This window comes from Planococcus maitriensis (assembly GCF_003289925.1).
Lineage (GTDB): Bacteria > Bacillota > Bacilli > Bacillales_A > Planococcaceae > Planococcus > Planococcus maitriensis.
Genome location: NZ_QLZQ01000007.1, coordinates 57,672 through 113,766 on the forward strand (window position 1 = coordinate 57,672; position 56,095 = coordinate 113,766).

The window sequence follows — 56,095 nt, forward strand, 5'->3', positions numbered from 1 at the left end:
ATCTGATTGACCAGCGTCCTCGAATCGCCGATAAAGCGGACAGGGAGATGATGGACGCCGAGCAATTCGATTTCCTGGACCGCCATCGACAGTGCTGCATACTCAGCCTCATTATTCGAATCGATTCCATCGATGATGGCATTTTTCCGTAAGCGATATTCCTTGCCGTTTTGATTGAAATAGATGGCGCAGCCGAGTCCCGCCCGTTTCGAATGGCGGTCAAAGCCCCCATCGTAATAGGCGACGGCGTCATGCGGCTCTGTCTCCACTTCCTTGACATAGTTTTTCAGTTCCTTGACGCTCCAGTTGCTGTTATGGCGATCGGCAAACTGAAGGCGTTTGGTGCGGCCTGTGCGATCCAGGTCCTCGGCCACCATCAGCGCTTCATTTGCTTCAAGCTCTTCGGAGAGAAATTGCACGATTTTGTTTTTCGGTGATTTATACGTCCAATCGATCCGTACTTTCATTCAGCCACCGCCTTTTCCCATCGATTGTGCTGCCGTTCTTTACAGCCCTTTGTCTTCAAAGCGTTTAAGGTCGTCTTTATGCCCCATCGCAATCAGGATATCCCCGTCTTCGATCGAATCCTCCAAGAGCGGCGCGATATTGACATCCTCCCCGTGTTTGATCGCCAAAATCATGCAGCCGTAATCTTTCCGGATATTCAATGATCCGAGTGTCTTGCCGATCACTTTGTCGGATGCCGCAAGTTCGATGATGCTGTAGTTTTCGGATAAGTTGATATAGTCGACCACTTTTTCGGAATCGATGTGATGGGCAGTCCGGACGCCCATTTCATATTCCGGCTGGATGACACGGTCTGCCCCGATGCGTTCCAGTATCTTTTGGTGCTGCTGGTCGCGTGCTTTCACCCAAACTTTAGGCACGCCCAGTTCTTTCAGCATGAGCGTGCATAAGACGCTCGCCTGCAAGTCATCGCCGATTGCGACGATGGCATACTCGAAATTCCGGACACCGAGCGACTTCAGGCTGCCTTCGTCCGTTGCATCGGCTGTTGCGGTATGGCTTGCATAGTCAGACATCGTGCTGACTGTTTCGGGGTTGGAGTCGATCGCCATGATGTCGTGCCCCATCCCGTACAGCTCTTTGCAAACACTGCTGCCGAAGCGCCCCAGCCCGATTACCACTATTTGTTTTTTCACAGCTGTCCCTACTTTCTATTGCATGATTCGAACGATTTCCCGTTACCAAAATAGTACGCTACTCCTTGGCGTTTTGTCGAAGATTTCACTCCGTCCGCCTTATCCAACCGAGCGGTCATCGGCTAATTTCCTTCTATAATATGAATGATCCTGCCAGTATATGAAACAAGCCGATGGCGTGGCCTTTCGCTTTGTACTACAATAGATGATAATATCCTTTATATCCGATAGAGAAAGGTTGTTTACTCGATGAAACCATTTGATTCCATTACCGACCTGATCGGCGATACGCCTGTTGTTAAATTGAAGCGCCTTGTCCCTGAAGGGGCAGCGGATGTCTACGTCAAACTTGAAATGTTCAACCCCACTAAAAGCGTCAAAGACCGTGCAGCTTATAATATGATCAAGCAAGCTGAAGAGTCGGGCGCATTAAAGGCGGGATCGACCATCATCGAACCGACGAGCGGCAATACCGGCATCGGCCTGGCGATGGTCGCTGCAGCGAAAGGCTACCGCTCCATCCTGGTGCTGCCGGACAACGCTACCCAAGAGCGCATCAATTTGCTCAAAGCATTCGGTTCGGAAGTTGTCTTGACGCCAAGCGACGACAAAATGCCGGGCGCCATCCAAAAAGCGCTTGAATTGCGGGAAACGATACCCGGCAGCTTCATCCCCCAGCAGTTCGAAAACCCGGCCAATCCCGATGCCCACCGAGGCACGACAGCGCTTGAGATCCTCGAGCAAATGGACGGCCAGCTCGATGCATTCGTCGCTTCGGCCGGAACGGGCGGCACCATCACCGGTACCGGCGAGACCTTGAAAGAGCAATTGCCGAACCTCCATATTACTGTTGTCGAACCGAAAGGCTCCCCTGTCCTGTCAGGAGGCAAGCCAGGCAAACACAAGCTGGTCGGCACTAGCCCTGGATTCGTGCCGGATACATTGAATACGTCCATTTACGATGAAATCATGGCCATCGAAGATGAAGACGCCATCGAGATGTTCCGCCGCGCCGCACGTGAAGAAGGCGTCTTTGTCGGCCCTTCTGCCGGCGCGACCATCTATGCAGCCATCGAAATCGCCAAACGGCTCGGTCCCGGAAAAAAAGTATTGTGCATTGCACCGGACACCGGTGAACGCTATTTGAGCATGAACCTATTCGAATGAATTTTGTTTTGGAAAGAGAGGCAGATGCCTCTCTTTTTTTATTGCCCGAAACTTTTTTGCGCGTGATTATTGACAATCCCTATAAAACTACTATACTTTATTAAATGATATCCAATTGGAAAGGTAGGTTTTATAGCCAGTGAATTATTTTGTTTATTGAAATCCAGCACATCAACAAGATCTATACCGATAAAGACAATAATGCCAATACCGTATTAAAAGATATAAACCTTGAAATCCCGAAAGGCCAATTCGTCTCGATTCTTGGCCCATCCGGGTGCGGCAAGTCGACTTTGCTGTCGATGATCGCCGGCCTCACCTCCGCTTCGTCCGGCGGCATCGTCGTCGACGGAAAGAATGTCCAGAAGCCCGGCAAAGACCGCGGCATGGTGTTCCAGGAAGCAGCCTTGTTCCCTTGGATGTCCGTGACGGAAAACGTCGTGTTTCCGTTGCGCAAGGACATGAACAACAAGCAAGCTGCAGAACGCGCACGCCATTTCCTGCAGATGGTCCAGCTCAGCAATTACGCGGGCCACTACCCGCATGAATTGTCGGGCGGCATGCAGCAGCGCGTCTCGATCGCGCGCACCTTAGCGATGGACCCCGCTGTGCTCTTGATGGACGAACCGTTCGGCGCGCTTGATGAACAGACGCGCAGCCGGCTCCACGGGCAATTGGAGAAAATCTGGATCGATACGCAGAAAACCATCGTTTTTGTCACGCACAGCATTTCGGAATCGATCAAGCTATCGGACCGCATCGTCGTGATGGGCACCCGTCCCGGAACTGTCATCGCGGACATCGAAGTCGATATCCCACGCCCGCGCGATGAACATAAACAACAAGTCGCCGCGCTCGAAGAACGCATCATGGGGCTGTTGAAAGGTGAAATCGATAAAGTCATAAACGAGGAGCTTGCTTATGAAGCCCGCAGTTAAGCGCCTCCTGTTTTTCACTGGACTGATTGTTTTCTGGGGTCTCGGTTCCCAATTCGAATTATGGCATGAAACGATCCTGCCTTCGCCGTTCAGCGTATGGGACGCACTGGTCGCAGGATTCGCCGATATGACTTTGGTCTATGACCTGGTGGCGAGTTTCCGGCGCCTGTTGATCGGCCTCGCCGTTTCACTTTTGATCGGGACGGCACTCGGCATTTTGCTGGCCCGCTCCAAAACGGCCGATGACACGATTGGCTCGATGGTCCTGGCTTTGCAAAGCGTACCGAGCATCATCTGGCTGCCGCTTGCGATGATGTGGTTCGGCCTCGGGGAAGGCGCCATCATTTTCGTCGTCATCCTCGGCGGTACATTCGTCATGACGCTCAATGTCCGGACAGGCATCAAAAACGTCAACCCGCTTTATATCAAAGCAGCCCGCACGATGGGATCCGGCGGCATCGACCTATTCTGGAAAGTCATCATCCCGGCGTCGGTCCCTTATCTTGTAACCGGCGCGCGTCTCGCCTGGGCTTTTGCCTGGCGCGCGCTCATGGCCGGTGAATTATTAAGTGCCGGGCCAGGGCTTGGCTATACTTTGCGCTATGCTTCCGATTTCGGCAATATGGCACTCGTCATCGGTGTCATGATCATCATCGGTGTCGTCGGCGCCGTCGTCGACCAATTGATCTTCCAACGCATTGAAAAGAACGTCCTGAAACGCTGGGGACTCGAATCCTAAAATTCGAAACCATTAGAGGAGGAATTATTCCATGAAAAGATCCGGACTTGTATTAACGACCCTTGCAGCTGCGGGAATTTTGTCAGCTTGCGGAGCATCAGGCGCCGCCTCAGGCGATGCTGAAGATACCATTGTACTCGGTTATTTCCCGAACCTTGACCACGCCACGGCAATGGTCGCAAAAGACCAGCAGTTCTATGAAAGCAATTTGCCGGAAGGCACGAATGTCGAATACGTCACATTCGCTGACGGCTCCGACTTCATGACCGCCTTGAAAACCGGCGACATCGACGGCGGCCTGGTCGGCCCGGGCCCAGCGATGAATAACTATACGAACGGGGCGGATGTGCGCATGATCGCTGGCGGCGCTAGCGGCGGAACCGTCGTCATGGCGCGTGATGGCAGCGGCATCGAATCCATCGAGGACATCCCCGGCAGCACGTTCATCACGCCTCGTGTCGGCTGCACGCACGATGTCCAGTTTGAGACTTATATGAAAGAAAACGGCATCACCTCAAACCGCATCGGCGGGGAAATGATCCATCAGACCGGCAAGCCTGCCCAGTACGAAGCGATGTTTGAAACAGGGAAGATCGATGTTGCGGTGGCACCGGAACCTTGGGCATCCGTCCTCGCCCAAAATACCGGCGCGAAGGTGATCATCCAGCCGGATGAAATTTCCTTCGGCACGACGCTTCCGGCATCGGTTCTCGTCACTTCCAGCGAATTGATCGAGTCCGATCCGGAAACCGTGCAAGCGATTGTTGACGCACATGAAGAAGCAACTGCCTATATTGAAGAAAACCCGGAAGAATCCAAGGAAATCGTCATTTCCACAATAGACGATATCACCGGCCAAGAGCTTGAAAAATCCGTTATCGACGGCGCTTGGGATAATATGTTCTTCAGCACCGATATCGATGGCGAGGAAATCCAGGCCTTCGGGGACTCGTCATTCGACTTGAAATTCCTGAAAGAAAAACCCGACTTCAGCGAATTGACCGATACGCAGTTTTTGAACTAACTCACTAAAGAAGCCCCTCACCTGAAGCGGTAGGGGGCTTCTTTATGTCCGCTGGGCTTTTTCGAGCCGGGCAACGGCACGCCAAGCATGATAGATGAGGCGGTCGAACCATAACAAAGCGTCGACTTTTTTCAGGACCGTTGCAAGTTCTGCTTCGTTTTTTGCAGCGCGGACGTAATATTCGTTGCGCCTCGCTTTCCGCTCGGCGGCCATTTCCCCGGAAGCTGAACTGAACTCCTTGGCAAGTTCCGGCAATTGTTCATCTTCGGTCATTTCCGTTTGCGCTTTGTCGAGCAGCGGCATCCATCTTCCGGTGAGGCCCGGGTGGACCTGATAAGCTTCCCTGCCGATCGGCTCTTCGATCACTTGCAGCAGGCGATCGACATGGTCGAGGGTATGCAGGATCTGCACATGCCGCTGGAAAGCTTCTTGCGGCATGGACTGGATTTGGTCGAGGAAAGTACGGATTTCCATTGCCGCCCCGTGCAATATATCCACTTTGCGCCGGTCCACTGTCCCGTCACGCAGCACCATCCGCATGAGTTGCATCAATTCCGATAGCACCAATTGGATGGCCTGATGCACCGCTTCGAGTGCGACTTCCGGCAACTTGGCGACTTGCGGGTTGAGGTGCTGGACGAATGGATTGCCTTTTTCGGGGACAATTTTTTCGATTAAACGAATGAATGGGCGGATCAGCAACGCAAAGACCAAAACACCGAGCACATTGAACAAAGTATGGAAAATGGCGATGCCGAATGCAGCGTCGAATTCATCAAAGATGAACACGGTGATGGCAGCGGTTGCCTGCAATAATTGCGGCGTCAACATAAGCGCCAACACTGCTGTCCCGACATTGAACAGCACATGCGTCAAGCCGGCCCGCTTCGCGGCTGTCCCCGCCCCGATTGCAGCCAGGATGGCGGTGAGCGTCGTCCCGATGTTTTGGCCGATGACGAGATATGCCGCCTGCTCGAATTCGATAACTCCTGAAAATAACGCCGTCAGCGTGGTCGCGACGGCAGCGCTCGAAGATTGCATGATGATGGTCATCACGGTGCCGATCAACACAAGCAGGAAAATATTCGTCAGTCCGGCAAAGGACACGGCATGCTGCAATTCCGCCATCCCTTCCTGCAAGACGCCGATGCCCAGAAACAAAAGCCCGAATCCGGCAAGACCCGTACCATACGCCTTGTTTTGCTCGGGCAGGAAGGTTTTCAACAAAACACCGAAACCGACAATCGGCAATGCCCAGCCTTGCAGGTCCACCTTGAAGCCGATCAGCGACACCAGCCAGCCGGTGCTTGTGCTGCCGATATTCGCCCCCATGATGATGCCGACGGATTGGGCAAAGCTGAGCAGGCCGGCACTGACGAAGCCGATTGTCAAAAGTGTGACGGCAGTGGAAGATTGGATGATGGCCGTGATGAATGCACCTGAAAAAATAGCGCGTCCGGTGCCGCCCGCAAAACGGTGCATCCATTCTTTGATGAATCCGCCAGTCAGCTCTTTCAAGGAACCTGTCATCATTTGCATACCCAACAGAAATAATCCGATTCCGCCTAAAATCGCCATGAGCATCCCCATCGCGGCCACCTCCTTTGCTTTATAGCATAAAGGAAAACTCAGTTTTTTTACCGAAAGTTATCCCGGTTGTTTTCTTGATTTTACTGCACTTCTTATTTAAATCCATAACAAAGAGCCTTCTGCTGAAGGCTCTTTGTTTTATTCCGTATCGTGGGCGAATTTGATCTCTTCCTCGCCCCGGTAATCCACTTCAAGTTCGAAATCCTTCACTTCAGCAGCATCGATCGATAGCGCCTGCAGCACTTCGGCTTTCATATCATCGATTGAACGGCCCACCGTGACCGTGACTTGGCCGATCAGCTGCTCCACCTCATCGAGTGCCGCGGCCCCTTCACTTTCCGATCCATCACGTCGCTCAATTTCCGCTTCCCCCTCACCGCTTTCGTATTCGTAACTCGCTTCGCCGCCATCCACAAACTTAAGTTCAAGCGAAAATTCGTTAAGTTCTTCAGAAGTTTCACCGTTTCTCACATCGTGATCTATTTCCATTTCTTTTCCTGAATCGAATTTTACATCCATCTCAAAATCCCGCACGCTTTCTTGCTCGGCATTGACTGCTTCCAACACCTCGCGCTTGATATCCTCAAGTGGGCGTTCCGTTGAAAACTGGACAGCCTGGAAAAGTTGGGCGAATTCATCCTGGGCTTCCTGGCCTGATAACCGGTCTCGGGAATCGCGCTCGATCGAAGCATCGTTGCGGTCATAATCGAAGTCCCATTCACGGTCATCCGTGAACTTCAAATCCAAGTCGAATTCGCGGATCTCGTCGTTTGCTGCTGGAGATGCTGATTGGTTAGCTTGTGCTTCCTTCTCCGCGCTGTCCGCTTGTTCATTGGACGCTCCTTGCGCTTTGCCGCTGTCGCCATTTGTTGCATCTGTCTGTTGCTGCGTTGCATTTTCAGTATCCGCTGTTGTCGGTTGGCTCGTATCTTGTCCTGTGCCGCATCCTGCCAATAAAATCACCGCGGCCATTCCTGCTGTCATTTTCTTCATCTTCGAACACCCTTTCTCGCTTTATGATAGTTCTATCATATCCGCGTGGACTGAGTGTCTGCTGAGGAGAACATTAAAATTCCATGAGAATGAAAAAAGCGGAGGCATCCAAGCCTCCGCTTCTTATGAAATACTGGTTTCTTGATTGCGCCAAAACCAAATAACAACGGGCACCAATAATAATGACAGAATTCCGCCGGCAAGCGACAGCACCGCGAAGCTCGTGCCAGCCACGACCATTCCCGACATCCCGCCGCCAGTCGCACCGGCCAAGGCGATCAATACATCGACCGTCCCTTGCGTTTTCGCACGCGCTTTCGGTTTCGTCGAGTCGACGATCAATGCCGTGCCGCTGATCAGGCCGAAGTTCCAGCCGAGCCCAAGCAACGCCAAAGCGAGAATCAGGACGAACAGCGAATCCCCAGGAGCGAATGCCGCCACAAGCCCTGCTGCCAGCAAGGTCACTCCTGCGGCGACGACCATCGCAACGCGCCCCGCTTTATCGACCAGCACACCGGTCACGAGCGAAGGGAGGTACATTGCTGCGACGTGGATGCCGATGACCATGCCGATTGCATTGAGGCTATGTCCATGGTGGCCCATATGCACCGGGGTCATCGTCATGATCGCGACCATGACGATTTGCGTGATGACCATCACCGTCGCACCGAGAAAGACGCCGCGGCTATTGACCGCAGGGCCCGCCACTTCTTCTTCTCCAGATGCGGCTTGATCCCGTTTTTGCTGATCGCTGATATAACGCGACACCATGAGCGGATCGGGGCGCAATAGCGCAAATAACACGATGCCCGCCAATATGTAAGCAGCTCCCGCTAAAATGAATGGCCCGGCAAGCGCCGGCACACCGATCGATTCGGCGAAATCTCCCATGATGCCGACCAGGTTCGGCCCGGCAAATGCCCCGAAAGTCGTCGCCACCATCGCCACGCTGATGGCCGTGCCGCGCTGTTTCGTGCTGGCCAGGTCCGTTCCTGCATAACGCGCTTGAAGATTTGTCGCCGTCCCCGCCCCGTAGACAAGAAGCGACAGGAACAGCAGGAAGACATTGCCCCAGATCGCGGCAAATACGACACCGATCGAACCGATGCCGCCCGTAAGGAATCCGGCAGCCAAACCTGTCCTGCGCCCGAATCGCTGTGACAGGCGCCCGACGATGAGTGCAGCGCCTGCCGACCCGAGCGTAAAGAGAAAGACCGGAAGCCCCGCATAGCTTTCTGTGCCGAGCATATCACGCGCAAGCAAAGCACCGACCGTGATCCCGGCTGCCAAGCCCGCTCCCCCGAAAATTTGCGAGAGCATGACAATCCATAAAGTGCGCTTGTATAAGCCCTGCAATTTGGGGGGCGATTCGATATAGCTTTCAAGCGTATGGCCGCTTGCTTTTGTTCTTCCATTAGCCATCGTTCGGCCTCCATTCAAGGTTAAATAACAGATTCATTATAGCGCGTTTCCTTTTGCTATGGAGGATGGAATTCCAGGCAATAAAAAAAGAGCCGCTCGCGGCTCTTTTGTCTCAAACAGCTTGTTCGCTGCTTTCTTCCACTTCGCGCCGCCATTTTCTCAGCGCATGCCGTTGCCTTGTGTCCCGGGTTGTGTATTCTTTCGCGCGTACGAGCAATTGGATGCGCTCTGCTTCATGGACGGAATCGATTTGCCCGAGATGGATCGCCAAAAAGAATTCCAAAAAACGGATCGCTTCAATCTGTTCTTTAGTTGAAGTTGGATGGAGCCTATCCAGATTCAATTTCATCCGCTGTAAATCGGTTGGCCCTGGTTCGTGGACCTTGGAAAAACGTTTATAAAAAGCCATCATGTCTGCATATAAACTGTTGGTTTCTTTCCGAAGCCTGCTTCTGGTCATTGGCGTCATCACGGGAAATCCCTCCTTATTTTCATTTCGCCTGCATGTATCCATGCTTGGGGCAGTTAATGATTTTTACCCCGTTTCGCCTTTGGCTACACCTGGTGCGAAATAAAAATTGTCTGGATGCTTAATCGGATTGTGGATGATTGTCCAAATAAGTGTTGAGGATTTCCGCTGCCCGTTTGCGCACATGCACATAGGCGTTGTCCATCGATTGTTTTTCGGTCACAGCTCCACCCGATACTGAATGCACTTCTTCGAAAAAACGCTCTAAGTCGCTGCGGCTCTCCGGATCGACCGTGCCGGACAATAAAATGACCGGCTTGCCGTGGGCCGCTGCCATTTGTGCAATGCCGAAAGCTGTTTTTCCGTATAGGGTTTGGCGGTCCGATTTCCCTTCACCCGTGAAAACCAAATCACTCGACACAACGCTTTCCGAAAATCCCGAAGCTTCAAGAACCACGTCGACGCCGCGCTTCATAACAGCCGGGAAAAATGCCATAAACGCGCCGCCAGCACCGCCCGCTGCCCCCGCTCCCGGAACGTCATGCAACGATACTCCTGTCTCTTTCTCCAAGATATCAGCGTAATGGCTTAACTTCCGGTCCAGATCCTTCGCCGTTTCATCGCTCGCGCCTTTTTGAGGGCCAAACACATGAGAAGCGCCGTTTTGGCCAATCAGCGGATTGTCGACATCGCTCGCGATGACAAATCCGCAATCCCGGATGCGCGAGTCAAAGGAGCTTGCATCTATCTTGTAAAGTTCATCCAACGGCCCAGCGCCTGGAGGAAGCACTTCGCCTGATGAGTCCAGAAATTGCATACCGAGCGCGCGAAGAATTCCTGTGCCGCCGTCATTCGTCGCGCTGCCACCAAGCCCAATAATAAAATCTCGGAACCCCGCGTCAAGCGCATAACGGATCAATTCGCCGGTGCCTTCCGTCGACGCACGCTCCGGGTCGCGTTCTGTTTCTGAAAGTAAGGTCAGGCCCGATGCCTCTGCAAGTTCAATGACACAAGTCTCGCCGTTTCCGAGCACACCATAACTGGCAGAGACCAACTCGCCAAGCGGCCCTGAAACTTGTTGTGTAACGATGCGGCCATTTGTTGCTGCGACGAGATTCGCCATGGTGCCTTCGCCACCATCCGCGGACGGCAATTCGATGACTTCGCTCCCTGGAGCTGCATCCAGTATTCCTTCAGCCATTGCGCGTGCTGCTTGCTCAGCAGAGATGCTGCCTTTAAAAGAATCCGGCGCCACAATAATTTTCATCTTACTCCCCCTCCATCTGAATAAATGCGATCGTTCAAAAAAGTCTATCTATATAGAATGTACAAGTTTCAAAAAGTTGCGGCAAGATGTTTAGCCTTGATCGGCATGTGGTAACTAATAAACAGAAGCGTTTAGTGAGCTTCCCCTTCACCCCCAAATTTTTTGAAGGCCCGATGCAGTTGACTGCATCGGGCCATTTCTTTTGGCGCTCTATCAAAAATCCCCGCAGCAAATACCGCTGCGGGGATTTTTTCTTTAGATAATGCCTTGCCAGCGCAAGATCACTTCAGCGATCAGCGCTGAACCAATGAAAGTTCCGAGGAATACTGCGATGGCGACCAAAAAGCTCCGGAAGCCCAGTTTGCGAAAATCTGCCCAGTTCGATCCGACCGAGATGCCGGCATAAGCGAGAATCGGGGTGGCAAGAGCCAGAATGCCGATTTGGCTGGTCCAGGCAACGACATAATCCGAACCCGGAAACCACGGCAAGGAAATGATGATGGCAAGTATGCCGATATAGCCGACTGCCGGCATGCTGAAGGGCAATGCTTTCTCCAGCATTAAACCGACGAGGCTTACCGCGATCAAGACAAGCATTCCCGGAATCGCTTCCCATGGCAAGACGTCCATGCCGAACCAATTGCCGATCAAGGCGGCGACGCCGAAAATAGCCAATACCCACGTCCATTCGATGACACTCTTAAGCATTCGGCCCGCCTCCTTTTGCAGCTTTTCGTTCCGATCGTCTCATCATGATGCTGTACAATTTCTCCGTCAGCGGCAAGCCGATGAAGATACTGAAATACAAGCCAGTGGAAAGCGACAGCAAATTGCTCGCTCCCGCAAAGGCAACAATCTGTTCTTCCAATTCCGGATATGCACCAATCAGCGAACCACTGGCCGCAGCCATCATCGACCCGCTCCCGACGCCCGATGCCATGGCGAACGACAGAGGATGCAGCGGCGTCGCCGTCGCAAGCAATCCAGATATCAAGCCGAGAAAAACGGCTCCAAACACTGTTCCGAAAATATAGACCGCCATGACGCCGCGGCCCTCTGGCGAAGAGAATCCGAACTTGTTAACGATCAGCCCGACATTCGGCTCACGTGCAATCGAGTGGGTCATGCCGATACTTTCACGACGGAACCCGAGCAGCACCGCAAGCGGCAGTGCCAGGAAAATCGTTCCCAAATTGCCAAGTTCCTGCAGTAAAAGTGCCGGACCCGCTGCGATAATCGCTTCAATTTGCGGCCCGATTGTGACACCGATTTTGGCAATGAGCAACGTCACCCCTAAAATAATGAGCGGTTCTGCATTTTTGGCGTTTTTCTCGGAAATGAGCGGCGTGAAATATAAGCCAAGACCCAAAAAGAATGCATATAGCATCGGTAATAATAGAATAACTCCTGGCCCCACAGCAATGCTGAATTGGCCGATCGCTTCGGTGATGGCTACCAAAATGAATGCAATGGCATGCAAACGCCAATCCTTAATAACAGTTTTCAATTCTACTTTCTCCATCTCTTCTCCTCGCTTTCTTCGGAACTGACAACGATTTTTCAATTAAACCGCAATCTATAAACCTAGTCTACGCTATATAACGGACGATTCAATAGTTTTTTTGAATTTTGTTCGCTTTTTATCCCGAAGAAAGCATGTCATTTACAGAAGTGACAGATTTTTCAATCTAAATGAAAAAGCAGAAGCTTGAGCTTCTGCTTTCTAAGCTGTAGAGAAACACTTGATAATCGCATTTTCCGAAGCTTATTACTCGCTTTCCGTGGGGCGGGAATCGAGCCTCCTCGTCACTTCGTTCCTGCGGGGTCTCTCAAACCCGCTAATCCCACAGGAGTCGAGCAAACGCTTCTCCAAACACTCAGGCAAACCACTGATTATATAATGTCGAAAAGCCAGTTTCTTCGTTGGCTTATAGTGGATTGCGAACTTATTCAACATACTAAAAAGCAGAAGCCTGAGCTTCTGCTTTTATTCCGTCGGATCGTACAAGGTGACGCTTTCGATGTAATTGATGTATTTCCTTAATTCTTTTGCCTGCTGCCGTGTGATTTCCGCGGCATCGTACATATCGTAAATTTTGGCGCGGCCCATGTCCATGACGTTGATGCGCAATTCTTCTTTTTGCATCTCGTAACGCTCATCGTACAAAGTTTCGGGCTTTCTCAAACGGCTGATCATTTTCCGGTACTCGGTCAAAACCGCTTCGACGATATCTTTGCGGGAAGCTTTTTGATGATAGGCTTCCAAATTCTCTAGGGCGGCTTCAAGTGCCTTCAATTGCACCTCGCGGCCGACCTGGTATTCAACCAGGCGAATTTCCTCATCCTGCCAGTTTTCCCCGCGGAACCTGCGCCATGCGCGGATCAGCTTGCCTTGTAAATACAATAGAGTCGAACGGGCGTTATGGGCGATCGCTTCTTCACGGCGGTTCAGCGAATGCTCGAAAGCGGCATAGACATCCCGCTCCATCCCCTCTGTCTTCTTCAGCCTTTCAATGTAACGGCGCTCGGCCTTCAACGCCCGCAGTCGCACTTCCTTCATGCGGCGCTGGTATTTCTTGTTGGCTTCTTTCGCCTCTTCCCCTTCCGGCTGCACTTGCTGGAAACGTAAACGATATTCATCCATCAGTTCATAGGCTGCCGTTTCATTCGATTCGGTCAGTTCGGATTTGATACGGGCGATCGACGCGAGCAGGAGGCGGCGCCTTGCTTCTTCCAAATCGATCGTAGCGTCTTCTTCATCACCGGCCAGTTTGCCTTTACTGAGAAGCGGGAGGCAGGCGGTCGCAAGCAGCAGCGTCAAAAGGATCGTGCCCACTGCCAGGAACAGCAGCAGTGACCGCTGCGGGAAGATATAACCGCCTTCGATAATCATTGGCAGGGACAGGATCCCGACCATCGTCACCGTTCCGCGCACGCCCGTCAGGCTGACGAATAAGGTCAGCTTGAGGCTCGGCTTTGCAGCATCTTCCATTTTTCCGAAGCGATATTCGTATTGGGAGAATAAATAAGCCCAAATAAAGCGGATCCCCAGCAGCATGGCAGTAATCGCCAAGACATACGACAGCAGGACGCTTTCATCCATATTCGGGTTTTCCAGCGCGCCGCTCATCGCCCCCGGGATATTGAGCCCGAGCAACAGGAAGATGATGCCGTTCAGCACGAAGGTGATGATCGTCCAGATGTTTTCCGTCAGCATCTGCTCTTCTGCGACCAGCGCTTCGGTGTCTTCCTGCACAAGTGAATGGACAATCCCGCCGACGACGACGGCGATAACACCGGATGCCCCTAATAATTCCTCCGCGACGACGAAGATGATGAAAGGCGTCATGATTTGCAATAGCGAATGGAACGTGACGTCATTGATCCCTTGTTTGCGGAACAATAAGCGGATGCCGACAAACACGAGGGCGATTACGGCTCCAAGAAGCGCACCCGCCAAAAATTTATAGGAGAAATTAAAAATAGCGGAGTATAGCGAGAAGGTCCCCGTGACGACAGCAGCAACTGCATAATTGAATGCGACGAGCCCCGAGGCGTCATTGATCAGCGACTCCCCCCGCACCAGGCTTAGCACATTGCCAGGGATACGGACGCGCTGTGAAATGCCGTTCACTGCGACGGGGTCTGTCGGTGACAGGATGGCAGCGAGTGCGAATGCTGCGGCGAGCGGAATGTCTTCAATGAGCCAGTGGATGAAGTAACCGCCGATCAAGGTCGTCAGCAGCACCAGGATGACGGCGTTGCCGAAAATCGGCCCGCGCATGCGCCATAATTCCTCACGCGGAAAATGCCGCCCATCGTTGAACAGGAGCGGTGCGATGAACAGCAGCAGAAACCATTCGGCTTCCAATTCAAATGTAAAATCCTCGAAGACCAGTACGATGATCGTCCCGAGCGCCACTTGGATAAGCGCTGCCGGCACTTGCGGCACGTAGTGGCTCACTACATTGGAGACGAGGAGCGCGATCAGCAGGATCAGGATAGTCAGCAATAATTCCATCGATATTCCCCATTTACTTGTGATGATATATGTATACCCAGATTATGTCTTCGGTTATCCATTTCATGTTTATTTTCTAATTAGAACACTCCCGTTTCGGGTACACTAAAAGAAAGCACCGGCCAACCGGCCGAAGGAGGTCCAGAACTTGTCACGGCAATCCTACCGCAAGGAAAAAAACCAGCTGACTTATACCCAGCAGCATCTCGCGAACGAGCGCACGTATCTCGCCTGGATCCGCACGGCGATCTCCATCGTCGGTGTCGGCTTCCTGGCGACAAGCCTGCATTTCACGATGGGTGTCGTGCGTAATCCCTTTGTCGATTTGTTCACGATCATTCTCGGCATCTTCGCCTGTGTTTTCGGGCTGGTCATCATTTTCACGGCTACGCGCACTTACCGGGAAAAACGCCAGCAGATCATCCAGGAAACCTTCTATTCGTCGAACCTGCGCATCAGCCTGATTTCCACGATGCTGTCGATCATGATCATCATGGTCATCATCTATTTCTTTATCATTATGTGAATCATTTGCGCTTGCAGGCGGATTTCTTTTCCTGTCTTTCGCAAAGGCAGGCTATTCATCACACCAAAACCAGAAAAAACCTAGTGATTTCCTCACGGTTATAGTATTCTGAAACCAATCAATTTAAGGAATACAGACTGTTCACGCCCCGCTAGTTACGGCAGGACAACCGAAAGGAATTGACTCATGGCGACTTTCCTAAAATGGTTTATCGTATGCCTCGCTGCTGTCGGCATATTTGGTGCCAGCGGTGAACAGCCATCTGCGGCTGAATCCGCCCCCTTCGAATTCACCGTGCGCGCTGTTCCGGTTTCGGTGATGCCGGAGCGATTGGCGAGGAACCACCGCGTGAGCTTGTCGGCAATCGGCGATGTCCTCATTCACGAGCCGCTTTACGAAGACGCCAGAACAGGCAGCACTTATGATTTCGGTTCCATGTTCGATCCGGTCCAGCCCTTTCTTGATTCGTCCGATATTACCGTCGCCAATTCCGAAAGCATCATCGGCGGCAGCGAAATCGGCGTTTCGAGCTATCCATCTTTCAACAGTCCATTCGAACTCGGCGACGCCATGAAAAATGCGGGGATCGATGTTGTCTCCATGGCAAACAACCATACCTTGGATCGCGGCGTACAGGCAATCGAGAACGCCATTTCCCATTGGCGGGATATCGGCATGGCGTCAAGCGGCTCTCACCTGTCCGCACAACAACGCGCCGACATTCCGGTACTCGAACGCAACGGCATCACGTTGTCGTTTTTATCCTATACCTATGGCACCAATGGCGTCCCGACGCCTGCCGGCCGGCCATATTTGGTCAACCGCATCGACCCGGAGTTGATCCGACAGGATTTGGCGCATGCGCGCAAGCATTCCGATGTATCGGTGTTGAGCCTCCATTTCGGCAATGAATATGAAATGATGCCGACACAAGAGCAAGCGGAACTTGCCCGTTTCGCCGCTGAAAACGGCGCAGACATCATTCTGGGCCACCACCCCCACGTCCTGCAGCCGCCTGCATGGATCGATACTGCAGATGGCCGCCGCAGTTTCGTCTTCTACTCACTCGGCAATTTCCTGTCTGGGCAAAAAGGCGTCGAACGGCGGATTGGCGGCATCGTCCACCTGGACATCGAAAAGCTGGAAACTGCAGAAGGGGCAAGCATAGCCATCACAAATCCCGCCTTCACCCCGACCTTCGTCCAGCATGACCGCTTCCAGGATTTCGAAGTTTTATTATTGAAAGACATCAATGACGAATGGAACGCCAATACAAAAGCCCATCTTGCCACTTGGATGAAAGACCTGGAATTCCGTGAATAGAGGAGTGAGTTGATGATGCAGGATTGGAAAATGGAGGAACAAAAATTATACGCCCCTGCCACCGAAGCGCATGCCGTGCATATCCCGAAACAATTCTATTTTGTGATCGACGGGCGCAGAAGCATCGGGTCCGAAGATTTCCATGAACGCCTTCGGGTGTTGACTGCTTTATCGGAAGCGGTCCAATCGATGCCGCAGCATGGCTATTGTCCGCCAGGATTCACGCATTACTCCCTTTATCCGCCTGAAACACTCCATCATACACAGGGGCAGGACGCCGGCTCGGCGACTTATTCACTGATGATCCGCCAGCCCGATTTCATCGATAACGAAACCATCGACCGTGCGTTCAACCTGCTCCATAAAGACCGGAAGTTCCCATTGCTTCCCGAGGTGGCGTTCGAGGAGTTCGAAGATGGCCTATCGGTTCAATTGCGCAGTTCCCAAAAGCATGAACCGGCTGTGGTAGCATTCAGGAAAATCGATCATTTCCTGCTGGCGAATGCACTGAAACGGCGCAATTTCCAGCACCGCGAGATTTATCCGGGACAAGGCAGCACTTTGTTCGATGAAGTGGTATACCGCGTTTTTGCCGAGGAAGCCGAATAGCCGCCTATTGAGCATGTATTTCAACAAGCAAAGGAAAAGCCGTCCGGAAAAGTGTGAAGACACTTTTTCCGGACGGCTTTTTCACATTACATCGGATTTTTCTTGTAGTTTTCGTCTCGCCGGAAATTCCCGACCACTTCCATCGTCTCGGTGATGCTGACGAATGCATTCGGGTCGATTTCCCGGATCAAGGGACGGACAAACGCCAGCTCGTAACGGGTGATGACGCTATGCAGCACTTTCACCTTGGCGCCGGTATAAGCGCCTTCCCCGTCCGTAACCGTGATGCCGCGGTACAGGTTCGACAATAGCTTCTTCTTCACTTCGTCGCCTTTTGCCGTCACGACCATCAAGCTGAGCTTGATATGGCGCGTATGGATACGGTCGACGACGATGCCCGTGATATAAATTGATGCCATCGTGTACATCGCGAGTTCCCAGTTGAAGATAAAGCCTGAGATGAAGACGACGCCGCTGTTCAAGGTGAACACCATGAAGCCGAGCGGGATGTCGCGTTTCATTGTCAGCAACAGGCCGATGACGTCAAAGCCGCCCGTCGACCCGTAAAAGCGGATGATGATCCCGACTGCAGCGCCTGAAATGACGCCACCGAAAACCGATGACAACAATGCATCTTCCGTCACTTGGACAATCGGGATGTACAGCATGGCGATCGACGTAACGGCAACCGAAAAAATGCTGTTCGCGATGAAGGTCTTGCCGAGCTTCATCCAGCCGACAATCAGGATCGGCAAGTTCAGCAAGATCAGCCAAATCCCCGAGTTGACCGGCGTCATCAAACCGAAGATCATGGCGACACCGGTGACGCCCCCTGATAGAATTTCATGTGGCAATAGAAACATATTGAAAGCGATCGCCATAACAATGGAAGCAATGAAAATTGCCCCGAGGCGGTAAAATTTGTCCATTTTTTATTCTCCGTTCATCTAATCGTAATGAGCGATGCCTGCATTCCGGTGAAGGCGATGAGGCAAGGCAGCGATTCACATTATAGGGGGTGCGATCATAGAAAAGCAAGCACTTCTGGCTGGATTTCCGCTTTCTTACCATTCACGGAATATTCCTCATTTGAACAGTGTCTCAAAAGCTTCAATTGAATGACGGAATAATTAAGACTAAAATAGAAGAAGACAGTGCACGGCAAGGAGAGATAGTATGGATCCATTAGACATCATCGACAATATGGACAAAGTCATGCCGGTGTTCCAGCCGATCGTCAGTGCCGTCAAGCACGATGTTATCGGCTACGAATTGCTCGGCCGCTACATAGAACCGGACGGAACCAAATCACTCGGCGATTTCTTCAATGACCCGGAAGTCCCGGACGAGTTCAAAACAGAAGTGGACCAAAGACTGCTCGAAATGGCGCTTGATCAATTGCTGGCCCAGAACAGCGACTGCCTGTTGTTCATCAACCGCAACGCCCGCCAGTTGATGGCAGGAGATGGCGAAGACTTCCTGAAGACCTTGCTGGAATACCGCAAACGCGGATTCCCGCTTGAACGCATTGTCCTTGAAATTACCGAGCACGATTTCAACGATGATTTTGATACACTCAACCACTTGCTCTTGTATTTCAAGACCTACGGCATCCAGATCGCCGTTGACCATGTAGGCGCGAAAAGTTCGAATATCGACCGCATCCGCCAATTGCGGCCGCATATCCTGAAAATCGATATGAGCATCAGCCGCCATCATCAGCCTGATGCATTCCAGGACATCATCCATTCTTTGTCGATGCTTGCCCACCGCATCGGTGCACGACTGTTATACGAATATATAGAAGATAACCATCAATTGTATTTTGCCTGGAAACACGGCGGCCATTATTACCAAGGCTATTATCTGGCCCATCCGGACCCTGCCCTGCTGACAACGGGCGCTTTATCCATCCATGTGGGCGATCAAGTAAAGGCGTTCGTCCACCGCGAGAAAGCGATGGTCAGCGAACGCTTGGCCTATACCGCCCGTTCTGAAGAAAAACTCAAGCGCTTGATGGGTAAATGGCAAAGCCCTGAATATGCCGACCTGTTCATCCAGGAAGTGCTCCCTCTTTTCGAAGCGGAAAGCTTCCGCATCTACATCTGCAATGGCGACGGGGAACAAGTCTCCTCCAACTTCCGGAAAACGGGCGGAAATTGGCAAGGCGAACCACAGCAAATCGGCTCCCACTGGGCTTTTCGCCCGTATTTTTTGGAAAACATGATGCTCATGAAAGCGAGCCACAAAGGCCGGCTGTCGGACATCTACGCCGATATCGAAACCGGGGAAATGATCCGTACATTCAGCTATCCGCTATCGGACGAATGCTTCCTGTTTGTCGATTTAAGCTACGAATTCATTTCTGAAAATGATTACTTATTGTTTCAATGAAGCACAGTCAAAAAAAGGAACCCGAAGCAGCATGTGCCGCTTCGGGTTTCATCATTTCGCTTCCTTTTCCAGCTTGTCGATATAATGATCGAGTTTCCCTCTTTGTTCACCGCTGATTTCAGGCAATTCCGGGTTGATTTCTTCCAGCATTTCGACCATCACCCGGGCGATGATCAAACGGGAATACATTTCATCGTCCGCCGGCAATATATACCAGGGAGCATAGTCCGTAGAAGTATGGGTCAGCATATCGCCGAAAATCTCCTGGTAATCTTCCCAATGTTCCCGCTCTTCGACATCGCTGAAGGAAAACTCCCAATTTTTCTCGGGATTCTTCATCCGCTCGAGAAGGCGCGAAGTTTGCACTTCTTTCGAAAGATTAAAGAAGAATTTGACAAACGGAAAACCGTTCTCGACCATATACCGTTCAAATTCGTTGATTTGCCGGTATCGCCGGTTCCATACTTCCCCGTCGATTAACTGGTCGGGCAAGGGCTCTTCTTCAAGTAAATCATGGACGCGCGGCGCAATCACTTCTTCGTAATGGGAACGGTTTAGAATGCCGATTTGCCCCCGCTCCGGCAAGGCATCGTGCAGGCGCCATAAATAATCATGCTTCAATTCCTCTTCCGTCGGTTTCCCGAGTGTCGTCACTTTCAGCCCTTGTGCAGTCAAGTTCGAGAACAAATAGGTGATCGCTTCATCTTTTCCGGCTGCGTCCATTGCCTGAAGGGCCACCACAATGCCTTTTTCTTCTTCTGCATGAAGCCGGATATGCCATGTTTTCAATTCTTCGATTGTTTCCTTCAATTGCTGTTCGATTTGCCCGGGTTCCATTCGATTATCTTCTTGTGTCGGCCAGTCTGAGAGATCCACTTTCTCGCCGGCTTTCACTTTATATCGTTGGGTATCCATTAAAGCCCTCCTTGGATATGAATGTTTCTATCCCTATACCCTTTTTCAGCTTTTGGAATTACAGGGCTTTTTTCTCAATTTGCCATTTTTCCTTTACCCTGGCCAGATGAAAACTGGGGTTGGGTGCACACCATGAAAAAGCTCCCCCGAAACCCATTGGGATTTCGGGGGAGCTTTTCAACTTCTGAATGATATTGCTTATTCGTAGGCAATCGACCCATCTGCCTTTTGTTCATATGTGATATCTTCCTCTTCCATCAAGGAGATCAAGATTTGGGCTTTGTCGTCGGCCTGCTCTTTTTGGCGGTCGAGGATTTCATCCAGTTTCTCGTGGACTTCCTCGACTTGGTTTTTCTGTAAAGTCTTCGTCATTTCGCGCGTCAACTCGATTTGGGCAAAGTGATAGGATTCCAATCGTGCCAGGCGCGGGTCGTCTGTGTCGAGTTCCTCGGACAATTGCTCCAGCTTTTCCTCCATCTCATTGATATGGAGTTCCGTGAGCGAATTGTGGTCATACAGGCGAATGAGCGAATTGCTGACTTCCTTGAGCACTTCCTCGCTTTTCTCGCTTTGGAAAATATACTGCTGGATTTCATCCTGTTCCGCATTCGCCACCGAGCGCTCCTCATTCCATGGAGCGACATAGCTCGCAAAGGAATATACGTTCCACAGGACGAACAGCAGCAAAATGCCGCTACCGGCCTTCAGCCAAAGTTTGCGGCGCTGCGGACCTTTTTTATTAGGCCGGAAATTTGGCGGTTCAGCACCGGTTTCGGCGCTTTTTTCCGCTTCGATTCGATTGGATTCATTATTCGGATGACTGTCTGAAAACTGATTGTAATTAGCCATGTTACCCTCCGGACATCTATTCGTAACACGATTGTAACAAAAAATATTCAAAATAGCATCCGTTTTTTTAAAGAAACCGAGGAATTATGACAAAATTCGACAAAGCAATGGCTTTCTTCGTATCAGCTCAAGAAGGCTGAATGTCTCCTATATCCCTTATTTAAGGGGTTAGGACCCCGCTTTTTTCGGGTAAACTATCTGAAAGCATTCTAGTAGACTGAATTGACTTTTTTATTCATCAACCATTCCCTCATTCATGTCGATCAGAAAGAAAGGCGGTCTTTTCATGCGCATTTCCTGTATGGGAAGTTTACTGATTTCGATTATCCTGTCGATTGTATTGACCATTTTGTTGAATTTGCTGTTTTTTTAGCGGCAGCTATGCCTGCCGGCAGATTCCTGCGAAAGTTTTGCATCACTGGAAATGGAGGAACTTCAGGTGACCAGAACATTTGTGATTCTGCTGATCGTGTCGGCGCTGTTGTTCATCGGATTCTACTTTGCCATCACGCTCTATAACCGGTTTGTCGGAGGTGTTGTTTCAGCGGGTGTTGAGTTTCAGCTGGCAGAGATTTTATATGAAACGCTGTCATCCATATCCCGCCCGTAAACTTCTCCAGCCCAGAACCCCCCCATTGCCTAAGCGATAGGGGGGGTCTTCATTGATCGGTGTTTTCATCCGGGCTTCCCGCTTCCGATTTGCGATAATCGAATTGCCACTGCACACCGAATTTATCCTCTACGACGCCGTATGCTTCGCTCCAATAACTTTCCTCGAATTCAAAGATCACTTTTCCGCTTTCTGCAAGTTTATTGAAATCGGCTTTCATTTCGCCTAGCTCTTCCGAACGGATGGAGACATGGAAATTGCTTCCGAATGTCGCCGGCTTGCCGGGCATCGCGTCTGACAGCAACAAATAATCGCCATAAAGCGGAACCGCTGCTTCCAATATCAATTCCTTCAAATCCTCATCGAGTTTCGAGCCCGGGTTATCTCCATAATGAATGACGGACACATCGGTTACACCGAATACGCCTTCATAATAAGCCAGCACTTCTTTGCAGTTTCCGTTAAAAATGATTTGTGGATGGATCGCCACCTCTTCGCCCCCTTCTTGAATTTTTGCTATCGTCCTCTTTTCCCTTCCGTTTTCAGCATTAAACTCCAGCATTTATTTCCAGGCAGGCAATTTTTTCATGAACGCATACACGATCGGCCCAAGAAACACTGCAGCCAAAAGCAGATAAAATGATACTGAAGCGATGAGCACCGTAAAAATGCCGCTCCATAAAGCAGCTACTGAATACAGGAACAACATTAAAACCGCCCAGACGATACTGATGCGAAGTGCCGCATTTTTCATCCGGATCCTTCTCAGCCAGGACAAGCCCAATGACAGCAAGAAAGCAGGCACTATCATCCACGCTATGGTCTGCATCGCCATCTCACCGCGCACTTCATCGTTCAATAACAGCATGTCCGAACTGCCGGAAATCGCCATCGATACAAATAAACCAACGACAGTGAGCAATGCGTAAAGCCCCAAGCCAAACAATATATCCTTGACCAATTCCACCGCTTTCCAGTTTTCCAATGCCTTCCCTCCTTATCGTTCCCGGAATGTTCCATCTATCCTGACTGCCGGGAAACAATCGCTATTCCAATTAGTTCGCCGCCATCCCGCGTTTCCCCTGCCGGCCTTGCCAAGCAGAAAACGCGGCTGGCAACCCCAAACAACGGAAAGTGTAAAAAAGTTCCCCGCCCATGATAGTTCCCGCTTTGTAGTCATGCCCCGAATACTCTAGAATTATTATGCAACCATGACCCTTAAGGAGTGACGATAGATGAACGAAACGATCCGACAATTGACCGGCGACGACTTGCCAGCATTACAGGACATGGATACCGGCATCGACGATGATTATGTCATCCGTGTATTCGACCGGATTTCGACTGGCCCCAACCGCTTATTCGGCCTATTCCACGACGGCCGGCTGGCAAGCATCGGCGGCTATACCATTTTTGCCGGCAGCTACGCCATGCTCGGGCGCATGCGGAGCGACGTGCGCTTCCGCGGCCAAAGCTTATCATCCCGCCTGATGGCCCACGTCCGTGATGCGGCCCTCGATCATCCGGGGGTCCGCTTCGTCGGCGCCAATACGCAGGAATTCAACCTTCCGGCACAGCGCGTCCTGGAGAAGATCGGTTTGTCCCGCCAAGCTGAGTTATTTTCCGCCATCGCAGAAAATGTGGAGCTTTTTGAAACCAGCGCTGCGCCTTGGCGAAAAATCGAAAGCATTGATGACAAGATGCGCTGGCTCGAAACAGTCTATATCCGCTCAAGGCGGGTCTTCCCGTATGAATGCTATTACCCGTTTCCCGCCAGCCCCGACCTGTTCTCTGGCCAAGCGCTGGCACGTTGGGACTTCTATGAAAACCCGGCACGCGACCGGATCGTCATCACCAAACACGATGTAAAGAAATACGATTACCTCCACACCATTTACCCGTGGGAAGATTTATTCGGCCAGCCGGGCCTTTGGGAAACCTTGCGCGCGCCGCTTGAAAAAATCCGCCTTGATTCTGAAGAAGGGGCTTTTGTATGGATGGACTTGACGCGCACGCAAGCAAGTAAACTGCCGGATGGGCACCCATTCGAATTGCCGTCGCCTTGGCTTTTATACGGCACGGATATCCATTAATCCATCTCTTCTCCCCTTCTGGATGTTTAAGCGCCATTCTTAATAGGAAGACATAGAGTATAGAAGGAAAACAGCCAAGGAGGAGAAGATGATGACACAGCAAGAACATCGCCAAGAAGAAGTGGCAGAAGACTTGAAGCAGGAGATGCCGGCAAAAGAAGTGAAAGATGGCGTCGAACTTTCGAACCCGCTCGAAATCGTCCAACGCATGCTCGAAGTGGCGACACAGGACCTCGAGTTGCCCCAAGGAGTATACGAAATCCTTAAAAAGCCGAAGCGCATCTTGAAAGTTTCGATTCCGGTGCGCATGGATGATGGCACATATCGCGAGTTTGAAGGCTATCGCTCCCAGCATTTGGACGTGCTCGGCCCGACTAAGGGCGGTGTCCGGTTCCATCCAGGGGTGACGGAAGATGAAGTGGCGGCCTTGTCGATTTGGATGTCGATGAAAGCGGCCATCCTCGGGATTCCTTACGGAGGCGGCAAAGGCGGAATCGTCGTCAATCCAAAAGAGTTGTCTGAACGGGAACTTGAGGAACTGTCCCGCGGCTTTATCCGCGAACTCGAACCGATCATGGGCCCTGAAAAAGATATACCGGCGCCGGACGTCAACACGACACCCCAGATCATGGGATGGATGATCGATGAATTTTCCCGCCTGAAAGGGAAAAACGTGCCCGGCACGATCACCGGCAAGCCTTTGATCCTTGGGGGATCGGAAGGCCGCGTCGAAGCGACCGGACGCGGCGTCGTCTTCACCATCGAAGATGCCGCCAAGAAACTGGGGCTTGAACTGGAAGGCATGACCGCAGTCGTCCAAGGCTTCGGGAATGTTGGATCCATCACCGCCAAACTCTTGCATGAACGTGGCGTGAAGGTGCTCGGCATAGTTGATGCCGGGGGCGGTGTCTACCATAAAGACGGGCTGCCGATCGAAGAACTGATCGGCTATGCCCAAACGACGGGCACGGTAGCCGGATACAATGGCTACGAATCGCTCAGCAATGAAGAGTTATTCGCCGCTGACGTGGATATATTGGTGCCCGCGGCGCTCGAAAACCAGATTACTTCGACCACCGGCCCGACCATCCGCGCCAAGATCGTGGCGGAAGCGGCGAACGGTCCCACGACGCCGGATGGCAATGCCGCAATGGAAAAGAACGGCATCACCGTCATTCCGGATATTCTATGCAATGCAGGAGGCGTCACGGTTTCCTATTTCGAATGGGTGCAGAACACGACCCATCTCCGCTGGACCGAACAGGAAGTGAATGAGCGGCTCCACACCGAAATGACGGACGCTTTCGATGATGTCTATGAAATGAAGGAACAAAAAGACTGTACGATGCGCGAGGCGGCATATTTGGTCGCTGTCGAACGGATCGCCCAGGCGATGGAAGCACGCGGCTGGATTTAAACTAAGCTAAGAGGCTGTTCCAAAAGCTCATGAAACCGGGCTTTCGGGGCAGCCCCTTTTTTGATTTTTTCCACTGATGTTTCCGAAAGCCTGTTTACAGGTAGTGAATAGGAGAGGCCCTCACCGACAGAAAAGGAGAACTTTTATGAAAACAATCGATTACTGGGTCTATTTGGCCTTTTCCGCATTTAAATTATTCCTCTTCAGCTTATACACTGACACCCCGTTCAGCTTCGGCTTTTTCTTGATCAGCTTATCAAGTGCACTGATCCTTTCGAGTTGGACCTTATTGATCGACGCCCGCAAGCGGCGCTGGATCTTACTGTCGCTTTTGGCGCTCCACAGCATCCTGCTGATTTCGGACGTTTGGTATTACCGTTATTTCGGAGATCTATTATCCGTTCAATTGATTCCCTCGATGACGCAAATGAATGACGTCGGCGGCGGATTCTTGAGCTTGATCCGCTGGACGGACTTCTTCTTTTTTGCCGACTTCCTATTATTTCTCGTCTTCATCCTCGCCTCCAAGAAACGCCTGGCCGGTTCCGTGCGGACGACGAACGGCAAGCTTGCGGCAGGAATTGCGGCAATCGGGCTTTTGGTATTTGCCGCACCGCTCCTATCGAGCATCGCAAAGGGCGAACGCTGGCTGGCTGGGGACGCCGTCAGCAATATGCGCGAATACTATGAGCTTGGGTTCTGGGGCTATCATGGCTATGATTTCGGCAAAGGCGTCGTCTCCATCTTCCGGGAACCCGAACCATCCGATCGGGACAAAGCCCTGCTCCAGGAAGCTGCTGCAGATGTTGGGACGAGAAACAGCGGCGAGCAGCCGAACATTATCCTCGTACAACTGGAATCGTTGCAGACGTCCGTCATCGGGCAGGAGATCGGCGGCGAAGAAGTCACGCCTTATTTGAATGAACTTGAGGAAGAGATGCTGTACTTCCCTTCCTTCCATCACCAGACCCATGAAGGGCGCACATCGGACGCGGAATTCGTCATCAACACCTCGCTGCACCCGCTGCGCACAGGTTCTGTCTATACCCGCTTCCCTGACAGCACATTCGCGCCGCTTCCGGAAGCTTTGCGGAAAAGCGGCTATGATACAGCTGCCATGCATGCCTATGAAGCGAGCTTCTGGAACCGCAATACTGTCTATGGGAATATCGGCTTTTCCCGCTTCTTCAGCGAAAAGGATTACCCCGATACGGAAAAGGTCGGCATGGCGATCAATGATGAGGATTTCTTCCGGACATCGATCGAGCACATCCAAAAGCTGGAAGAACCGTATTATGCGTTCATGATTGCCTTGAGCAGCCATATCCCCTTTAAGATTCCAGAAGACAAAAAACAATTGGCCTTGCCGGGCTATGAAGACGAATTGGTCCGGAATTATTACCACACCATCCATTATGTCGATGGCGCAGTCGAGGTGCTCGTCGACGAATTGAAACAGCAGGGCATGTGGGACGATTCGCTCGTCATTTTCTATGGCGACCACGACAGCGGATTGACTGAAAAAGGCCGCGAGATGGCAAATAAACTAGACGCCAACGGAGCGACGGAGCAGTTTGAATTGTTCCGGACCGTCCCGCTATGGATCAAGCCGCCAAACCTGCCGGAAGGCGAAACGGTCGAGACCGCCGGCGGACAAATCGATTTGGCGCCGACCATCCTGGAGCTTGCAGGCATCGACCAAGGTTTCATGCTCGGCAATTCCTTGCTGTCGGGCACCGAAAAGCCCGTCGTTTTCCGCGACGGCTCGTTCCGGAAAGGCGATGTGTACTTCAAGCCGGACCTGACCTCGCCCCCCGGTTCTGGTGAATGCTATTCGATCGAAAGCGGTGAAAAAATCGATAGCGCGGATTGTGAGCCTTATATCGGCGATGCGCTCGATCAATTGCGTATTTCGGATACCGTGATCGAAGACAATGCCCTGGACTATATCGAACAATGAAAAAGCTGGGCTCAGAAATCTGAGTCCAGCTTTTTTCATCTCATGACGCTGCCGCCGGAAATCTTCACCGATTCCCCGACGATATTCGGTGCGGCATCTGTTAGCAGGAATGCAATCGTTCGGGCGACTTCCTGAGGAGTTGACAGCCGGTGCGAGGGGATCCCTGCCTCCGCTTCTTCCATCGCCTGCGCAAATGGAATCCCTTTGCGCTCCGCTTTTCTCTGGATGCTGGCCCTCGCCATTTCCGTATCGACATATCCCGGGCATACTGCATTGACGCGGATGCCATGCTCAATCGCCTCCAAGGCCATGGATTGCGTCCAACCGACCACCGCGAATTTGCTTGCCGCATAAGCCGTGTTTCCGGCCGTGCCGCGAAGCCCCGAAAGAGAAGCGAGATTGACGATGTCCCCTCGGCCTTCTTCCATCATGCGCCGGTACACCAGTTGCGTCAGCAAAAAAGTGGATGTGTAATTGATGTTCATCAGATGCTCCAGAAATTCCTGGTCCAGTTCTTCCACTTGCTTTCCGCCAGCCGCTCCGGCTGAATTGACCAAGCCGCCAATAAACCCGAGCTTCGCTTCAGCGGTTTCGACCAGCTGTTTTCGGTCGCCGGGATCCGTCAGATCCGCCGCGTGGACATGCAGCCGCCTGCCATCCATCATGCCCTTCAATTCTTTTTCCAATTGCTTCAGTTTATCCGCATCACGCCCCGTAACCGTCAGTTTCGCCCCCATCTGTGCAACTGCCTTGGCCGTTTCCCAGCCGATGCCGCCTGTTGCGCCCGTGATCAATAGATGTTTTTCAGCTAATGCTTGTTTATCGAAAATGCCCATGTATACGCCTCCCTTGCCTGCAGTCATTCCCTTAACTGCACGGCATTCAAACATGCGCAAGGGCGGACGGCTTAGAAGCGACGTAAATGCACCTTGTAGTATATACTAGCAAGAGGTACACAAGTGCTGTCATTTTTTTCACTTCCAGCCATCCTATTCCAGGCTGAAGACAAATCTTATCACTAATTGGAAAACGTGTTACATGGAGGGAATAAAATGAACCAAAAAATGAGCGACTTTACAGAAACCTTGCGCCATACCGATTATGCGCATATCTTTTACCTGACCGAACAAACAGATCCTTATATAGAAAATGCCGTGTCTTATGTCCTGGATGGCGTCCGGAATGGCGACCGTGTCCTGTTCGTCGAGAACCCCCGGATCTATCCCCAGATCCAGAAAAAGCTCCAGCAAGTGTTGTCTGCTGAGGAATTGGAATTAATCCACTACGTCAATAACTTCGATTTCTATTGGCGCAAAGGGAACTTCCATCCCACGGCCATTCTGGAATACTTCGAAAGCGTTGTCGGGTCTTTCACTGCCGATGGCCGGCAGTGCCGGACATGGGGCCATATCGAATGGGGCAGCCAGGAAGACATCAGCCAGGAAATCATCGAATATGAAACGGAAATTGACCGCTCCGCCACCCAACGGAAAGTCATCTCCATCTGTGCATACGATGCGCACCGGGTTTCGGAGAGCTTGCGCGAGCGGCTGATGCATTGCCATGGCTACTTGATGAAAGACCAGAGCATTTCTGCAATATCTTTTTATGGCGATAAAAAAGCCCGGAAATAACAATTCCCGGCTTTTTTTATTTTTCAATGCAAGGCTCTTCCAGTTCGATGCATAATTTCCATGTACTCAGGGAATACTGAAACAACTGCCATCAACTGGCACTGCCTATATAGAATGAAGCGGAGGATACAACCATGAAAAAAGAAATCACAGTCGGCGCAGCCGAGTTGAAATGGGATCTGGAAACCGGGGAAGTGCTCTTCGATGGGGGCGATGTCGTCTTTTTCTGGACTTCCGCCATGGAAACCTTTTTCGACACGATCCGGGAAATCACCGGCGCCGAAGCCACCGACCTGGTGCTTGAGACGACAGGGTTCAGGCAAGGCATCGTCGTCGGAGAGGGCTTCCGGGAATTGAAGAATATCGATGCCAGCAATGTCGTCGAGTGGATCTCCAATACCTATGCCCCGGCCGGCTGGGGCAAAGTGGAGATCGTCGAGATGGACATCGAGCAATACACGTTCACGATGCATATACAGGATGATTGGGAATTCAAGATGAACCAATTGAACCATAAAGGCACCAAAGGGATTTTCGTCCCATCCCATTACGCAGGCGTCTTGACGGGATTGTTCGGCCAGAATTTCTGGTACCGGACCATTCGCTATCAAAATGACGAACAGCCTTACAGCATTGTGGAATATTATCCGTCGGACGTTACTGTACAGCAAAACATCCGGGAACTTGCGAGACGCCAGGAAGACAAGCAGATCCGCCAGCTTGAGGAGATGGTCGATGAAAAGACCCAAATGCTCCAGAAACTGGTGCGCGAACTTTCTTCCCCCGTCATCCCGGTGCTTGAAGGAATTATCGTCGTGCCGATGATCGGAAGCTATGACGAAGACCGCACAGAAGACTTGATCAACAATACATTAACCGAACTGCCCAGACATAAAGCGGAATTTTTGCTTCTCGACCTGACAGGATTGAACCGCCATATTTCAGAGCATACCGCGCAACTGATCGATAAATTGGCCGCAGCCGCGCGCTTGCTCGGCACAGAGACCATTCTGGTCGGTGTCTCGCCCGAGCTTGCCATGATCATTACGCGGACGATGCAGGACCTGTCGAAATTCGAAGCATTGCAAAGCCTGCAACACGGCATCTACTACGCGCTTGGGCGCAGCGGGCGCTCCATCAGCCAAAAAAATAAGTAAGGCGAGGCCTCTCCTCGCCTTACTTGTTTTTTTCATGCCCGCTGGCAGGCGGCTGTTTCAAAAATCGCCCGCCTGTATTCATATAAATCAAAGCCCCTCCGGTAAACCCCAGAAACAAGGCCACGCCGATATAGAACATCCAACTTTTCTCAAGCAGCATGCCAGCAAGCCAGAACAGCATGCTGAATGCCAAGGCGAATAGGAGTTTCCCGACAAAACGGGCCATGGCGGGACCGTCGTATTTCGACTTTTCTTCTTTGGGCATCGTGTTATAGCCAGCGATCAAAAATGCGCCTTTTCCCTGCAGCATATAAAACCCGAGGAACACCAATAGCAATGCCACACCACCGATGATCAAAGCTCCAGAATTCAATTCATCCATCCAATCCCCGCCTTGCCTCTTTGATTCTTTCCTTGTTTTTCATTCGGCAAAGATGCGAAAATCCCTTTTCGAGCACTAAAAAATCCCGCACCCGTCTATCCTGTGCAGGATTTTCCAAGAACCGCTTCCATATTCCCCGTTAATGTGTCCAATTTTTGAATGAGAATACCATCCCGATGATGACAACAGCTATCCCGCCGAAAATGAGCATGGGCAAGAGCCCAACAATATCGGTCATCTCAAGGGCACCTCCTTTTCTTCGATCATACGCCCTTATAAAGAAAAACGCCACATAATTGTTTGATTTTTCAGTTATTTTTAGTTGCGCCGGCTGACGAATAAAACTAAGATGGCATTAAGGAACACCATCAATCCGACCAGGACAACCTAACTGATCGGGATCCTGCATTCAGGTTCAATTCAACTGCCCTCGTTTGAGACAAGCGCGTCCCCTAGGGGATGGAAACTCCCCCAGTGTCCCGGCTGTCTCAATCTTAAAAAAAGCCGCCGGCAAAACCGGCAGCTTGGTACTTATAATTTATCGATGACGGCCCGGTAAAGCGGTGCCAATACTTTCCGCAAAGCTGTGACAGCCGGCACCGGGCTTCGCTGCTGCCATTGGATCCATTCAAGCGCCACCAGGCTCAGCACAAGCCAGATGGTACCGGCGATATAGCCTGCCAAGACATCGCTTGGAAAATGCGCGCCCAGATAAATCCGGCTGATGCCGATCAGCACGATCAGCACACCGAGCCCGAAAACGGATACCCATTGCAGCCACGGTTTCTGCCGCGTCCGGATAACCAGGTAAATGAGGAAACCATAGAAGATTAGTGACCCCATCGAATGGCCGCTCGGGAAACTATAGCCGACCGCATCGATTGTTTCATTGATGCTCGGCCGCTCCCTGCTGAAGAAATGCTTCAACAAAACCGTTAACAGCGAGCCGCCGCCAACCGCCACCAAATAGAACAAGACGCCCCATTTGTCGCGCATCCTGACTCCCAATATCCATAAGACGCCAATCGACAATAATACAAGAAACCACACTGACCCGAGTTCTGTGATGATGAACATTGCCGTATCCATCCAGCTGCTCCCGATCGCTTCGAGCAATCGGATGGTGACCGCATCGAATACCGCCAATTCCTGATCGAGCATTTCATCAGCCAGTTCCGCGAACAAGACAATGAATAAAGCTGCAAGCCCAAGCCCGAATAGAAGCACAATAAAAGCAAACCCTGATAATTTCGTTTCCTTATCCATCCAACCGCCCCTATATTTTTACTTACACTCAGTTTACCCGACTTTGCCGATAAGTATGCCAAATCCTTGCAGTTCCAGGGTTCAAGGGCCCTTGATTGGGGAATAGCTCAAATAGATAGCAAATCAAGCAAGAAAACGCCAAACCCTTGCTGAGCCCCCACCTGGAAGGATGATCACCATGAAACTACCATTTCGGCTGCTTATACTAGCCGCCCTTCTGCTTGCCTTCACTTCCTGTTCGGAAGCTTTATCGGAAAACCGCGGACCTGCAGCGCCTGACTTTGCATTGCCTGACCTCAACGGCACTGTCCATCACCTCGATGATTACCGGGGCAAGAAAGTCTACCTCCTCTTCTGGGCTTCCTGGTGCTCCATTTGCCTTTCGGGCTTGAACGAAATGGAAGAACTGATCGAAAGCGAAGAAGATTTCACTGTCCTGACGGTCGTCTCCCCTGGAACGTACGCCGAACGAAATGCCAATGAATTCAAAGCCTGGTTCTCAAGCATCGACCATGACGGTGATTTCATCGTCCTGCTTGATGAGGGAGGAGAAGTATATGGCCAATACGAGATGGAAGCTTACCCCAGTTCTGTCTGGATCGGCTCTGACGGCAGGATCACCGAACGACGCACCGGCCATGTGACCAACTACGAGATACTCGAATTGATGAATTCGATTCGCTAGAAAGGCGGAACCCCCGATGAAACGATATTTTCTGCCTGTGCTCTTATTATTATTGCTGCTGGCTGGCTGTTCAAGTGAAGCGGTCAGCGACTCAAGCACCGCCTCTTCTTCAGAATCCCGTTTTCCCGACAACCCGAACGAAGAGCTCGAATTCGATACGGAAAACCTGGAAGACATTTGGTTTGCGGGCGGCTGCTTCTGGGGCGTCGAAGCCTATATGGCACGCATCTATGGTGTTTACGATGTGACGTCGGGCTATGCCGGGGGCACCATCGAAGACCCGACTTACGAAGAGGTGCTGACAGGCGATACCGGCTATGCCGAAACCGTCCATTTGCGCTATGACCCCGAACGTGTATCGCTTGAAGAATTGCTTGACCGCTATTTCCTCATCATCGACCCGACACTCGTCGACCAGCAAGGCAACGACCGCGGCAATCAATACCGGACCGCTATCTTCTACAATGATCCTGCAGCGGTAAGCACGATCGACAAAGCCATCGCCGAAGAGCAGCAAAAATACGAGAAACCGATTGTCACGGAAGTCGAGCCGCTGAGGAATTATTATCTTGCCGAAAACTACCATCAAGACTATTTGGAAAAAAACCCCGATGGCTATTGCCATGTCGACTTCACGAGCCTCGAAGACCAGGAAGTCCCGCAATTGGTCGATCCGGCCGATTATCCGAAACCTGATGAAGGGGAAATCCGTGAGATGCTGACGGATGAACAATACCGCGTCACACAGGAAGACGGGACAGAGGCCGCATTCGATAATGAATACGATGGTTTTTACGAGCCGGGTATCTATGTCGACATCGTCACCGGCGAGCCGCTCTTTTCGTCCAAAGACAAATACGATTCGGGGACCGGCTGGCCAAGCTTTACGAAGCCGATCGATCCCGCAGTCGTGACCGAACATGATGATCTTTCCCTGTTCGGCATGCAGACGGAAATCCGGAGCCGCACAGGCGACAGCCATTTGGGGCATGTCTTTGAAGACGGGCCGGAAGATGCCGGCGGTTTGCGCTATTGCATGAACAGTGCAGCACTGCGTTTCGTTCCACTCGAAGAGATGGAAGCGCAAGGCTACGGATACCTGACGGACAAAGCACTTGAGTGAGCAAGATAAAAGCCGGAAACCCGTTTGAATGGGCTTCCGGCTTTTTCGGTTTTTATTTCAGGTTTAGAGGCTTTCGGCCCGCTTCACCGAGCGGCGTTCCAAAATGCCTTCGACGATCATGAAATTTTCATGGCATTTCGGGCGGTATCGGCCTTTGGCGATGCCTTCGATCATCAAACTGCTGACGCCATATTTCATGCCTAAGTGTTCGGCGGGAAATCCTTCAATATGATAGAAATACAAGATGCTGTAGACGGCCTCATCGCTGAGCCTGTTCAGTTCGTGTGCTGTTGTCATAGCGTTCGACCTCCCCATCAGTATGCTGCCGGATGTGTTCCGCTTTATACTGCTGATAGCCTTTTATAAAGCGCTCATAGCGGGCTGCAAAAGCAGCGCTGATTTTCTTCATCTCGTTGCGGTTCCCCATATTGAACACTCCCCATCATAAATTTACCGCTCAGTAAGTTTCCACCAAATATTTTTCAATCCGGTTGAAGTCCCTGTAGCAATCTCTCCTCGCATGCCCTGACAGCAAATCATCCACAGAATCGGCGCTGATATGGAAGCGCTGTGCCAATTCTTTTGTTTCACAGCCTTTTACTTTCCACAAGTATAGAATCAGGTAAATGTCTTCATCACCCAGTTTGATCAGGTCACTCCGATTATCCATTTAAACTACCGCCTTCCACTTGATTTGGATTGTTTACGCCGGCTGCTCGAGACAGCCAATCGCCGAACTCAGCCTTGAAACGAATACTTTCGGTGATTCATGGGAACGGATCCGGACACAAAATCCATCGTCCCGGGGTTCAGCCGTCTGCAGGTAATCCGTCGGCAGTGGCATCGGGTGGGTGACCAGTGCCTCGATAAATACAGACAGTTCTTCCCGAGTCAGCCAGAGCTCCACTTGATTGACCGCACGCCCCCCGCTATCGTATCCAAGAAAACGAATCGTTCCCCCAGTCCCGCCGCTGAACCCAGGGCGGCCCTTCATTGATGTTTCTGGTTCTTGCCAAGCGTTCCCCAACGGCTCGACAAGCCCTCCCCTTTCTTCCATAACCTTCTCTCCCTTTATTCCGTACTAAAAAAGCACCGGAACAGACTCCTCTATCCAGAGGAGAATATTTCCGGCGCTGCGCACAGCACTATAGTCTGTCACATTCAACCAAAGCTTAAGTTTCCAACTGCACAGAACCGGCAATCCTGGTTCCCTGCCTTATCCGGAAGTAGCCATTCAATTTTATTGATGCCATCTTCCCATAAAGCGCTAATAAAGATGGCAATTGATATTTTGTATAAGATAATGTGATAGTATCAGCCTACAATATTTCACATTTCTTGTAAACCCTAAATTACTGAATATTTAAATTAATATTTTATTATCATCTTTCTGTTTATTATTGATAGGAAATGATTTCTTTTAGTCTAAGTGAATCAAAAAGCTTAATAATTCGCCAGGTATGAAAAAACTGTGTTCCCTGCCCCACATGCACGGCAGAAAGCACAGCCATCAGATCAGCAAATTGAACAGCAATGAATCGTTATTGATGTCTTTATACGGAAAGCCGTTTTTCGCCATGCGTTCAACGAGCGGCCCGTAGTCTGCCGGGTCTTTCAATTCGATCCCCACCAAGACAGGCCCATGTTCCCGGTTATTTCGTTTGGTGTATTCGAAGTGGGTGATGTCATCGTGTTCGCCAAGCACATCTCCCATGAACTTCCGGAGGGCTCCTGCGCGCTGCGGGAAAGTCACGATGAAATAATGTTTAAGTCCTTCATAGATCAAGGACTTCTCTTTGATTTCCTGCATGCGTTCGATATCGTTATTGCCTCCGCTGACGACGCAGACGACATTTTTCCCGCGGATCTCCTCGCGGTAGAAATCGAGTGCCGCCACCGATAAGGCGCCCGCCGGTTCTGCGACGATGGCATTTTCGTTATACAGTTCAAGGATCGTCGTGCACACTTTGCCTTCCGGGACCGGAACGATGTCGTCGAGCACTTTTTGGCAAATCGCCATCGATAGATCGCCGACTTGCTTGACCGCTGCCCCGTCGACGAAGGTATCGATCGTATCGAGCCGCGTCACTTGGCCTTCCTTTAGGGAAGCTTTCATGCTCGCCGCGCCTTCGGGTTCGACGCCGATCAGCTTCGTCCCGGGAGAAATACCTTTTAAATACGTACCGACGCCAGAAGCCAATCCCCCGCCGCCGATCGCACAGAACATATAATCGACCGGCTCCTGCATGTCATTGAGCACTTCGACGGCGACTGTGCCTTGCCCTGCGATGACCGCTTCGGTATTGAATGGATGGACGAAGGTCTTGCCTTCTTCCGAACAGACTTCCATCGCTGCCGCAAAGGCATCATCGAAGCTATCGCCGGTCAAGACGACTTCTACACACTCGCCACCGAAACGTTTCACTTGTGAGACTTTCTGGCTCGGTGTCGTAAGCGGCATGAAGATCTTCCCTTCGATGCCGAGCGCGTGGCAGGAATAAGCTACGCCTTGCGCATGGTTCCCAGCGCTCGCACAGACGACTCCTTTTGAGCGCTCGGATTCGCTCATGCTGCGGATGAAATTATAGGCGCCGCGCAATTTGAACGACCGGACCACTTGCTGGTCTTCCCGCTTCAAAAAGACATTGCAGCCATAGCGTGCAGAAAGAATCTCGTTGCGCTGCAAGGGCGTCCGGATGATGACATCCTTCAGCGCCTGGTTGGCGACCATAATATCGGCCACGGTCACCTCTTTTGCGACGACTTCCCTTTCCAGCTCTGTGATGTTTTTTGCCATCTGATTCACCCTCTTCATTTTGATTATTGAATTACTCTAACACATCAACGGGCTTTGTTGTGTAAAAATTTAGACAATTAGATGACCTTTTCATGGGATTTCCGATTTTTCTTGAATGTATGCGGTTTCATTTTTGAAATGGGGTAAACTAGATAGAAAAAGAAGCACCACGCAGAAAAAATGTTTTTAAGGGGAGATGATTTCTTGCAGGACGTCCATCATAAAATCGCCATCATCACAGGAGGCAATAGCGGCATCGGATGGGAAGCCGCAAACATGCTGGCCGGGCGGGGATTCTCGATTCTCCTGGCGGTCCGCGACTTGGTCAAAGGTGAAAATGCCAAACGGGAGATCCTCGATTACCATCCGGAAGCGACGGTCGCCGTCCTGAAACTCGACTTGGCCGACCTCGCAAGTGTCCGCCATTTTGCGGACAGCTACAAAAAGCATTTCCGTTCCCTCGATTTGCTGGTCAATAATGCGGGCATCATGATGCCGCCGTACGGAAAAACGAAAGACGGCTTCGAGTTGCAGTTCGGCAGCAATTACCTCGGCCATTTTGCATTGACCGCCCACCTTTTGCCGCTGCTCGCGAAAACCCCAGGCTCGCGCGTCATCACGCTCGGGAGCCTCGCGCATAACCGCGGCACGATCGATTTCGATAATCTTGACGGCGCGAAAGGCTACCGCCCGAAAAAGTTCTACAACCAAAGCAAGCTCGCCAATATGCTGTTTGCGATGGAATTCGACCGGCGCCTGAAAAAGCATGGCATCCAGACAATCAGCGTCGCCTGCCACCCCGGCGTTTCGGCCACCAATATCTTCAAGATCGGCAAATACGATGCGCCGGTATTGCTGAGGGATTTCGCCAACCGCTTCTTGCAGCCGCCGGACATGGGAGCGCTCGCCACTGTCCACGCCGCCACCGAACCGGATCTTACAGGCGGCGAATACATCGGCCCTGCCGGTAAGGGGCGCAGAAAAGGATATCCCGCGCTCGATACGCCCCATCCCTCAGCCGTCGACGAAGCGCTGGCCCAAAAACTCTGGGCCGTGTCCGAGCAATTGACGGGTGTCGCTTTCGATTTCGAGTCGATAAGTAAAGAAAATCCCGCGTTCGATAGCTGAATATCAGCATCCCTTGTTTCATTTTTGATGAAAAATCCGATTATTGGTACACTTAGCAGGGAACAGGATTAATGCAGTCAAAATTTCTTAATCTAAGGAGCTGAGACGATGAATTCACAACAATTCGATTTAATCAAGAACGGCAAGGGCTTTATCGCTGCATTGGACCAAAGCGGCGGCAGCACCCCAAAAGCATTAAAATTATACGGTGTTAATGAAGATGCTTACTCCAATGAAGATGAAATGTACGACCTGATCCATGAAATGAGAACACGCGTCATGACCGCGCCGGCATTTACGTCGGATTATGTACTCGGGGCCATCCTCTTCGAACAGACGATGGACCGTGAAGTATACGGCAAATACACAAGTGATTATTTATGGGATGCAAAAGGCGTCGTGCCATTCCTTAAAATCGATAAAGGCTTGGCGGATGAGCAGAACGGCGTCCAGCTGATGAAGCCGAACCCGAATTTGAACGAGCTGTTGAAGCGTGCGGTCGAACGCAATGTCTTCGGCACGAAGATGCGCTCAGTCATCAAAGAACCGAATCCGGAAGGCATCAAGCAAGTCGTCGACCAGCAATTCGAAGTGGCGAAAGAAGTCATTGCCGCAGGTCTCGTGCCGATCATCGAGCCGGAAGTCGATATCAACAGCGCGGACAAAGAACGCATCGAGGCCATGCTGAACGATGAAATCCTCAGCCACCTCGATAAGCTCAGCGACGACGAACACGTCATGTTGAAATTGACGATCCCGACGCTGGCGAATTTCTACAAGGAATTGATCGACCATCCTCGCGTCGTGCGCGTCGTGGCATTGTCCGGCGGATATCCGCGCGAAGAAGCGAACCAGAAGCTGTCGGAAAACAAAGGCTTGATCGCCAGCTTCTCCCGTGCTTTGTCAGAAGGCTTGAACGCAGACCAGACGGACGAAGAGTTCAACACGACGCTCGAAAAGTCCATCAAAGAAATCTACGAAGCATCCATTACATGATATAAAAAAAGCGCTCCCTTTGAGGTGCGCTTTTTTTCTGTATGGGTTGAAATAAAAAATAAAACTTCAACAGATTGTATTGGAAATGTAAAGGATGAAGATTGCGCTTCAAGGGGACGCTTTCTGAGGGGGCCGGCTTCAGCCGCTTCCCTCGCTAACGCTCAGTCCAGGGTCTTCAGCTCGTCCTGATCCCTCCAGAGTCGCCCCTTTCCGCTCCATCTCTAGTTTTAGAGAGGAAATGAAATTCATCACACATTGAAGTAAGCGTGAATTATTATAATCATCTTCGTAAATTCGAATTGAACAGCACACGAAATTTCTCTGTAATTATCAAGTCCAGCTAAGCGTCGCCACCAGCGGATGAAGACACCTAACAGTGACATTTCTTTGCATATAATATCCAATGAAATCTTAAAGCCGAACCGCGCTCACGGGCGAGCCGAAGCAATGAGACAAGTGTTCTTCTTGACTCATTGCGGGAGGACAGCCCAAAGCCGGAGGCGGCTGCTTTATGATGAAATCATCAATGAACAATCTATCTCACTCACTTGTTTCATTTGCCAACACCACTAAAAAGGAGGAATTGCATGTTCTATTTCCTGGTTCCGATCGCTGTTGTGGTGGGCTTTGGCTTGATCATCGACCGCAAACGCAGAACTTCCGCCTATTACGGCAAGCCGGCCCATCCGGACGCCAAGCCCGGCGACAGCTCGAATTATACGATGGGCGACAACCGCTACACGAGCGGTGGCGAATAAGCGCCGATCAAAAAAGGCCGCGGCACCCGATTCGGGATGCTGCGGCTTTTCGTTACGGGCGATAATTGAGCGTGATGCCTTTGAGGAGATTGCGCATGAGCTGGTCGCCCAGTTCCTTGTAGTTTTTATGGCCTTCTTTGCGGAGAAAGGCGCCGAGTTCGCCTTTGGAGACATTGATCCCGGCCAACTTCCATAAATCGAGCAAATCTTCGCTTGTCAATTCCAGCGCGATGCGCAGCTTTTTCAACACCAGGTTGTTGACGTGCTCGCCGCTTACTTCGGGCGGTCCGGCATTTCCGGGTTTCGGCCCGCGGTTGAAGGTGATCAGCCCGTTCAAGAAGCGTTCCAATTGGTCGTTTGCCAGCGGGATATTGTCTTCTGCCCCTTCGTCGTCCGGTTCCGGCGTTTTCGTTAAAATCAATGGTACATCGACGGCGTCCACTTTTTCGCCGCCGAGTGCGAAGATTTCTTTTACGTCACTATTTTTCAAGTCCAGCGCATAGCGCAGCCGGATCAGGATATCGTTATTGTCCATGTGAAGAATCCTCCTGCCGTGTTCTATTCAAATCCTGTTCCATCATAACACAGAGAAAAGGCGCCCCGTAGCTTCAGGGCGCCTTTTTTCAGCGTTCGATAAACGTATGGCGGAACCACGTGTATTCGCTGATGTGCAGCTCGCGCAGCTGGTATTTCAAGATCTTCCCTGAAGCGTTGCGCGGAAGTTCGTCTGCAAACCTGAACTTTTTCGGCGCTTTATGATGCGGTAAATGCTCGAGCAAGTATTCGGAAAGCGCTTCTTCATCGATCGGTGACCCGTCTTTCGGGACGATGACGACACCGACGATTTCGCCCCATTCTTCTTCCGGTATGCCGACGGTCGCCGCTTCCTGGACTTGCGGATGGCGATTCAGCACTTGTTCGATTTCGATCGAATAAATATTATTCCCTGCAGAAATGATGCGGTCGGATTTGCGGTCGACAAGCGTAATATAGCCATCTTCATCGATTGTTGCCAAATCCCCTGTCAACAACCAGCTATCCCGGAAGGCTTCCTTGGTTTCTTCCGGCATATTGTAATACGACTTCATGATCGTCTCGCCGCGCATGATGAATTCGCCGACTTGGCCAGGCGCGACGTCATTCATTTCCTCATCGACCACACGGACATGGGTCATATACATCGACTTGCCGCCAGCCCCCTCTTTATGGGCATGCTCACTTGGCAGCAAATAGACGCCTCCCGGTCCCCCTTCAGTGAGGAAGCATAAATTATAGAATTGCTCGTGGCCAAAGAATTTCATGGCCCGCGCGACAAGGCCATTTGGCATCGGGTCGGTCCCGTACATGCATTTCCGGACCGTCCCCAGATCATATGCGCTCTCAGGCGCCTCCAATAAGGCATGATACATATCCGGAAGCCCGAAAAACACCGTACAGCCGTCCTGTTGGATTGCGCCCAATACATCCCTGGCCGCGAATTCACGCAGAATGGTTTGCGGAATGCCGAGCATGACCCCAGTCACGAGAAATAGATTGAGCTGGGAAGGATGGAAAAACGGCGCAGCATGAAGCAAGCGATCGCCGTGGTTGACGCCCGTCCCGAGAATGAACGAAGTGCTGACGTTGACGATGCGCTGGTGGTCAAAAAGCGCTCCCTTAGGCGGCCCGGTCGTCCCTGAGGTGTACAGGATTTCCGCATCGTCTTCCGGCAAGATTTCGACTTTTGGCTCCGAGCGGTCATCGTCCAGAACTTCTCCCCAACTGAGGTGCGCTTCTTCTTGTGCTTTTGGATAGACGATCACCTGATGCAGCAGATCGTCCAATTCCTTCGCTTCCGCCACCAAGCTTTCGAATTCATTGTCGCAAAACACATAGGCCGCATCCGACTGGCCGAATAGATAGCCCGCTTCCTCGGCATTAAGCCTGTAATTGACAGGGACCACGACACCGCCTGCTTTCAATACGGCAAAGAACGCCATGACATAAGCATCCGAATTCTTCATGAACAAGGCCACTTTATCGCCCTTTGCAATCCCTTCCCGCAACAGGCCATTCGCCAAGCGATTCACTTCCGTGTTCAATTCCTGATACGTATAGGGCTTCCCTTCAAAATTCAATGCCATCAAATCGGGCTGCCGCGTTGCATTCATCGTCAACGATGTTGTAATGTTCATCTCCCATTCCTCCTTTGTTTGCTCATGAATCTCCCCTTCTGCCTGATCGGTAGTCATTCAATATTATAATATTCTGAAAATATAGTCAATGTGCCAACAATTGGAAATTAAAAAAAGACTCTTTCCAGAGCCTTCCTCATGCGCATTAATTCATGAATAAATAGATGATATACAAGGGAATCAATCCCATCGCCATGTATTTTGCGACGGTGAATGTGCTCATCCCCAAACATTTCATCTTAGCCGCCAGCGCTTCACGGAAATCATTGAATAATCCGGGCATTACAACGCCCTCCTTCAGGGTATAGTGCTAGTATAGGACAGCAAGAAGGCCCAAGAACAGCGAAATGCTCTCGTTACTGTAACTTTTTGCGGCCTTTTGCGGTCTACTCTATAGATAAAGAAGGGGGCGAACCCGATGATGCGAAAGGCCGCAATCAGCTGGCTAATGGTTTTGATCGCCGCTATGGTACTTGCTTCATGCGGCACCGAAAGTGACAATCTGCCGGAAGATCCGGATTCAGGGGGTGAAATCATCGAAGGTGAAGTAACATCGGCCATAGAAGAAACCGGCAATGGAACCTACCGCTATACCGTCAAAAACGATACGCAAGAAGCGGTGACATTCAACTTCACAAGCGGGCAGCGCTATGATTTCACGTTGACCGATGAAGAAGGCGTTGAAGTGTTCCGCATGTCATCCGTCAGCATGTATACCCAGGCGCTTGGCGAAGAAATCCTGCGCCAAGGCGAACGGCTCCAATACGATATCCAAGTTCCGGAAGCCAATCTCGAACCAGGCACTTACACGCTTGAAGTGTGGATGACGCCGACAGAAGGCACGAATTATCCAGCCGAAATCGAGCATACGATCGAATAGAAAATACCCGGGCCGGATTCAGCGGTTCGGGTTTTCCAATGAGCTTCGGCATTTTCATCCCCTAACTTTAGCGATACACTAAAAACCACCCTCAACAAGCAAAAGGAGAATTCCATGGAACTTGAACCCATACCCGATCATTTAACAGGCCATCTTGACATCCTTTTTGTCGGATTCAATCCGAGCATCCGCTCAAGCGAAACCGGTTATCATTACGCCAACCCAAACAACCGCTTCTGGAAAATCCTCTTCGAATCCGGGCTGACGCCCAGAAAATACGCGCCTGAGGAAAACCGCGCCTTGCTCGAGCTCGGGTACGGCTTGACGAATATCGTGCCCCGCCCGACCAAAGCGGCGGCCGAGATCACAAAGGAAGAATACAAAGAAGGTGCCGGGCAATTGAAACGAAAAATTGAACACTACCGGCCGAAAGTGGTGTGTTTTGTCGGCAAAGGCGTCTACCTCCAGTTCAGCGGCAAGAAATCGGCGCATTGGGGTAAACAGCCGGATCCGGTCATCCCCGGGGTCATCGAATTCGTCGCCCCTTCTTCCAGCGGATTGGTGCGCATGAAACAAGCGGAGATTGTAGAGATTTACGAAGGCTTGCATCAGTTGATAGACAAAAGTACTTAAAAAGATCCTATAATTCCTTCACAAATCAGACACTTACGAAACCCTCTTCCCTATTGCTATAGTGTTGGAATGGCTGTTGAAACAACAGCTCTTCCCAGTCTGATCGCTGGGAGCCAATACAATAGAAACGGGGAACACCCATGCAACAAGACAAATGACTGCCTCATAACGGCAAAGAAGGATTGCTTTACGGCTCGCTTATATTGACGATGACCGTCCTGTTGATGACCAGCTACAGCGTGCTGCTTTACACCGGCCATTTCACGATGGAAACAATGTGGATGATCTTCAAAATCATTCCCGTCATGTGGATCATCGCCATGATTTTAGAAGGAGCGGTCTTCGGAAGGATTGCCGAAGCGCTGACAGGAAAACTGACGCACAGCTCGTCGTCCTTCCATAAGAAGATCTTATTGCGCATCGTGTTCACGGTCATCGGCATGTCAGTCGCGATGACGTTTATCGGCGATTTGGTCGTCAACGGGTTCCATCATGAGATCTTCAGCAATTGGCTCGCCAATTGGCCGCGCAACTTCCTCATCGTCCTGATCGCTGAAAGCCTGCTCATCCAACCGCTGGCCCGCCTCGCGATGGTGAAGCTTCATGAGTCAAAAGACCGGAAAGCCGCAAGCGCCCAATAAGCCCAGGCCTCCCGCTATCCATATTGATTATCCGGCCTTTATTACGGGTAAACAAAGGAATGGAACAACCAGCACAAGGAGGAGATTTCAATGGCAAAAACGGCAATCGTCACAGGGGGCGGCAGCGGGCTAGGACAATCGACAGCGCTGCGCCTGGCACAGGAAGGCATTAATATCGCAGTGGTCGACATCAGTGAAAAAGGCGGCAATGAGACCGTCCAAAAAGTGAAAGAGCTCGGGCCGGACGCCATCTTCATCAAAGCGGACGTTTCCCAAGCACAAGAGGTTAAAAACTACGTCGATAAAACGGTTGAACATTTCGGCTCCATCGATTATTTCTTCAATAACGCAGGCATTTCAGGAAGCGGCAAATACTTCCTGGAAACCGACATAAAAGAAATCGAACAAATCGTCGGCATTAACTTGCTCGGCGCTTTATACGGCCTTCGCTACGTCGCGGAAGTGATGGTGAAAAACGGCGGGGGCTCGATCGTCAATACCGCATCGAGCGCCGGGGTCATCGGACAGGATACCGTCGTCACCTATTCCGCAACCAAGCACGGCATCGTCGGCATGACGAAATCACTCGTCGCCGAATACGCTAAAGACGGCTTGCGCGTCAATGCAGTCGCACCGGGGCCAACGGAAACCCCGATGGTCAAAGCGTATTTCGACGCCAATCCCGAAATGAAGAAAAATGCTGAAGCGGGCATCCCGCAAAAACGCCTCGGCACAGCGGACGAAGTCGCTGAACTCGTGGCGTTCCTGCTTACATCAAAAGCGCAATACATCAACGGCGACGTCATCCGCATCGATGGCGGCTTCACCAGCACGAAATAAGCCTAAAAAGGTTCCAGGAAAATTCCTGGAACCTTTTTCTTATGCGCCGATTCCTGCTCCGCCGCATACTTTCAATACTTCACCTGTCACATAACTCGCGCTTGGCGAGGCCAAATAGGCGACTGCCTCACCGATATCTTCCGGCTGCCCCGGCCGCTTGATCGATTGCAGCTCCAGCGGATAATTGACGCCTTTCGTGATGGCGGTCTCAACCGGTCCCGGCGCGACGCTATTGACCGTGATGCCGAACTCGCCCACTTCTTTTGCGACCAATTTCGTGAAGGCGATGATGCCGCCTTTCGACGCAGCATAGGCAGGGCCTGAACGCCCTTGCCGTTCGCCGTCTTCGCCGTAGGAAATGGCGCCGCCCATCATGCCCGAAATCGAACTGATGTTGATGACGCGCCCGCTTCCCTGATTGACCATATGCGGATAGATGGCCGCCTGGGTGAACAAGAACGTGCCGCGCAGATTCGTCTCGATGTCGCGGCTCCAATCCTCATCGGTCATGTCTTTTAAATTCAGACGAGAGACAGTGCCGGCGTTATTGACGACAATGTCGATTCCGCCAAATTCCTCTACCGTTTCGTGAATCGCTTGTTCGACTTGCGCCCGGTCGCGGACGTCCACTTGCAGCGCCAACACACGGATGCCGGGAAATTCCGATTCAAGCTGTTGTTTTGCTTCGCCGCAATCCAGGATATCCGCCAGGACGACCGCAGCTCCCCGTTTCGCGAGTGATTTCGCGCAGGCAAAGCCGATGCCCCGTGCGCTTCCTGTAACGAGTGCCACTTGATTTTTCAATGAGCCCTCCATCAACACATCTCCTTTCCTATTCGTCCAATTTCTTCAATTCCAGTTCCTTCAGTTTATGCTTTTGGATTTTGCCGACGGAGGTGCGGGGGAAGTCTTCGACAAACTCGATCGCTGACGGCACTTTGAACTTGGCCAGCTGGCCTTTGCAGTAATCGATCACTTCCTGTTCCGTCGCCGTCTGCCCCTGTTTCAGGATGACGAATGCTTTCAGTGCTTCATCATGCATCGCATCCGGAATACCGATGGCAATCGCTTCATAGACAGCCGGGTGCTCCATGATGACATTTTCCACTTCGCTCGCCGCGACATTCTCGCCGGCACGTTTGATCATGTCCTTTTGGCGGTCGACGAAATAATAGAACCCGTCCGCCGATTTGCGTGCTTTGTCGCCTGTATGGAGCCAGCCGTTTTGCAAAGTTTGGCTGGTCGCTTCCGGATTGTTGAAATAGCCTTTCATGATCGTCTTTCCGGGGATGCCTTCAAGCAAGATTTCGCCCGGCTCCCCTTCCGGCACTTCATGGCCGTCTTCATCGATCAGCTTGATGCGCGAGCCTGCGATCGGCTTGCCGATGCCGGCATTGTCCTTTTCCCCTGTTAACGGATTCATCAAAGGCGGCGCAATCGTTTCCGTCATGCCGTAGATCTGGTAAAGCGAAGTGTTATAGCGTTCTTCAAACGCCTTCAATTCTTTTGCTGTCACCGACTGGGCAAAAATGACAGCACGCAGCTTATTATTGCGTTCCTCTTCATCATAGCGCTGTGCAAGGATCATGCGGATCGGCGCCGCGAACAGCGAACCTAGCGTAGCCCCTAAACGCTGGACTTGGCGCCCGTAGCGGCTTGCACTGAAGCGTTCCGTAATCGCGACGCTGCCCCCGGCAACCAGGCTCGGCATGATCATATAATATTGGCCGTTGCCATGGAACATCGGCAAGACGACAAGCGCACGGTCTTGTTCCGTAAAGCCGATATGCCCTGCCACAGCCTGGCCCGTGTAAATATAATTGGCATGTGTAATGAGACAGCCTTTCGGTTTCGATGTCGTTCCGGAAGTGTACAAAATGGCCGCCACGTCTTCCGGCTGGATATCCGCTTCCGGCACTTTGCCTGAAAACTCGCTCATCATTTTGTTGACGCTTTCAAATTCTCCCGGCTCGTCCATACGCGCCAGGACAATCTGCCGCAGCTTCGGAAGGTTCCCCTGGATGGCTTTGAATTTTTCGATATACTCCGCTTCCGTGATGAGCATGACCGATTCCGAATGGCCGATCAAGTATTCCATTTCCGCGCCAGCCGACAGGATATTGGTCGGCACCATGATGGCGCCGAGCTTTGCGAGCGCGAACCAGCACACGACGAATTCCGCGGAATTCGGCAAATGGAGCGTCACTTTATCTCCCTTGCGTATGCCCCGTTCATAAAGCGCACCGCTGAACTTTTCCACCCGCTCCAAAAATTCTCCGTAGCTGTATTCCGTCACTTGCTGTTTATTGTCTTCGAAAATCAGGAATGGCTGCTCGCTGTGTTTTTCGCATTGGGCGTTTAGGAGATCGATTAATGTCAGTTCCGCTGTCAAAATCATCAACATCCTCTCTCATCTTGTCAATTCCATAGACCGCAGTCTATAATCTATAGACTATAGTCTATTCAATCCAACAGAGCTTTGTCAATTATTTTCAAACAATTCAGTCGAATTATAGAACACACTCCATTACAGATACCTTTGTTATTTGAAATTCTACTGTAGACGATATTCCGCAAAACAGCTGGCTTTCCTGGGGGCTTGCGCTGAACTAATTCGGGCTTACTGCCCGAATGGATTTCAGCACTTCGCTAATCCCCAAGGAGTCTGCGCTGTTTTGCTCCATATCTATTGAATAGTTCAGATGAAAAGAAGTGGAAGGCGGCGACTCCTGCGGGAATAGCATGAGTCTTGAGACCCCGCAGGAAGCGAAGCGACCGAGGAGGCTCAAGCCATGCCCGCGGAAAGCGTCCGCCTGAAACGACTTCATCACTTTCTTTTACTATACCGATATCTCTCATTAGTGTTATATGCTTAAACTAGAAGAAAGGTGGCCAATATGACGAGCAGACAGGAAAAAGCGATTGAAACGAAAAAACGCATCCTCCGCACGGCGCTGGCATTGTTCAGCGAAAAGGGCTTTGACCGGGTGTCGGTTGATGAAATCGTCCGGAAAAGCGAAGCATCCAAAGGGGCGTTCTATGGGCATTTTACGTCTAAATACGATATCTTCCTTGAAAAATTCAAGGAAATCGATCAATTTTACAGTGCCTTCCAGGAAAGCCTGCCGGAAAGTTTGTCCGCGGAACAGAAGATCCGCAAGCTCGCGATCGCCCAAATGGAGTATTTACGGGATGAAATGGGACGGGATGGAATCCGTTCGCTCTATGCCTATGCACTCACCCCATCCGTCGATAATTACCTGTCCGATACGGAGCGCCCGCTTTATGCCATTCTTGAAACCATGATTTCCGAAGGCCAGCAAAGCGGTGAATTGACGTCCTCCCTGAAGCCCGGCCGCCTGGCGCTGCTCCTCTCCCGCAGCATGCGCGGAACGCTTTATGACTGGGCGATCTTCGGGGGCGACTTCGATTTGGCCGATGAAATCGACAGCGCCCTCGAGCTATTGTTCCACGGAATCCGGCAATAAGCACAAAAAGGAAGAGCGCCGCCCTTGGCACTCTTCCTTTTTGTGCTTATTCCACCAGCTTCTGACCGCAGTTCGGGCAGAATTTGGCGCCACTCACTTTCTCGCCGCAATTCGGGCAGAAGTTCGGGCCTTGCTGTTTGCCAGTGTTGCCTGCAGAGGCGGCAGAACCGCCGCCCGGTTGTTTGCTCGCACCGGCTGATTCTTTTTGACCGTCCATCATCTCTTTGGCGATGTTCATCCCCATCATCATGCCGGCCATATCGGACGCGGTATTCGATCCCGTGGATTTGCCCATCGCATCCGCGACGGAAATCTGCTGGTACTTCGAGACATCGCCGACCATTCCGTGTGATGCGCTTTTGTTGATCATGTCCTGGATTTCTTTCGGATAGTTGAAGCTCATCACTTGGAAGCCGGTCACTTTCATGCCGTCGTCCATGATTTCCATGTTCAAATCATCTTGGATGCCCTGGCCGATTTCATGGGCATTCGACTGCAAATTGAACATGTCCTTGCCTTCACGCGTGATCCATTTCATCAATAATTGGTCGAGCCGCGCCGTAATCCGCAGCTGGACATCTTCGACCAGGTAGCTTTGTTTGACGCCTGCAACTTTGTCTATCAAATTGACGTAATCGTTCACTTTGAAATGGAAGGTGCCGTTCGCGCGGATCGGCATGCCGCCCGGAAGTTGCGGCGCAGGGATATTGATCGGGCTTTTCGTGCCCCATTTGACGGTGAATTCCTTCGTATTGACGAACAGCACTTCGACCCGCATGCCGCTGTTGAAGCCGAAACGGAAACCTTTCAAGGTCGACAAAAACGGCACGATTTCGGAGACGATGTCGTACTCGCCTTCTTGTTCGAAAATCCCTTCTATCTTGCCGTTGTTGAGGAAAATCGCATCCTGGCCTGGCCGGATGATCAACCGGCTACCTTTCTTGATTTCCTTATTCGTCCATTTCCAAAAAATCATGTCGTCGCGGAATTCTTCCCATTCCACCACATCTGAAAATTGATTGCCGAAAAATGCCATGTTCTTCATTCCTTCCTTCTTTCGATTGCCTAGAAGCTGCGGCCGCCACCGCTGAATGAACGCCCACCGCCGGTCATGCCGCCGCCTCCGCCGAACCCGCCGCCATCCTTATTCTTCGGAATCTTGCGCCGTGTCACGGTTTTATTGCGGAACCGGTCGCTATGGCTGCGCACGCGCGTATGGTCCCGGTCGACATATGTTCCTGGGGTTGTCGTCACCCTTCCGCCAGCATTGTAGAGCATCGATCCGACGACAATGCCTGCGAGCAGCAAGGCAACCGCCAAGTGAAACCAGGTTTTCAGGAAAATGCTCTCCGGGTTGACGCCCGGCCGGTATTCCATGTATTCACTTGAAGTGACGATGGTTTCTTCGAACGCACCGGCATAATCGCCCGAACGCATTTCAGGGATGATCCGGTCAAGCACAAGATCGACACGTTCCGAATCCAGCGTCCGTTCTGCCGTGCCGAAGCCGGCAAGATACACTTCGCGCCCGCCGATATCGATCGTCAAGAGCACTGCATCTTCCCGCCCGGTGCTGTCGGCGCGCCTGTCGAAGAAGTCACCCATATAGCCTTCGATGGATTGCCCTCCGGTACTGTCGGTCGTCAAGAACAGAAAATCCACGCCTTGTTCCGCGCCGTATCGTTCCGCCAATGCTTCCAGTTCCTGCGCTTCCCCGGCACTGAGCAAGCCGGCTTCGTCGTGGATCAAGTCACCGGCCTGTGCTGAAACGGATAGCCCGCCAATGAAAAACAACAGCAAAATCAACATGGGCACCCGCGCCAGTTTGCTTAAAAAATCCCTCACCACAAGACACCCCCTACCGCGAAGGCGATGGCTTTCATCGCCACAAAGCTCGATGTGGCGATGCCGGTGAACCACAGGGCGACTTTGCCGGCGCTGATCGGCGGCTTGCCGACCACTTTGCCGGTCTGGCCGTTCATCGCAAAGGTATGTTCTTTATTGTCGAAATCGTAATACACCATCCACACCGGGAATAAAGTGTAATAGACTCTCTTTTTTTGCGCATCGATCTGCTTGTTCGTGTAGCTGACCGATGAATAGCCCGAAATGGTCGTGCTGATATAGGCGTCGATATACGGGACGATCTTCGATTCGACGCGGGAAAACAATTGCTCGTCGTCGAAATCGTATTTCTCTGCCAGGAAGCCTGCCAAATACGGCATGCGGAAATCTTTCAATTCGCTGTAATCGTAAGGCTCCAGTTTATCCATCAGCACATCGTCCATTTTTTCGGAAGCATCCGCAGGCACTTTCAAATAGCTCAGATCGATTTCCCGGAATACATCATAAAAATTCGTTTCCGTATAGACCGTATCGCCGCTTTGATAGGTCCGGACCTGCGTGCCGATCGCCTGGATATGGGCTTCGCCTTCGATATCGTAAAGCCAGAACGGCACATACATGCCGGTCATTTTCTTGATGCGGTCGCCGCTCATGAAGCCGCGTGGCGTCAAGCGCCCGCCGCGCGTCCACTTCTTGAAGGCTGCGACGGCTTCGTCTTTGCTGACGGTGAACGGAATGACTTTGGCCGGGGCGAGATCTCCCGTCAACCGGTCTGCCAATACGACCGGCGCCCCGCAGAAGCTGCAATGGGTCGCGGTCGTTTCCGCTTCAGTGAGGATAATCGCCCCGCAGTTTTCGCAATGGTATTCTTTCGCTTCGCCTTCATCGAATTTCCGTTCGATGTTCTGTTCCGGAAAGGTCTCGATATTTTCTTCGTGTCCGCAGCTCGGGCAGCTTAAATGGCCCGAGTCGCTGTCGAACGCCATATCGGCTCCGCAATTCGGGCATTTATAATGGATGACCAAACGAGTTTCCTCCCTTCGTGCTTCAGGATCCTATCCGCAACCCGGATATTACTCGCCCTTATTCACTTGGCTCTTCAGCGCTTCGAGTTCATCATCCACGTTGATGCCGTTTTTCAAGGATGCCAATTCATCGTCGACATTCGGGCCGTCATCGTATTTTTTCGCCAAGTCCTTGATGCTCGTCTCGGAACTTTTATTGAGTTCAGCCATCGCTGCCGATTCGTCCAATTGCTGGTTGATTTTCTTCTCCATCGCATCGAATGCCGAAATGCGTTCGCCTGCCCCTCCGACACTGGACGCGAAATCATTCATACGCTGCTGCGTCTTCGCAACTGCCGCTTTGCCTTTCAGTTCCTGGCGACGCGATTCAAGCTCGCCGATATCGCTCTCTAATTTATCGTGCATTTGGCGCATCTGCTGCGTATTCGTCGCCGCGAGTTCGACCGCCGTCTCTTTATCCGTCACGCGTTCCGACAGTTCCGCCTTGCGCTGGAGGAATTTCCGGGCGTCGTCTTCGTTGCCCGCTTCAAGCGCCTTGACTGCGTAGCGTTGCATATCGTCCATTTCTTTCTTCAACTCATCAAGTTCGCGGCGTTCGCGTTTCTCTGCCGCCATGATCGCGGCCGTCTCGGATTTCACTTTGCCGAGGTCGCTATTCAAGTCGCGCAAATACTGGTCGATCATCTTCTCCGGGTCTTCCGCCTTGTCCAGCATTGCGTGGATATTGCTCGTCATGATATCTCTGAAACGTTTTAGGATTTCCATTATTCATTCTCCTCTTCCATTGATTTATTAGGCCATGACACAAGCCTTCTTACCTGTCAGATTACCCTTTGAACCGAACACTTAACCCTTCCAGCCAAGTCGATGGCGGAATAGTATGAATACGGAAGAGCGCTTGGATCGGTTTCATTTGATTGCCCTGAAATGAAAAGAACCGTCCCCTGGCGCCGGTGAAAAAGCGCTGGAAACGGTATGGTTTACAGAAAACGAATCACATCGGGCCGTATTCGATGAACTGCGCAATGATGAGCGCCACGACGGCAACCGAATACCATACGATCAATAACGGGAAAATGAACTTCAGCCATTTCTCCCAACGGATGCCGCCGACAGCGAGCGTCGCCATGAAGTAGCCGGATGTCGGATAGAAAATATTCGTGAAGCCGTCACCGAGCAGGAATGCCAAGACCGCCGTCTGGCGGGTGACGCCGCTGATATCGGACAAGCCGGTCATGATCGGCATCGTCACCATCGCCTGACCGCTTCCCGATGGAATGAGGAAGTTGAGCGCTGCCTGGACGATGAGCATGAACACAGCCGTCAACGAATCCGGCATGATGCTGACGAATTCGCCGAGTGCGTAAATGATCGTGTCCATGATATCCCCGGCATCGAGGACGACCGCGATGCCGCGCGCGATGCCGACAACGATGGCGCCGAGCAGGATCTTTTTGAACCCTTCGTTGAAGGCATCCGCAATTTCGGAAGGCTTGAGACCTGCGACAAGCCCTGCCGTGATGCCGATCAAGGCATAAAGGCCGGTCAATTCACGGAAATACCATCCGTAATTCAAGAGCCCAAAGAGCAGGACGCCGAATGCCGCGAACAAAGTGAAAGCCGTCCACGCCTGGCGTTTGGTCGCCTTCACCGGAGCCATGTCTTCCACTTCCGGCTCAACCTCGTTTTCATCAAAGACGATGCTCAGCTCTGGATTATTATGGACTTTCTTGGCATAGCGCCACACATAAGCCACCCCGGCCAGCATGACGACCGCCAAGAGCACGATCCGGAAACCGATGCCGGAATACAGCGGCAGTTCCGCAATTTCATGCGCCACCCCGAGGTTAGCCGGAATCGCAAGAGCGACAGAAAACCCGGCAATGGTCGAGACAAGCACGATGGCCGCAGCGGTGATACGGTCAAAACCGAGTTTTAAGACGAGTGGCAAAATCGCGGGCAGATAGATGAGCGACATCTCGACTTGCCCCGTGAAAGTCGTAAACAGTGCAAACGGCAGCATCAATGTCGGGATGATCCATAAGCCTTTATCGGAAAACTTGCTGGCAAGCTTATTGACGCCGAGCGCAATCACACCGGTCCGTTCGATAACCGCGAACATGCCGCCGATCATGATGATCCCGAAAATGATCTCGGCTGTCTGGATAAAGCCGTCCGGAATCGCAAACATAAATTCAAAGAAGGTCACCGGGGACGATTCGGCGTATTCGAATGTACCTGGCACGATGACCTCCGCGCCGCTATCATTCGCCTGCCGCTCGAACTGCCCGGCTGGGATGATATAGCTCGCAAGCGAAGCGAGTGCGATCATGATGAAGAGAATGACGAAAATATGGGGCACTTTCAATTTACTTTTTTTCTTCGGTTCCTTTGTTTCCGTGTTTTGTACCATTGGACCCCTCCTAATTATCTGAAAATTGATTCTAGTTTATACTATATCGGCGGAATCGACGCGCCAATTCCAAAGAATATGGATTTAGTCCTAGAAATGAAACAGCAGATGCCCTGGCCGTTTATTTAAGCACACTATCCGTTTCTTCCCGGCATTCCAACTCCATAGCAAAAGGCCAGCCTTCCGAAATCCGGAAAGCTGGCCATTCAATTCACGCGAAATCCTGCCGTAAAGGAACGAAAGATGGTGATCAAGGTTTCGGTTATCTCCTTCGGCGATTTTTCGTACCCCGTTTTGGCCCAGTCCATTAACAGCCCTGCCGTCCCGTGGGCCATGTACAACTTGAAAGGCGTGGAATTGATGTCGTGATCGCCAATCGCCGTAAGCTCGAATCGTTCTTCCAGCATTTCGAATATTGCTTGCGCCAATTCCCCGTGCAGCCCCGGTATGGTATCTTCGAGCAGATACAAATTGAAAAACGCACGGTTATCGTAAACAAAGCTTACCAATTCGAAAGAATCCACGTCCATCGCCCGGGTCAGGATATCCGCTCCCGGCTCATAACGCTCGGTGCTGGTCCGCTTGACCTGCCCGAACATTTCCTCGCGCAGCTCTTCTGCGAGATGGGGCTTATCCAGATAATACAAATAGAAAGTAGCGCGGTTATAACGTGCCCGCTGGACGATTTCCGTCACTGAGACATGGCTGAACCCTTTTTCATTGATCAGCTCGACAAACGCTTCTTTAAGATGCTGTTTGGTCCGTTCCGCCTGTGGAGACAATTTCTCTTTCTTGTTTTTCATCGCCCATCCCCCTCAAACTCGACACTTATCAAAGATCTGTCGAATTACTCGACAGATCCGGAAATTCTACTGATTGAGCCTCTCCATATAAAGGCATACAGTTAAAGAGTAGCCTATTTTCAGTTTAGCATAACCATAAAAAGGAGAGATGTTTCCATGATTGATTACCAAGACAAAGTCGTCATCATCACCGGCGGAGGATCCGGCCTTGGCCGTGCCGCTGCCGAATCGATCGCAGCACAGGGCGGCAAGCTCGTCCTTGTCGACATGAATAAGGAATCGCTCGAGGAAAGCAGAAAAGAGATCCTTGCGAACTCGAAGGACGCTTCCGTTGAAATCGTCGAAGCGAACGTCACCGATGAAGAACAAGTGAAAAATTACGTCCAGTTCACGCTCGACAAATTCGGTAAAATCGATGGCTTCTTCAATAATGCCGGCATCGAAGGCAAGCAGAACTTGACGGAAGATTACGGGTCCGATGAATTCGAGAAAGTCGTCAACGTCAACTTGAACGGTGTCTTCTACGGCATGAAGCACGTATTGAAAGTGATGAAAGAGCAAGGATACGGATCGATCGTCAACACTGCATCGGTCGGCGGCATCCGCGGCGTCGGCAACCAGTCCGGCTACGCGGCGAGCAAGCACGGCGTCGTCGGCTTGACACGCAACTCCGGCATCGAATACGGCCAGTACGGCGTCAGCATCAACGCCATCGCACCAGGCGCCATCATGACCCCAATGGTTGAAGGATCCTTGAAGCAAATGGCTGGTGATGACTGGGAAGCAGCCGGCAAGGAATTCGTCAGCGTCAACCCGATGAAGCGTTTCGGCAAACCGGAAGAAGTCGGCAACCTCGTCGCCTTCCTATTATCCGACGCAGCGAAATTCATCAACGCTTCCGTCATCCCGATCGACGGCGGCCAATCCTATAAATATTGATCACGCGAACAGCCCGGGATTTCCCGGGCTGTTTTTCATTTCCCGCCAAGACGCCTTGCATGCATTTCCGAATCAAATCGCAGATAATAAGAAAGTATTTACTAATGGGAAGGCTTTTACTTACCCGAATTTAAGGAGTGTTATGATGCAATCAATTAAAGGAAAAACAGCAATCATTACAGGTGGAGGACGCGGCATCGGCCGTGCGACAGCCATCGCCCTAGCTAATGAAGGCGTCAATGTCGGGTTGATCGGCTTGAAGCAGGAAAACCTCGACAAAGTGTCCGTTGAACTGCAAGATGCGAATGTCAAAGTGGCAACTGCCTCTGCCGACGTTACGGATCTCGCTGCGATTGAACAAGCAATCGAGAAACTCAAAAACGAACTTGGCGATATCGATATCCTCATTAACAACGCAGGTACCGGGAAATTCGGCGGCTTTTTGGAATTGTCACCGGAAGAATGGAAAAACATTGTCGACGTCAATTTGATGGGCGTTTATAACGCAACACGTGCCGTGCTTCCAGGCATGATCGAGCAAAGTGCAGGCGATATCATCAACATCTCGTCTACTGCCGGACAAAAAGGCGCACCGGTTACAAGCGCTTACAGCTCTTCCAAATTCGCTGTCATGGGCTTGACCGAATCGCTTGCACTCGAAGTACGCAAGCACAACATCCGGGTCACGGCGTTGACGCCGAGCACAGTCGTCACGGACCTGGCCCACGATTCCAATCTCATCACAGGCGATGCTGAAAAAGTCATGCACCCGGAAGACCTGGCCGACTTGATCGTCGCCAGCTTGAAGCTGCATCCGCGCGTCTTCGTGAAAAGCGCAGGATTGTGGTCGACCAACCCATCCTAATAAAAAAACGGAGCTCGAGAAAATTCCTCAAGCTCCGTTTTTTTTAGTTTCGATTATCCGGCACGTCGCGTTCATCTTCTTTAGAGACGTGTTTCGAATACTCTTTCGCGTCTTCCTGTTCATCTCTGCCTTTT

61 protein-coding genes (2 of these 61 only partly in view) are annotated in these 56,095 nt (G+C 51.5%); 26 read left to right on the forward strand and 35 right to left on the reverse strand.

The genetic code is table 11. The features are described from left to right. Positions 1–467, reverse strand: partial view of a reverse transcriptase-like protein gene (locus DP119_RS13625; protein ID WP_112233688.1) — the 5' portion only. Its footprint begins 199 nt before the window's first position; only the first 467 of its 666 coding nucleotides appear in the window; the start codon lies at positions 465–467; the stop codon falls past the left edge of the window. Positions 468–506: 39 nt separating this feature from the next. Further along, complete coding sequence (locus DP119_RS13630) at positions 507–1,163, reverse strand: potassium channel family protein (RefSeq protein ID WP_112233689.1); 657 nt, start codon at positions 1,161–1,163, stop codon at positions 507–509. Between the two features lie 249 nt (positions 1,164–1,412). On the opposite strand from DP119_RS13630, the gene cysK reads away from it, so the two are divergent. From cysK to DP119_RS13650, 4 genes are all read left to right on the forward strand, one after another. Continuing rightward, the gene (gene cysK, locus DP119_RS13635; protein ID WP_112233690.1) at positions 1,413–2,330 is read left to right on the forward strand and encodes a cysteine synthase A; all 918 of its coding nucleotides are present in this window, start codon (positions 1,413–1,415) and stop codon (positions 2,328–2,330) included. Between the two features lie 149 nt (positions 2,331–2,479). Continuing rightward, the gene (locus DP119_RS13640; protein WP_101805357.1) at positions 2,480–3,268 is read left to right on the forward strand and encodes an ABC transporter ATP-binding protein; all 789 of its coding nucleotides are present in this window, start codon (positions 2,480–2,482) and stop codon (positions 3,266–3,268) included. Further along, positions 3,252–4,007, forward strand: a complete 756-nt coding sequence (locus DP119_RS13645) for an ABC transporter permease (protein ID WP_101189817.1) — start codon at positions 3,252–3,254, stop codon at positions 4,005–4,007. Before DP119_RS13640 ends, DP119_RS13645 begins: the two co-directional genes overlap by 17 nt. Positions 4,008–4,038: 31 nt before the next feature. Further along, positions 4,039–5,031 (forward strand): ABC transporter substrate-binding protein, encoded by a 993-nt coding sequence (locus tag DP119_RS13650; protein ID WP_112233691.1) that lies wholly within the window; start codon positions 4,039–4,041, stop codon positions 5,029–5,031. A 42-nt stretch (positions 5,032–5,073) separates the two neighbouring features. On the opposite strand, the gene DP119_RS13655 is transcribed toward DP119_RS13650, so the two are convergent. The 8 genes from DP119_RS13655 to DP119_RS13690 all read right to left on the reverse strand — a co-directional run bounded on the left by DP119_RS13655 (position 5,074) and on the right by DP119_RS13690 (position 14,793). Beyond that, a complete protein-coding gene (locus DP119_RS13655) occupies positions 5,074–6,621 on the reverse strand; it encodes a Na/Pi cotransporter family protein (RefSeq protein ID WP_112233692.1) in 1,548 nt (515 codons plus the stop codon). A 138-nt stretch (positions 6,622–6,759) separates the two neighbouring features. Beyond that, the gene (locus DP119_RS13660; protein WP_112233693.1) at positions 6,760–7,614 is read right to left on the reverse strand and encodes a YusW family protein; all 855 of its coding nucleotides are present in this window, start codon (positions 7,612–7,614) and stop codon (positions 6,760–6,762) included. 123 nt (positions 7,615–7,737) lie between these two features. Then, positions 7,738–9,036 (reverse strand): MFS transporter, encoded by a 1,299-nt coding sequence (locus DP119_RS13665; RefSeq protein WP_112233694.1) that lies wholly within the window; start codon positions 9,034–9,036, stop codon positions 7,738–7,740. A 112-nt stretch (positions 9,037–9,148) separates the two neighbouring features. Next, entirely contained in the window at positions 9,149–9,508 is a 360-nt protein-coding gene (locus tag DP119_RS13670; RefSeq protein WP_112233695.1) for a hypothetical protein, read from the reverse strand. A 118-nt stretch (positions 9,509–9,626) separates the two neighbouring features. Continuing rightward, on the reverse strand, positions 9,627–10,772 hold the full coding sequence (locus DP119_RS13675) for a glycerate kinase (protein WP_112233696.1): 1,146 nt from the start codon (positions 10,770–10,772) through the stop codon (positions 9,627–9,629). A gap of 255 nt (positions 10,773–11,027) precedes the next feature. Continuing rightward, positions 11,028–11,480: a hypothetical protein gene (locus DP119_RS13680; protein WP_101805356.1), complete on the reverse strand. Its 453-nt coding sequence runs from the start codon at positions 11,478–11,480 to the stop codon at positions 11,028–11,030. Then, on the reverse strand, positions 11,473–12,294 hold the full coding sequence (locus DP119_RS13685; protein ID WP_058381462.1) for a DUF3100 domain-containing protein: 822 nt from the start codon (positions 12,292–12,294) through the stop codon (positions 11,473–11,475). The genes DP119_RS13680 and DP119_RS13685 overlap by 8 nt, the downstream gene beginning before the upstream one ends. A 465-nt stretch (positions 12,295–12,759) precedes the next feature. After that, positions 12,760–14,793, reverse strand: coding sequence for a Na+/H+ antiporter (locus DP119_RS13690; protein ID WP_112233697.1), 2,034 nt, complete (start codon positions 14,791–14,793; stop codon positions 12,760–12,762). Positions 14,794–14,941: 148 nt separating this feature from the next. On the opposite strand from DP119_RS13690, the gene DP119_RS13695 reads away from it, so the two are divergent. The 3 genes from DP119_RS13695 (at position 14,942) to DP119_RS13705 (ending at position 17,251) form a co-directional block, all read left to right on the forward strand. Then, the gene (locus DP119_RS13695; RefSeq protein ID WP_112233698.1) at positions 14,942–15,319 is read left to right on the forward strand and encodes a YidH family protein; all 378 of its coding nucleotides are present in this window, start codon (positions 14,942–14,944) and stop codon (positions 15,317–15,319) included. Positions 15,320–15,505: 186 nt separating this feature from the next. Continuing rightward, positions 15,506–16,642 (forward strand): CapA family protein, encoded by a 1,137-nt coding sequence (locus DP119_RS13700; RefSeq protein WP_112233699.1) that lies wholly within the window; start codon positions 15,506–15,508, stop codon positions 16,640–16,642. Between the two features lie 12 nt (positions 16,643–16,654). Then, positions 16,655–17,251, forward strand: a complete 597-nt coding sequence (locus tag DP119_RS13705; protein ID WP_112233700.1) for a hypothetical protein — start codon at positions 16,655–16,657, stop codon at positions 17,249–17,251. An 86-nt stretch (positions 17,252–17,337) separates the two neighbouring features. On the opposite strand, the gene DP119_RS13710 is transcribed toward DP119_RS13705, so the two are convergent. Further along, positions 17,338–18,180, reverse strand: coding sequence for a YitT family protein (locus tag DP119_RS13710; protein ID WP_112233701.1), 843 nt, complete (start codon positions 18,178–18,180; stop codon positions 17,338–17,340). A gap of 247 nt (positions 18,181–18,427) precedes the next feature. Here DP119_RS13710 and DP119_RS13715 point away from each other — a divergent pair, with 247 nt between their 5' ends. Continuing rightward, positions 18,428–19,645, forward strand: coding sequence for an EAL domain-containing protein (locus DP119_RS13715; protein WP_112233702.1), 1,218 nt, complete (start codon positions 18,428–18,430; stop codon positions 19,643–19,645). A gap of 51 nt (positions 19,646–19,696) precedes the next feature. Here DP119_RS13715 and DP119_RS13720 read toward each other — a convergent pair whose 3' ends face one another. Both DP119_RS13720 and DP119_RS13725 read right to left on the reverse strand, forming a co-directional pair. After that, positions 19,697–20,560 carry a PPK2 family polyphosphate kinase gene (locus DP119_RS13720; protein ID WP_068872494.1) on the reverse strand — a complete coding sequence of 288 codons (864 nt, stop codon included), beginning with the start codon at positions 20,558–20,560 and terminating at the stop codon, positions 19,697–19,699. Positions 20,561–20,758: 198 nt separating this feature from the next. Then, the gene (locus DP119_RS13725; RefSeq protein ID WP_112233703.1) at positions 20,759–21,409 is read right to left on the reverse strand and encodes a hypothetical protein; all 651 of its coding nucleotides are present in this window, start codon (positions 21,407–21,409) and stop codon (positions 20,759–20,761) included. 439 nt (positions 21,410–21,848) lie between these two features. Here DP119_RS13725 and DP119_RS15890 point away from each other — a divergent pair, with 439 nt between their 5' ends. Continuing rightward, entirely contained in the window at positions 21,849–22,019 is a 171-nt protein-coding gene (locus tag DP119_RS15890; protein WP_167399238.1) for a hypothetical protein, read from the forward strand. Positions 22,020–22,068: 49 nt separating this feature from the next. Here DP119_RS15890 and DP119_RS13730 read toward each other — a convergent pair whose 3' ends face one another. Together DP119_RS13730 and DP119_RS13735 are read right to left on the reverse strand one after the other, a co-directional pair. Continuing rightward, entirely contained in the window at positions 22,069–22,509 is a 441-nt protein-coding gene (locus tag DP119_RS13730) for a VOC family protein (protein ID WP_167399239.1), read from the reverse strand. A 72-nt stretch (positions 22,510–22,581) separates the two neighbouring features. Then, positions 22,582–23,004, reverse strand: a complete 423-nt coding sequence (locus DP119_RS13735; protein WP_112233705.1) for a hypothetical protein — start codon at positions 23,002–23,004, stop codon at positions 22,582–22,584. A 250-nt stretch (positions 23,005–23,254) separates the two neighbouring features. On the opposite strand from DP119_RS13735, the gene DP119_RS13740 reads away from it, so the two are divergent. From DP119_RS13740 to DP119_RS13750, 3 genes are all read left to right on the forward strand, one after another. Beyond that, a complete protein-coding gene (locus tag DP119_RS13740; protein ID WP_112233706.1) occupies positions 23,255–24,112 on the forward strand; it encodes a GNAT family N-acetyltransferase in 858 nt (285 codons plus the stop codon). A 91-nt stretch (positions 24,113–24,203) separates the two neighbouring features. Next, positions 24,204–25,529 (forward strand): Glu/Leu/Phe/Val family dehydrogenase, encoded by a 1,326-nt coding sequence (locus DP119_RS13745; protein WP_420812321.1) that lies wholly within the window; start codon positions 24,204–24,206, stop codon positions 25,527–25,529. Positions 25,530–25,674: 145 nt separating this feature from the next. Then, a complete protein-coding gene (locus tag DP119_RS13750; protein WP_112233707.1) occupies positions 25,675–27,489 on the forward strand; it encodes an LTA synthase family protein in 1,815 nt (604 codons plus the stop codon). A gap of 35 nt (positions 27,490–27,524) precedes the next feature. Here the strand turns inward: DP119_RS13750 and DP119_RS13755 are convergent, their stop codons facing one another. Continuing rightward, positions 27,525–28,325, reverse strand: a complete 801-nt coding sequence (locus DP119_RS13755) for an SDR family NAD(P)-dependent oxidoreductase (protein WP_101189800.1) — start codon at positions 28,323–28,325, stop codon at positions 27,525–27,527. Between the two features lie 216 nt (positions 28,326–28,541). On the opposite strand from DP119_RS13755, the gene DP119_RS13760 reads away from it, so the two are divergent. Beyond that, a complete protein-coding gene (locus DP119_RS13760) occupies positions 28,542–29,123 on the forward strand; it encodes an MEDS domain-containing protein (RefSeq protein WP_240616446.1) in 582 nt (193 codons plus the stop codon). Positions 29,124–29,257: 134 nt separating this feature from the next. Continuing rightward, on the forward strand, positions 29,258–30,280 hold the full coding sequence (locus DP119_RS13765; protein ID WP_101189799.1) for an STAS domain-containing protein: 1,023 nt from the start codon (positions 29,258–29,260) through the stop codon (positions 30,278–30,280). Positions 30,281–30,299: 19 nt separating this feature from the next. On the opposite strand, the gene DP119_RS13770 is transcribed toward DP119_RS13765, so the two are convergent. Together DP119_RS13770 and DP119_RS13775 are read right to left on the reverse strand one after the other, a co-directional pair. After that, complete coding sequence (locus DP119_RS13770; protein WP_112233708.1) at positions 30,300–30,662, reverse strand: DUF3784 domain-containing protein; 363 nt, start codon at positions 30,660–30,662, stop codon at positions 30,300–30,302. A gap of 531 nt (positions 30,663–31,193) precedes the next feature. After that, on the reverse strand, positions 31,194–31,928 hold the full coding sequence (locus tag DP119_RS13775; protein WP_101189797.1) for a phosphatase PAP2 family protein: 735 nt from the start codon (positions 31,926–31,928) through the stop codon (positions 31,194–31,196). A 178-nt stretch (positions 31,929–32,106) separates the two neighbouring features. Here DP119_RS13775 and DP119_RS13780 point away from each other — a divergent pair, with 178 nt between their 5' ends. After that, positions 32,107–32,613, forward strand: coding sequence for a TlpA family protein disulfide reductase (locus tag DP119_RS13780; RefSeq protein WP_167399240.1), 507 nt, complete (start codon positions 32,107–32,109; stop codon positions 32,611–32,613). Positions 32,614–32,629: 16 nt separating this feature from the next. Then, positions 32,630–33,736: a peptide-methionine (R)-S-oxide reductase MsrB gene (gene msrB / locus DP119_RS13785; protein ID WP_112233710.1), complete on the forward strand. Its 1,107-nt coding sequence runs from the start codon at positions 32,630–32,632 to the stop codon at positions 33,734–33,736. Between the two features lie 63 nt (positions 33,737–33,799). On the opposite strand, the gene DP119_RS13790 is transcribed toward msrB, so the two are convergent. The 5 genes from DP119_RS13790 to ilvA all read right to left on the reverse strand — a co-directional run bounded on the left by DP119_RS13790 (position 33,800) and on the right by ilvA (position 36,533). Then, a complete protein-coding gene (locus DP119_RS13790; protein WP_112233711.1) occupies positions 33,800–34,033 on the reverse strand; it encodes a hypothetical protein in 234 nt (77 codons plus the stop codon). Continuing rightward, positions 33,996–34,163 carry a hypothetical protein gene (locus DP119_RS15895; RefSeq protein WP_157101624.1) on the reverse strand — a complete coding sequence of 56 codons (168 nt, stop codon included), beginning with the start codon at positions 34,161–34,163 and terminating at the stop codon, positions 33,996–33,998. The genes DP119_RS13790 and DP119_RS15895 overlap by 38 nt, the downstream gene beginning before the upstream one ends. Positions 34,164–34,193: 30 nt before the next feature. Beyond that, positions 34,194–34,406, reverse strand: a complete 213-nt coding sequence (locus tag DP119_RS13795; RefSeq protein WP_068872480.1) for a hypothetical protein — start codon at positions 34,404–34,406, stop codon at positions 34,194–34,196. Between the two features lie 33 nt (positions 34,407–34,439). After that, on the reverse strand, positions 34,440–34,793 hold the full coding sequence (locus tag DP119_RS13800) for a hypothetical protein (RefSeq protein WP_112233712.1): 354 nt from the start codon (positions 34,791–34,793) through the stop codon (positions 34,440–34,442). A gap of 453 nt (positions 34,794–35,246) precedes the next feature. After that, positions 35,247–36,533: a threonine ammonia-lyase IlvA gene (gene ilvA, locus DP119_RS13805; protein ID WP_112233713.1), complete on the reverse strand. Its 1,287-nt coding sequence runs from the start codon at positions 36,531–36,533 to the stop codon at positions 35,247–35,249. Between the two features lie 180 nt (positions 36,534–36,713). On the opposite strand from ilvA, the gene DP119_RS13810 reads away from it, so the two are divergent. The 3 genes from DP119_RS13810 to DP119_RS15900 all read left to right on the forward strand — a co-directional run bounded on the left by DP119_RS13810 (position 36,714) and on the right by DP119_RS15900 (position 39,415). Continuing rightward, the gene (locus DP119_RS13810) at positions 36,714–37,661 is read left to right on the forward strand and encodes an oxidoreductase (protein ID WP_112233714.1); all 948 of its coding nucleotides are present in this window, start codon (positions 36,714–36,716) and stop codon (positions 37,659–37,661) included. A 108-nt stretch (positions 37,662–37,769) separates the two neighbouring features. Further along, positions 37,770–38,657 carry a fructose bisphosphate aldolase gene (locus DP119_RS13815; protein ID WP_112233715.1) on the forward strand — a complete coding sequence of 296 codons (888 nt, stop codon included), beginning with the start codon at positions 37,770–37,772 and terminating at the stop codon, positions 38,655–38,657. Between the two features lie 587 nt (positions 38,658–39,244). Continuing rightward, positions 39,245–39,415: a hypothetical protein gene (locus DP119_RS15900; RefSeq protein WP_167399241.1), complete on the forward strand. Its 171-nt coding sequence runs from the start codon at positions 39,245–39,247 to the stop codon at positions 39,413–39,415. 52 nt (positions 39,416–39,467) lie between these two features. Here the strand turns inward: DP119_RS15900 and DP119_RS13820 are convergent, their stop codons facing one another. The 3 genes from DP119_RS13820 to DP119_RS15905 form a co-directional block, all read right to left on the reverse strand. Further along, positions 39,468–39,950, reverse strand: a complete 483-nt coding sequence (locus DP119_RS13820) for a YehS family protein (RefSeq protein WP_112233716.1) — start codon at positions 39,948–39,950, stop codon at positions 39,468–39,470. An 88-nt stretch (positions 39,951–40,038) separates the two neighbouring features. Then, complete coding sequence (locus tag DP119_RS13825) at positions 40,039–41,646, reverse strand: class I adenylate-forming enzyme family protein (RefSeq protein ID WP_276308721.1); 1,608 nt, start codon at positions 41,644–41,646, stop codon at positions 40,039–40,041. A gap of 88 nt (positions 41,647–41,734) precedes the next feature. Further along, positions 41,735–41,872, reverse strand: a complete 138-nt coding sequence (locus tag DP119_RS15905) for a hypothetical protein (protein WP_167399242.1) — start codon at positions 41,870–41,872, stop codon at positions 41,735–41,737. A 135-nt stretch (positions 41,873–42,007) separates the two neighbouring features. On the opposite strand from DP119_RS15905, the gene DP119_RS13830 reads away from it, so the two are divergent. From DP119_RS13830 to DP119_RS13845, 4 genes are all read left to right on the forward strand, one after another. After that, positions 42,008–42,469 carry a BsuPI-related putative proteinase inhibitor gene (locus tag DP119_RS13830; RefSeq protein ID WP_112233718.1) on the forward strand — a complete coding sequence of 154 codons (462 nt, stop codon included), beginning with the start codon at positions 42,008–42,010 and terminating at the stop codon, positions 42,467–42,469. Between the two features lie 114 nt (positions 42,470–42,583). Beyond that, positions 42,584–43,102, forward strand: a complete 519-nt coding sequence (mug, locus tag DP119_RS13835) for a G/U mismatch-specific DNA glycosylase (RefSeq protein ID WP_112233719.1) — start codon at positions 42,584–42,586, stop codon at positions 43,100–43,102. A 182-nt stretch (positions 43,103–43,284) separates the two neighbouring features. After that, complete coding sequence (locus DP119_RS13840; RefSeq protein WP_146747875.1) at positions 43,285–43,743, forward strand: DUF2798 domain-containing protein; 459 nt, start codon at positions 43,285–43,287, stop codon at positions 43,741–43,743. A gap of 90 nt (positions 43,744–43,833) precedes the next feature. Then, positions 43,834–44,583 (forward strand): SDR family NAD(P)-dependent oxidoreductase, encoded by a 750-nt coding sequence (locus DP119_RS13845; protein WP_112233721.1) that lies wholly within the window; start codon positions 43,834–43,836, stop codon positions 44,581–44,583. Between the two features lie 39 nt (positions 44,584–44,622). Here DP119_RS13845 and DP119_RS13850 read toward each other — a convergent pair whose 3' ends face one another. Together DP119_RS13850 and DP119_RS13855 are read right to left on the reverse strand one after the other, a co-directional pair. Next, positions 44,623–45,399 carry an SDR family NAD(P)-dependent oxidoreductase gene (locus tag DP119_RS13850; protein WP_112233722.1) on the reverse strand — a complete coding sequence of 259 codons (777 nt, stop codon included), beginning with the start codon at positions 45,397–45,399 and terminating at the stop codon, positions 44,623–44,625. A gap of 16 nt (positions 45,400–45,415) precedes the next feature. Next, positions 45,416–46,981, reverse strand: a complete 1,566-nt coding sequence (locus tag DP119_RS13855) for an AMP-binding protein (protein ID WP_112233747.1) — start codon at positions 46,979–46,981, stop codon at positions 45,416–45,418. A 499-nt stretch (positions 46,982–47,480) separates the two neighbouring features. Here DP119_RS13855 and DP119_RS13860 point away from each other — a divergent pair, with 499 nt between their 5' ends. Next, a complete protein-coding gene (locus DP119_RS13860; RefSeq protein ID WP_240616448.1) occupies positions 47,481–48,071 on the forward strand; it encodes a TetR/AcrR family transcriptional regulator in 591 nt (196 codons plus the stop codon). Between the two features lie 46 nt (positions 48,072–48,117). Here DP119_RS13860 and DP119_RS13865 read toward each other — a convergent pair whose 3' ends face one another. The 6 genes from DP119_RS13865 to DP119_RS13890 all read right to left on the reverse strand — a co-directional run bounded on the left by DP119_RS13865 (position 48,118) and on the right by DP119_RS13890 (position 54,157). Next, the gene (locus DP119_RS13865) at positions 48,118–49,107 is read right to left on the reverse strand and encodes an SPFH domain-containing protein (protein WP_112233724.1); all 990 of its coding nucleotides are present in this window, start codon (positions 49,105–49,107) and stop codon (positions 48,118–48,120) included. 29 nt (positions 49,108–49,136) lie between these two features. Further along, positions 49,137–49,916, reverse strand: coding sequence for a TPM domain-containing protein (locus DP119_RS13870; RefSeq protein ID WP_240616449.1), 780 nt, complete (start codon positions 49,914–49,916; stop codon positions 49,137–49,139). Next, a complete protein-coding gene (locus tag DP119_RS13875) occupies positions 49,913–50,941 on the reverse strand; it encodes a TFIIB-type zinc ribbon-containing protein (RefSeq protein ID WP_112233725.1) in 1,029 nt (342 codons plus the stop codon). Before DP119_RS13875 ends, DP119_RS13870 begins: the two co-directional genes overlap by 4 nt. A 48-nt stretch (positions 50,942–50,989) precedes the next feature. Then, positions 50,990–51,706 (reverse strand): PspA/IM30 family protein, encoded by a 717-nt coding sequence (locus DP119_RS13880; protein WP_112233726.1) that lies wholly within the window; start codon positions 51,704–51,706, stop codon positions 50,990–50,992. 229 nt (positions 51,707–51,935) lie between these two features. Next, a complete protein-coding gene (locus tag DP119_RS13885) occupies positions 51,936–53,354 on the reverse strand; it encodes a YfcC family protein (protein ID WP_112233727.1) in 1,419 nt (472 codons plus the stop codon). Positions 53,355–53,560: 206 nt separating this feature from the next. Further along, on the reverse strand, positions 53,561–54,157 hold the full coding sequence (locus DP119_RS13890) for a TetR/AcrR family transcriptional regulator (RefSeq protein ID WP_112233728.1): 597 nt from the start codon (positions 54,155–54,157) through the stop codon (positions 53,561–53,563). Between the two features lie 156 nt (positions 54,158–54,313). Between DP119_RS13890 and DP119_RS13895 the strand changes: the two genes are divergently transcribed. After that, entirely contained in the window at positions 54,314–55,096 is a 783-nt protein-coding gene (locus tag DP119_RS13895) for a glucose 1-dehydrogenase (protein WP_112233729.1), read from the forward strand. A 145-nt stretch (positions 55,097–55,241) separates the two neighbouring features. After that, positions 55,242–55,961, forward strand: a complete 720-nt coding sequence (locus DP119_RS13900) for a 3-ketoacyl-ACP reductase (RefSeq protein ID WP_112233730.1) — start codon at positions 55,242–55,244, stop codon at positions 55,959–55,961. Between the two features lie 43 nt (positions 55,962–56,004). On the opposite strand, the gene DP119_RS13905 is transcribed toward DP119_RS13900, so the two are convergent. Next, positions 56,005–56,095, reverse strand: partial view of a hypothetical protein gene (locus DP119_RS13905; RefSeq protein WP_068872461.1) — the 3' end only. Its footprint extends 134 nt past the window's final position; the window shows 91 of its 225 coding nt (coding positions 135–225); its start codon lies beyond the right edge, outside the window — the gene reads right to left on this strand; it ends in the stop codon at positions 56,005–56,007.

What these genes read in the sequence shown, in the direction of transcription:
- DP119_RS13680 (WP_101805356.1), bottom strand. Translation starts at nt 11,480, where the DNA reads ATGCTTAAGAGTGTCATCGAATGGACGTGGGTATTGGCTATTTTCGGC.
- DP119_RS13890 (WP_112233728.1), bottom strand. Translation starts at nt 54,157, where the DNA reads ATGAAAAACAAGAAAGAGAAATTGTCTCCACAGGCGGAACGGACCAAA.
- DP119_RS13705 (WP_112233700.1), top strand. Translation starts at nt 16,655, where the DNA reads ATGATGCAGGATTGGAAAATGGAGGAACAAAAATTATACGCCCCTGCC.
- DP119_RS13815 (WP_112233715.1), top strand. Translation starts at nt 37,770, where the DNA reads ATGAATTCACAACAATTCGATTTAATCAAGAACGGCAAGGGCTTTATC.
- mug (WP_112233719.1), top strand. Translation starts at nt 42,584, where the DNA reads ATGGAACTTGAACCCATACCCGATCATTTAACAGGCCATCTTGACATC.
- DP119_RS13715 (WP_112233702.1), top strand. Translation starts at nt 18,428, where the DNA reads ATGGATCCATTAGACATCATCGACAATATGGACAAAGTCATGCCGGTG.
- DP119_RS13770 (WP_112233708.1), bottom strand. Translation starts at nt 30,662, where the DNA reads ATGGATGAATTGAATTCTGGAGCTTTGATCATCGGTGGTGTGGCATTG.
- DP119_RS13855 (WP_112233747.1), bottom strand. Translation starts at nt 46,981, where the DNA reads ATGATTTTGACAGCGGAACTGACATTAATCGATCTCCTAAACGCCCAA.
- DP119_RS13710 (WP_112233701.1), bottom strand. Translation starts at nt 18,180, where the DNA reads ATGGACAAATTTTACCGCCTCGGGGCAATTTTCATTGCTTCCATTGTT.
- DP119_RS13825 (WP_276308721.1), bottom strand. Translation starts at nt 41,646, where the DNA reads ATGACTACCGATCAGGCAGAAGGGGAGATTCATGAGCAAACAAAGGAG.
- DP119_RS13725 (WP_112233703.1), bottom strand. Translation starts at nt 21,409, where the DNA reads ATGGCTAATTACAATCAGTTTTCAGACAGTCATCCGAATAATGAATCC.
- DP119_RS13660 (WP_112233693.1), bottom strand. Translation starts at nt 7,614, where the DNA reads ATGAAGAAAATGACAGCAGGAATGGCCGCGGTGATTTTATTGGCAGGA.
- DP119_RS13880 (WP_112233726.1), bottom strand. Translation starts at nt 51,706, where the DNA reads ATGGAAATCCTAAAACGTTTCAGAGATATCATGACGAGCAATATCCAC.
- DP119_RS13690 (WP_112233697.1), bottom strand. Translation starts at nt 14,793, where the DNA reads ATGGAATTATTGCTGACTATCCTGATCCTGCTGATCGCGCTCCTCGTC.
- DP119_RS13700 (WP_112233699.1), top strand. Translation starts at nt 15,506, where the DNA reads ATGGCGACTTTCCTAAAATGGTTTATCGTATGCCTCGCTGCTGTCGGC.
- cysK (WP_112233690.1), top strand. Translation starts at nt 1,413, where the DNA reads ATGAAACCATTTGATTCCATTACCGACCTGATCGGCGATACGCCTGTT.
- DP119_RS15895 (WP_157101624.1), bottom strand. Translation starts at nt 34,163, where the DNA reads ATGGGGAACCGCAACGAGATGAAGAAAATCAGCGCTGCTTTTGCAGCC.
- DP119_RS13755 (WP_101189800.1), bottom strand. Translation starts at nt 28,325, where the DNA reads ATGGGCATTTTCGATAAACAAGCATTAGCTGAAAAACATCTATTGATC.
- DP119_RS13645 (WP_101189817.1), top strand. Translation starts at nt 3,252, where the DNA reads ATGAAGCCCGCAGTTAAGCGCCTCCTGTTTTTCACTGGACTGATTGTT.
- DP119_RS13860 (WP_240616448.1), top strand. Translation starts at nt 47,481, where the DNA reads ATGACGAGCAGACAGGAAAAAGCGATTGAAACGAAAAAACGCATCCTC.
- ilvA (WP_112233713.1), bottom strand. Translation starts at nt 36,533, where the DNA reads ATGGCAAAAAACATCACAGAGCTGGAAAGGGAAGTCGTCGCAAAAGAG.
- DP119_RS13650 (WP_112233691.1), top strand. Translation starts at nt 4,039, where the DNA reads ATGAAAAGATCCGGACTTGTATTAACGACCCTTGCAGCTGCGGGAATT.
- DP119_RS15900 (WP_167399241.1), top strand. Translation starts at nt 39,245, where the DNA reads ATGTTCTATTTCCTGGTTCCGATCGCTGTTGTGGTGGGCTTTGGCTTG.
- msrB (WP_112233710.1), top strand. Translation starts at nt 32,630, where the DNA reads ATGAAACGATATTTTCTGCCTGTGCTCTTATTATTATTGCTGCTGGCT.
- DP119_RS13810 (WP_112233714.1), top strand. Translation starts at nt 36,714, where the DNA reads ATGTTTTTAAGGGGAGATGATTTCTTGCAGGACGTCCATCATAAAATC.
- DP119_RS13850 (WP_112233722.1), bottom strand. Translation starts at nt 45,399, where the DNA reads ATGGAGGGCTCATTGAAAAATCAAGTGGCACTCGTTACAGGAAGCGCA.
- DP119_RS13775 (WP_101189797.1), bottom strand. Translation starts at nt 31,928, where the DNA reads ATGGATAAGGAAACGAAATTATCAGGGTTTGCTTTTATTGTGCTTCTA.
- DP119_RS13800 (WP_112233712.1), bottom strand. Translation starts at nt 34,793, where the DNA reads ATGGAAGAAAGGGGAGGGCTTGTCGAGCCGTTGGGGAACGCTTGGCAA.
- DP119_RS13790 (WP_112233711.1), bottom strand. Translation starts at nt 34,033, where the DNA reads ATGACAACAGCACACGAACTGAACAGGCTCAGCGATGAGGCCGTCTAC.
- DP119_RS13655 (WP_112233692.1), bottom strand. Translation starts at nt 6,621, where the DNA reads ATGGGGATGCTCATGGCGATTTTAGGCGGAATCGGATTATTTCTGTTG.
- DP119_RS13750 (WP_112233707.1), top strand. Translation starts at nt 25,675, where the DNA reads ATGAAAACAATCGATTACTGGGTCTATTTGGCCTTTTCCGCATTTAAA.
- DP119_RS13665 (WP_112233694.1), bottom strand. Translation starts at nt 9,036, where the DNA reads ATGGCTAATGGAAGAACAAAAGCAAGCGGCCATACGCTTGAAAGCTAT.
- DP119_RS13895 (WP_112233729.1), top strand. Translation starts at nt 54,314, where the DNA reads ATGATTGATTACCAAGACAAAGTCGTCATCATCACCGGCGGAGGATCC.
- DP119_RS13820 (WP_112233716.1), bottom strand. Translation starts at nt 39,950, where the DNA reads ATGGACAATAACGATATCCTGATCCGGCTGCGCTATGCGCTGGACTTG.
- DP119_RS13865 (WP_112233724.1), bottom strand. Translation starts at nt 49,107, where the DNA reads ATGGCATTTTTCGGCAATCAATTTTCAGATGTGGTGGAATGGGAAGAA.
- DP119_RS13780 (WP_167399240.1), top strand. Translation starts at nt 32,107, where the DNA reads ATGAAACTACCATTTCGGCTGCTTATACTAGCCGCCCTTCTGCTTGCC.
- DP119_RS13685 (WP_058381462.1), bottom strand. Translation starts at nt 12,294, where the DNA reads ATGGAGAAAGTAGAATTGAAAACTGTTATTAAGGATTGGCGTTTGCAT.
- DP119_RS13740 (WP_112233706.1), top strand. Translation starts at nt 23,255, where the DNA reads ATGAACGAAACGATCCGACAATTGACCGGCGACGACTTGCCAGCATTA.
- DP119_RS13830 (WP_112233718.1), top strand. Translation starts at nt 42,008, where the DNA reads ATGATGCGAAAGGCCGCAATCAGCTGGCTAATGGTTTTGATCGCCGCT.
- DP119_RS13845 (WP_112233721.1), top strand. Translation starts at nt 43,834, where the DNA reads ATGGCAAAAACGGCAATCGTCACAGGGGGCGGCAGCGGGCTAGGACAA.
- DP119_RS13795 (WP_068872480.1), bottom strand. Translation starts at nt 34,406, where the DNA reads ATGGATAATCGGAGTGACCTGATCAAACTGGGTGATGAAGACATTTAC.
- DP119_RS15905 (WP_167399242.1), bottom strand. Translation starts at nt 41,872, where the DNA reads ATGCCCGGATTATTCAATGATTTCCGTGAAGCGCTGGCGGCTAAGATG.
- DP119_RS13745 (WP_420812321.1), top strand. Translation starts at nt 24,204, where the DNA reads ATGACACAGCAAGAACATCGCCAAGAAGAAGTGGCAGAAGACTTGAAG.
- DP119_RS13720 (WP_068872494.1), bottom strand. Translation starts at nt 20,560, where the DNA reads ATGGATACCCAACGATATAAAGTGAAAGCCGGCGAGAAAGTGGATCTC.
- DP119_RS13765 (WP_101189799.1), top strand. Translation starts at nt 29,258, where the DNA reads ATGAAAAAAGAAATCACAGTCGGCGCAGCCGAGTTGAAATGGGATCTG.
- DP119_RS13760 (WP_240616446.1), top strand. Translation starts at nt 28,542, where the DNA reads ATGAACCAAAAAATGAGCGACTTTACAGAAACCTTGCGCCATACCGAT.
- DP119_RS13885 (WP_112233727.1), bottom strand. Translation starts at nt 53,354, where the DNA reads ATGGTACAAAACACGGAAACAAAGGAACCGAAGAAAAAAAGTAAATTG.
- DP119_RS13900 (WP_112233730.1), top strand. Translation starts at nt 55,242, where the DNA reads ATGCAATCAATTAAAGGAAAAACAGCAATCATTACAGGTGGAGGACGC.
- DP119_RS13675 (WP_112233696.1), bottom strand. Translation starts at nt 10,772, where the DNA reads ATGAAAATTATTGTGGCGCCGGATTCTTTTAAAGGCAGCATCTCTGCT.